The organism is Sediminibacterium sp. FW305-C-49 (assembly GCF_058231085.1).
Genome location: NZ_JBIQXS010000001.1, coordinates 628,134 through 685,804, shown reverse-complemented (window position 1 = coordinate 685,804; position 57,671 = coordinate 628,134). Strand labels below are relative to the sequence as shown.

At 41.4% G+C, this 57,671-nt stretch carries 48 protein-coding genes (2 of these 48 cut by a window edge); 26 read left to right on the top strand and 22 right to left on the bottom strand.

The genetic code is table 11. The features are described from left to right. Together ACH3Z1_RS02875 and ACH3Z1_RS02870 are read left to right on the top strand one after the other, a co-directional pair. Nucleotides 1-309, top strand: the 3' end of a protein-coding gene (locus ACH3Z1_RS02875; protein WP_490820333.1) for a SusC/RagA family TonB-linked outer membrane protein. It extends 2,781 nt beyond the left edge of the window; 309 of the gene's 3,090 nt are visible here — the last part of the coding sequence; the start codon falls outside the window, past its left edge; it ends in the stop codon at nucleotides 307-309. A 51-nt stretch (nucleotides 310-360) separates the two neighbouring features. Next, a complete protein-coding gene (locus ACH3Z1_RS02870) occupies nucleotides 361-1,803 on the top strand; it encodes a RagB/SusD family nutrient uptake outer membrane protein (protein ID WP_490820332.1) in 1,443 nt (480 codons plus the stop codon). A gap of 242 nt (nucleotides 1,804-2,045) precedes the next feature. Here the strand turns inward: ACH3Z1_RS02870 and ACH3Z1_RS02865 are convergent, their stop codons facing one another. The 6 genes from ACH3Z1_RS02865 to alaS form a co-directional block, all read right to left on the bottom strand. Further along, nucleotides 2,046-3,170: a redoxin domain-containing protein gene (locus ACH3Z1_RS02865; protein ID WP_490820331.1), complete on the bottom strand. Its 1,125-nt coding sequence runs from the start codon at nucleotides 3,168-3,170 to the stop codon at nucleotides 2,046-2,048. 14 nt (nucleotides 3,171-3,184) lie between these two features. Then, the gene (gene gatB, locus ACH3Z1_RS02860; RefSeq protein ID WP_490820330.1) at nucleotides 3,185-4,630 is read right to left on the bottom strand and encodes an Asp-tRNA(Asn)/Glu-tRNA(Gln) amidotransferase subunit GatB; all 1,446 of its coding nucleotides are present in this window, start codon (nucleotides 4,628-4,630) and stop codon (nucleotides 3,185-3,187) included. A gap of 62 nt (nucleotides 4,631-4,692) precedes the next feature. Continuing rightward, on the bottom strand, nucleotides 4,693-5,673 hold the full coding sequence (locus ACH3Z1_RS02855) for a DUF1028 domain-containing protein (RefSeq protein ID WP_490820329.1): 981 nt from the start codon (nucleotides 5,671-5,673) through the stop codon (nucleotides 4,693-4,695). Nucleotides 5,674-5,803: 130 nt separating this feature from the next. Further along, a complete protein-coding gene (locus tag ACH3Z1_RS02850) occupies nucleotides 5,804-6,748 on the bottom strand; it encodes a PDZ domain-containing protein (protein WP_490820328.1) in 945 nt (314 codons plus the stop codon). 155 nt (nucleotides 6,749-6,903) lie between these two features. Next, a complete protein-coding gene (locus ACH3Z1_RS02845; RefSeq protein WP_490820327.1) occupies nucleotides 6,904-7,413 on the bottom strand; it encodes a GNAT family N-acetyltransferase in 510 nt (169 codons plus the stop codon). Between the two features lie 52 nt (nucleotides 7,414-7,465). Beyond that, a complete protein-coding gene (gene alaS / locus ACH3Z1_RS02840) occupies nucleotides 7,466-10,081 on the bottom strand; it encodes an alanine--tRNA ligase (protein ID WP_490820326.1) in 2,616 nt (871 codons plus the stop codon). Between the two features lie 120 nt (nucleotides 10,082-10,201). Here alaS and ACH3Z1_RS02835 point away from each other — a divergent pair, with 120 nt between their 5' ends. The 3 genes from ACH3Z1_RS02835 to ACH3Z1_RS02825 all read left to right on the top strand — a co-directional run bounded on the left by ACH3Z1_RS02835 (nucleotide 10,202) and on the right by ACH3Z1_RS02825 (nucleotide 12,164). After that, nucleotides 10,202-11,173: a M23 family metallopeptidase gene (locus tag ACH3Z1_RS02835; protein WP_490820325.1), complete on the top strand. Its 972-nt coding sequence runs from the start codon at nucleotides 10,202-10,204 to the stop codon at nucleotides 11,171-11,173. Between the two features lie 175 nt (nucleotides 11,174-11,348). Next, nucleotides 11,349-11,579, top strand: a complete 231-nt coding sequence (locus ACH3Z1_RS02830; RefSeq protein ID WP_490820324.1) for a hypothetical protein — start codon at nucleotides 11,349-11,351, stop codon at nucleotides 11,577-11,579. 216 nt (nucleotides 11,580-11,795) lie between these two features. Further along, nucleotides 11,796-12,164 (top strand): hypothetical protein, encoded by a 369-nt coding sequence (locus tag ACH3Z1_RS02825; protein ID WP_490820323.1) that lies wholly within the window; start codon nucleotides 11,796-11,798, stop codon nucleotides 12,162-12,164. Between the two features lies 1 nt (nucleotide 12,165). Here ACH3Z1_RS02825 and ACH3Z1_RS02820 read toward each other — a convergent pair whose 3' ends face one another. From ACH3Z1_RS02820 to mnmC2, 3 genes are read right to left on the bottom strand one after another with little or no spacing between them, the layout of a single operon-like run. Beyond that, on the bottom strand, nucleotides 12,166-13,086 hold the full coding sequence (locus tag ACH3Z1_RS02820) for a prohibitin family protein (RefSeq protein WP_490820322.1): 921 nt from the start codon (nucleotides 13,084-13,086) through the stop codon (nucleotides 12,166-12,168). Between the two features lie 49 nt (nucleotides 13,087-13,135). Then, the gene (locus tag ACH3Z1_RS02815; RefSeq protein WP_490820321.1) at nucleotides 13,136-13,558 is read right to left on the bottom strand and encodes a YybH family protein; all 423 of its coding nucleotides are present in this window, start codon (nucleotides 13,556-13,558) and stop codon (nucleotides 13,136-13,138) included. A gap of 29 nt (nucleotides 13,559-13,587) precedes the next feature. Further along, nucleotides 13,588-14,256 carry a tRNA (5-methylaminomethyl-2-thiouridine)(34)-methyltransferase MnmC2 gene (gene mnmC2, locus ACH3Z1_RS02810; protein WP_490820320.1) on the bottom strand — a complete coding sequence of 223 codons (669 nt, stop codon included), beginning with the start codon at nucleotides 14,254-14,256 and terminating at the stop codon, nucleotides 13,588-13,590. A 31-nt stretch (nucleotides 14,257-14,287) separates the two neighbouring features. Here mnmC2 and ACH3Z1_RS02805 point away from each other — a divergent pair, with 31 nt between their 5' ends. After that, a complete protein-coding gene (locus ACH3Z1_RS02805; protein ID WP_490820319.1) occupies nucleotides 14,288-14,908 on the top strand; it encodes a DNA-3-methyladenine glycosylase family protein in 621 nt (206 codons plus the stop codon). Between the two features lie 60 nt (nucleotides 14,909-14,968). Here the strand turns inward: ACH3Z1_RS02805 and ACH3Z1_RS02800 are convergent, their stop codons facing one another. Next, the gene (locus ACH3Z1_RS02800) at nucleotides 14,969-17,554 is read right to left on the bottom strand and encodes a phosphoenolpyruvate carboxylase (protein ID WP_490820318.1); all 2,586 of its coding nucleotides are present in this window, start codon (nucleotides 17,552-17,554) and stop codon (nucleotides 14,969-14,971) included. A 173-nt stretch (nucleotides 17,555-17,727) separates the two neighbouring features. Here ACH3Z1_RS02800 and ACH3Z1_RS02795 point away from each other — a divergent pair, with 173 nt between their 5' ends. From ACH3Z1_RS02795 to ACH3Z1_RS02785, 3 genes are read left to right on the top strand one after another with little or no spacing between them, the layout of a single operon-like run. Continuing rightward, nucleotides 17,728-18,273, top strand: a complete 546-nt coding sequence (locus ACH3Z1_RS02795) for an RNA polymerase sigma factor (protein ID WP_490820317.1) — start codon at nucleotides 17,728-17,730, stop codon at nucleotides 18,271-18,273. Nucleotides 18,274-18,304: 31 nt separating this feature from the next. Beyond that, nucleotides 18,305-19,036: a hypothetical protein gene (locus ACH3Z1_RS02790; RefSeq protein ID WP_490820316.1), complete on the top strand. Its 732-nt coding sequence runs from the start codon at nucleotides 18,305-18,307 to the stop codon at nucleotides 19,034-19,036. A 15-nt stretch (nucleotides 19,037-19,051) separates the two neighbouring features. After that, nucleotides 19,052-19,477, top strand: a complete 426-nt coding sequence (locus ACH3Z1_RS02785) for a hypothetical protein (protein WP_490820315.1) — start codon at nucleotides 19,052-19,054, stop codon at nucleotides 19,475-19,477. 3 nt (nucleotides 19,478-19,480) lie between these two features. Here ACH3Z1_RS02785 and ACH3Z1_RS02780 read toward each other — a convergent pair whose 3' ends face one another. The 8 genes from ACH3Z1_RS02780 to ACH3Z1_RS02745 form a co-directional block, all read right to left on the bottom strand. Then, nucleotides 19,481-20,236, bottom strand: coding sequence for an MBL fold metallo-hydrolase (locus ACH3Z1_RS02780; protein WP_490820314.1), 756 nt, complete (start codon nucleotides 20,234-20,236; stop codon nucleotides 19,481-19,483). 9 nt (nucleotides 20,237-20,245) lie between these two features. Continuing rightward, complete coding sequence (gene rodA, locus ACH3Z1_RS02775) at nucleotides 20,246-21,592, bottom strand: rod shape-determining protein RodA (RefSeq protein WP_490820313.1); 1,347 nt, start codon at nucleotides 21,590-21,592, stop codon at nucleotides 20,246-20,248. A 5-nt stretch (nucleotides 21,593-21,597) separates the two neighbouring features. Further along, nucleotides 21,598-23,691, bottom strand: coding sequence for a peptidoglycan D,D-transpeptidase FtsI family protein (locus ACH3Z1_RS02770; RefSeq protein WP_490820312.1), 2,094 nt, complete (start codon nucleotides 23,689-23,691; stop codon nucleotides 21,598-21,600). Between the two features lie 158 nt (nucleotides 23,692-23,849). Continuing rightward, entirely contained in the window at nucleotides 23,850-24,383 is a 534-nt protein-coding gene (locus ACH3Z1_RS02765) for a rod shape-determining protein MreD (RefSeq protein WP_490820311.1), read from the bottom strand. After that, nucleotides 24,380-25,231 (bottom strand): rod shape-determining protein MreC, encoded by an 852-nt coding sequence (mreC, locus tag ACH3Z1_RS02760; protein ID WP_490820310.1) that lies wholly within the window; start codon nucleotides 25,229-25,231, stop codon nucleotides 24,380-24,382. The genes ACH3Z1_RS02765 and mreC overlap by 4 nt, the downstream gene beginning before the upstream one ends. A gap of 60 nt (nucleotides 25,232-25,291) precedes the next feature. Further along, nucleotides 25,292-26,317 (bottom strand): rod shape-determining protein, encoded by a 1,026-nt coding sequence (locus tag ACH3Z1_RS02755; RefSeq protein WP_133473547.1) that lies wholly within the window; start codon nucleotides 26,315-26,317, stop codon nucleotides 25,292-25,294. 191 nt (nucleotides 26,318-26,508) lie between these two features. Next, nucleotides 26,509-27,792 (bottom strand): phosphoribosylamine--glycine ligase, encoded by a 1,284-nt coding sequence (gene purD / locus ACH3Z1_RS02750; protein WP_490820309.1) that lies wholly within the window; start codon nucleotides 27,790-27,792, stop codon nucleotides 26,509-26,511. Nucleotides 27,793-27,884: 92 nt separating this feature from the next. Continuing rightward, nucleotides 27,885-29,327, bottom strand: a complete 1,443-nt coding sequence (locus ACH3Z1_RS02745; protein WP_490820308.1) for a POT-type proton-dependent oligopeptide transporter — start codon at nucleotides 29,325-29,327, stop codon at nucleotides 27,885-27,887. Between the two features lie 94 nt (nucleotides 29,328-29,421). Here ACH3Z1_RS02745 and ACH3Z1_RS02740 point away from each other — a divergent pair, with 94 nt between their 5' ends. The 3 genes from ACH3Z1_RS02740 (at nucleotide 29,422) to ACH3Z1_RS02730 (ending at nucleotide 34,965) form a co-directional block, all read left to right on the top strand. Continuing rightward, nucleotides 29,422-31,473, top strand: a complete 2,052-nt coding sequence (locus tag ACH3Z1_RS02740; protein WP_490820307.1) for an OPT family oligopeptide transporter — start codon at nucleotides 29,422-29,424, stop codon at nucleotides 31,471-31,473. Between the two features lie 158 nt (nucleotides 31,474-31,631). After that, on the top strand, nucleotides 31,632-33,584 hold the full coding sequence (locus ACH3Z1_RS02735; RefSeq protein WP_490820306.1) for a DUF1800 domain-containing protein: 1,953 nt from the start codon (nucleotides 31,632-31,634) through the stop codon (nucleotides 33,582-33,584). A gap of 124 nt (nucleotides 33,585-33,708) precedes the next feature. Beyond that, a complete protein-coding gene (locus tag ACH3Z1_RS02730) occupies nucleotides 33,709-34,965 on the top strand; it encodes a DUF1501 domain-containing protein (protein WP_490820305.1) in 1,257 nt (418 codons plus the stop codon). A 493-nt stretch (nucleotides 34,966-35,458) separates the two neighbouring features. Here ACH3Z1_RS02730 and ACH3Z1_RS02725 read toward each other — a convergent pair whose 3' ends face one another. Both ACH3Z1_RS02725 and acs read right to left on the bottom strand, forming a co-directional pair. After that, on the bottom strand, nucleotides 35,459-36,346 hold the full coding sequence (locus tag ACH3Z1_RS02725; RefSeq protein WP_490820304.1) for a WG repeat-containing protein: 888 nt from the start codon (nucleotides 36,344-36,346) through the stop codon (nucleotides 35,459-35,461). Between the two features lie 100 nt (nucleotides 36,347-36,446). Beyond that, nucleotides 36,447-38,384: an acetate--CoA ligase gene (gene acs, locus ACH3Z1_RS02720; protein ID WP_490820303.1), complete on the bottom strand. Its 1,938-nt coding sequence runs from the start codon at nucleotides 38,382-38,384 to the stop codon at nucleotides 36,447-36,449. A 141-nt stretch (nucleotides 38,385-38,525) separates the two neighbouring features. On the opposite strand from acs, the gene ACH3Z1_RS02715 reads away from it, so the two are divergent. The 8 genes from ACH3Z1_RS02715 to nth all read left to right on the top strand — a co-directional run bounded on the left by ACH3Z1_RS02715 (nucleotide 38,526) and on the right by nth (nucleotide 46,642). Further along, a complete protein-coding gene (locus ACH3Z1_RS02715) occupies nucleotides 38,526-40,046 on the top strand; it encodes an MFS transporter (protein ID WP_490820302.1) in 1,521 nt (506 codons plus the stop codon). A 1-nt stretch (nucleotide 40,047) separates the two neighbouring features. Beyond that, nucleotides 40,048-40,269 (top strand): DUF6814 family protein, encoded by a 222-nt coding sequence (locus ACH3Z1_RS02710; protein WP_490820301.1) that lies wholly within the window; start codon nucleotides 40,048-40,050, stop codon nucleotides 40,267-40,269. 83 nt (nucleotides 40,270-40,352) lie between these two features. Then, nucleotides 40,353-41,264, top strand: coding sequence for a gliding motility-associated ABC transporter ATP-binding subunit GldA (gldA, locus tag ACH3Z1_RS02705; protein WP_490820300.1), 912 nt, complete (start codon nucleotides 40,353-40,355; stop codon nucleotides 41,262-41,264). A 130-nt stretch (nucleotides 41,265-41,394) separates the two neighbouring features. Beyond that, nucleotides 41,395-43,530: a WG repeat-containing protein gene (locus ACH3Z1_RS02700; protein WP_490820299.1), complete on the top strand. Its 2,136-nt coding sequence runs from the start codon at nucleotides 41,395-41,397 to the stop codon at nucleotides 43,528-43,530. A 165-nt stretch (nucleotides 43,531-43,695) separates the two neighbouring features. Continuing rightward, the gene (eno, locus tag ACH3Z1_RS02695; protein WP_490820298.1) at nucleotides 43,696-44,988 is read left to right on the top strand and encodes a phosphopyruvate hydratase; all 1,293 of its coding nucleotides are present in this window, start codon (nucleotides 43,696-43,698) and stop codon (nucleotides 44,986-44,988) included. A 102-nt stretch (nucleotides 44,989-45,090) separates the two neighbouring features. Next, a complete protein-coding gene (locus ACH3Z1_RS02690) occupies nucleotides 45,091-45,393 on the top strand; it encodes an FtsB family cell division protein (protein ID WP_490820297.1) in 303 nt (100 codons plus the stop codon). 218 nt (nucleotides 45,394-45,611) lie between these two features. Beyond that, a complete protein-coding gene (locus tag ACH3Z1_RS02685) occupies nucleotides 45,612-45,845 on the top strand; it encodes a hypothetical protein (RefSeq protein WP_490820296.1) in 234 nt (77 codons plus the stop codon). 143 nt (nucleotides 45,846-45,988) lie between these two features. Continuing rightward, nucleotides 45,989-46,642, top strand: coding sequence for an endonuclease III (gene nth / locus ACH3Z1_RS02680; RefSeq protein WP_490820295.1), 654 nt, complete (start codon nucleotides 45,989-45,991; stop codon nucleotides 46,640-46,642). Nucleotides 46,643-46,747: 105 nt separating this feature from the next. Here nth and ACH3Z1_RS02675 read toward each other — a convergent pair whose 3' ends face one another. After that, nucleotides 46,748-50,119 carry a hypothetical protein gene (locus ACH3Z1_RS02675; protein WP_490820294.1) on the bottom strand — a complete coding sequence of 1,124 codons (3,372 nt, stop codon included), beginning with the start codon at nucleotides 50,117-50,119 and terminating at the stop codon, nucleotides 46,748-46,750. 61 nt (nucleotides 50,120-50,180) lie between these two features. Here ACH3Z1_RS02675 and ACH3Z1_RS02670 point away from each other — a divergent pair, with 61 nt between their 5' ends. Further along, on the top strand, nucleotides 50,181-50,816 hold the full coding sequence (locus tag ACH3Z1_RS02670; RefSeq protein ID WP_490820293.1) for an MBL fold metallo-hydrolase: 636 nt from the start codon (nucleotides 50,181-50,183) through the stop codon (nucleotides 50,814-50,816). Nucleotides 50,817-50,818: 2 nt separating this feature from the next. Here ACH3Z1_RS02670 and ACH3Z1_RS02665 read toward each other — a convergent pair whose 3' ends face one another. Continuing rightward, on the bottom strand, nucleotides 50,819-53,005 hold the full coding sequence (locus ACH3Z1_RS02665) for a hypothetical protein (RefSeq protein WP_490820292.1): 2,187 nt from the start codon (nucleotides 53,003-53,005) through the stop codon (nucleotides 50,819-50,821). Between the two features lie 170 nt (nucleotides 53,006-53,175). Here ACH3Z1_RS02665 and ACH3Z1_RS02660 point away from each other — a divergent pair, with 170 nt between their 5' ends. The 5 genes from ACH3Z1_RS02660 to galE form a co-directional block, all read left to right on the top strand. After that, on the top strand, nucleotides 53,176-53,856 hold the full coding sequence (locus ACH3Z1_RS02660) for a response regulator (protein ID WP_490820291.1): 681 nt from the start codon (nucleotides 53,176-53,178) through the stop codon (nucleotides 53,854-53,856). A gap of 92 nt (nucleotides 53,857-53,948) precedes the next feature. Continuing rightward, nucleotides 53,949-54,998, top strand: a complete 1,050-nt coding sequence (locus ACH3Z1_RS02655; RefSeq protein WP_490820290.1) for a sensor histidine kinase — start codon at nucleotides 53,949-53,951, stop codon at nucleotides 54,996-54,998. A 306-nt stretch (nucleotides 54,999-55,304) separates the two neighbouring features. Next, the gene (locus ACH3Z1_RS02650) at nucleotides 55,305-55,952 is read left to right on the top strand and encodes a DUF47 domain-containing protein (protein ID WP_295201472.1); all 648 of its coding nucleotides are present in this window, start codon (nucleotides 55,305-55,307) and stop codon (nucleotides 55,950-55,952) included. Nucleotides 55,953-56,012: 60 nt separating this feature from the next. Next, a complete protein-coding gene (locus tag ACH3Z1_RS02645; RefSeq protein ID WP_490820289.1) occupies nucleotides 56,013-57,053 on the top strand; it encodes an inorganic phosphate transporter in 1,041 nt (346 codons plus the stop codon). Between the two features lie 43 nt (nucleotides 57,054-57,096). Further along, a protein-coding gene (galE, locus tag ACH3Z1_RS02640) for a UDP-glucose 4-epimerase GalE (RefSeq protein ID WP_490820288.1) crosses the window boundary here: on the top strand, nucleotides 57,097-57,671 show its 5' portion. 469 nt of this gene lie beyond the right edge of the window; 575 of the gene's 1,044 nt are visible here — the first part of the coding sequence; its start codon is at nucleotides 57,097-57,099; its stop codon lies off the right edge, out of view.

Below are 57,671 nucleotides of genomic sequence, written 5' to 3'. Positions count from 1 at the left end.
CAGTGGCAGAAAGCTGGTGATAACAAATTCTATCAATCTTCTGCATTCGACAGAGACTTTACTTCTTCTGACCTGGAAGATGCTAAATTCCTCCGTTTTAGAAACCTGAATATCTCTTACCAGATTCCAGCTATTAAACTGGGTAACGGGAAGAACCTGATCAAAGGAGCCCGCTTCTATGTTCAGGGACAGAACCTGGCAATCTGGAGCCCATGGAGAGGTTTGGATCCTGAAGATGATAACAATATCAGCTTGAATGAATACCCTAACCCTAAAATGTTTGTTGCAGGTTTGGATATTAATTTCTAATAGTGAGAACTATAAGATGATATTCATTAATGAATTTCTAAAATCAGAAAAATGAAAAGAATGAAAATATTAGTGCTGTCGGCCTTAACGATCTCTCTTTTCTCCTGCCAGAAACTGGTGGAGATCAAGGAAACGGATCTGATTGCAGGTGATGTTGCACTTAAAACTATTGAAAACAACGAACAGGCTGTTATTGGTGGCTATGTAGGTATACCCCCAGAAATGCCTATTGGAATGAACGCCGTAATGTCTGATGAGTTGGTGTCTGCAGATTTCTATAATGCAGCAACTGTTCACGAATGGCAGTATGGTACGCAGGACGTAGGTATCCGTGATAACTACACAGCTATTACTCCATACTATCGTGTAGCTGACCGCGCAAACCGCGTGTTATTGGCTTTACCAAATGCTGAAGCTCGTCGTGCAGGTGATGAGGCACTTCGCTCAAGGCTGAGAGGTGAAGCTTTGTTCCTCCGTGCATTCGCACACTTCGAGTTATACCGTTTTTACAGCGGTAGCACTGTAGGTACTGATCTGGCAATGCCATACCTGGAAACACCTTCACTGAAACCATTGGCTCGTATTACAGTGAGTGCTTATTTCCAGAAACTAAAAGCCGATCTTACAGAAGCTAAAACTTTGCTGGCACCTTATTCCGGAACAGTAGATATTGTTAGAGCAAATGCAATGGCTGCAACAGCTTTGCAGGCGCGTGTAGCACTCTACCTGAAAGAATGGAATGATGCAGTTACATACTCTACTGAATTTATCAATGCCATTCCTCTGGCTAGCAGAGCAAATTTCCCAGGTATCTGGTCTGATGCTACCGGTAATAGATCTGAAGTAGCGTTCAAACTGGCACGTTCTAATTCAAACGCACGTTTAGGATCTCTTTTCCGTGGTACATCACCCAATGCATCTAATATTGGTGTGGTAACTTGGACAGTTTCCAAAAAACTCTACGATTTGTACGATCAGGCAAACGATATTCGTTACGCTACTTATTTCAAAGAAGAGCCATTGCTGGCTGGTGGAGCACGTAAGTTTACACGTTTGATTGCCAAATACCAGGGAACTGGTTATGCAACAGCAAACGAAAACGTAAATGATGCGAAACTCTTCCGTACAGCAGAAATGTACCTGATTCGTGCAGAAGCAAGAGCTGAAAACAATGATTTAGTAGGTGCAGCAGCAGATCTGAACGCTTTACGTGCTGCCCGTATTAATGGTTATGTAAATGAAGTTTTGGCTACAAAAGACGCAGCCATTACTGCTATCATGGAAGAGCGTTTTAAAGAACTGGCTTTCGAAGGTCACCGTTTCTGGGATCTGAGAAGAAGAAACCTGCCTGTTGTTCGCCTGGTTGCTGACCTGGCTCAGGTAAATGCTACTACTACATTAGCAGCTGGTAACTTCCGTTTTGTATTACCTATTCCTCAGGTTGAAATGCAAGCTAACCCCTTGATGGTTCAGAACCCTGGATATGGTAACTAATCAGTAATTAACTTACTCCGATTAATATGAGAGACGGTCTTGTAAGACCGTCTCTCTTTTTGTCTATAATCCTCTGAGCAAACGCCCTTTCTTCTCGTTCTCAGTACTGCGTATAACCATCCGATGTAGAAAAAGTCATCAATAGAAAACTTCGGTAGTATATGCATTAGATACAGAAGTAACTACAAACAAAAAGAGACATCGAATTGTGTCTCTTTTTGTTTTAATGGGGACTTAAATTTTTATGGTAGCAGTTCTGCCAGTTTTTGTTGTAGTGCTTCCCCTCTTAAATCCATAGCTATAATTTTACCAGTAGGGTCTAATAACACGTTGAATGGTATGCCTTCAATTTTATACATCGGAACTACTACACTTTCCCAGTATTTCAAATCACTAATATGTTTCCAGGTGAGTTTGTCTTTTGCAATAGCATTCAGCCAGGCTTCTTTATCCTGGTCTAATGATACACCCAATATGGTGAAATTTTTGTCCTTGAACTTATTATATGCCGCTACTACATTCGGATTTTCTTTTCGGCAAGGCATACACCAACTGGCCCAGAAATCGACCAACACATATTTCCCTTTTAAACTGCTTAAACTAAAAGGCTTCCCTTCTGTATCAGGTAAACTGATTTCAGGTGCCTGCTGGTTCAGTAAAGAATTACCGGCTGGCTGCTGGTTCTGGCCGTAAGCTGCTACCAACGCTTTTATTTTTGCAAGACCAGTATGTTCTTTAAATTTTTCTGCAGAAGCATCCGCCAGTTTTTTTAATTCTTCCGGAGCCATGGTTCGGGAACCCATCCCTAAAGCATAATAACGGGCAGCCGGACTTTCAGATGCATTGATAAAATCAGCTAGCAGTTTATTCATTTCTTTGATCTGCACATCACGGTTGGCTTTTTCAATGGCAAGCAGACTGTCGTTACCTCCTCTTTGCAAACTATCCAGCATACCCAGTGTGCCATATAAAACAGAATCTTTTACACTGAATTTCTCAAACAGAGTATGCAGACTTTCACTCGCCTCAGACCCTTCTATTTTATATGCACGATAATTATTTACATCCATACTTACCCGGATGCTTTTACCGTCATTCACCAATAGTACATCAGGCCCATTTTCTACAACTAAGCGATACAGTGCTTCTTCTTTTGCTACCGCCCTTAATTCAAAATTGCCATTGTCTTTCAATGTGCCCGAATCAAGTATCACAGGCTGTTCACCACCAAAGGGTAGTTCCTGCAGGAATATTTTTTTGGAAGGGGCATTACTGATCTTACCGCTCACCGTAAACGCGCCATATTTTTTTTCCTGGCAACTACTGGCCAGGGCAACAATGGCCGCGATGTATATCATTTTTTTCATACGCTATCTGAGATTTATTGATTGAGTTTTTGTTCCAATAAACTGGTTACCTGTTTGGGATCGGCTTTGCCCTGACTTCTTTTCTTTACTTCACCCACAAACAAACCGATTAAACCTTTCTTTCCTTTTTTGTATTCTGCCACTTTATCGGGCATGGAAGCAATGGCCTCATTTACCCATGTTTCAATGGCATTGCTATCGTTTACCTGTATCAGGTTCATTGATTCTGCCAGTGTTAAAGGATCTGTATCCTTCTCCATTAAGGAAGGTAACAGTTTAGAAGACGCAATAGAAAAATTAACCTTACCAGTTTGTACCAATTCTATTAATAAAGCAAGTGTTGTGGGCCGGAGTGACAATTCAGCAAAGTCTGTTTGCTGTTCGTTCAAATACTGACGGATAGGTCCCAGCATCCAGTTGGCAATGGCTTTATAGTGTTGGCTGTGCTGTGTAACCGATTCAAAATAATCTGCAGTCGCTTTTGCATCACAGAGCTGAGCAGCATCATAGTCACTTAACCCAAACCGGGTCATATATTTTTCTGCCAGCGCATTGGGTAACTCAGGTAAGCCTGTTTGAATGGTTTGAATATAATGGTCTGTTAAGTGAAAAGGGGCCAGGTCGGGATCGGGAAAATACCGGTAATCATTGGCTTCTTCCTTATCTCGAATGGCGAATGTTGTATCGTTAGATGCATCAAAGCTTCTGGTCTGCTGTTGAATATTTTTCCCTTCTTCCAGTAAACCGATGATTCGCTCAATTTCAAATTCAATGGCTTTCTTCACATTGCGGATAGAGTTCAGGTTTTTTACTTCCACTTTGGTACCCAATTTCTTTTCACCTTTTAAACGCACAGATACATTGGCATCACAACGCAAACTGCCTTCTTCCATGTTTCCATCGCAGATACCCAGCCATTGTACCAGCTTTCTTATTTCGGTTACATAGTGCCAGGCTTCTTCCGCACTGTGCAGATCAGGTTCCGTTACAATTTCAATGAGCGGAGTACCGGCACGATTTAAATCGATACAGGTAAAATCATCTTCCAGATCATGAATGCTTTTACCTGCATCTTCTTCGAGATGAATACGATTGAGTTGTACATCTTTCCTGCCTGTACTGGTATGAATGGTTACATAGCCTCCTTTACAGATGGGTGTGGTATGTTGCGATATCTGGTAACCTTTGGGCAGATCGGGATAGAAATAATTTTTCCGGGCGAAATAATTGTCCTTTTCAATCTCACAATGACAGGCGAGCCCCATTTTAATGGCATATTCAACGGCTTTTTTATTGGTCTTGGGTAATGTTCCGGGATGTCCGAGTGTAATGGGACTTATATGTGTATTTGGTGCAGCACCAAAACTGGTACTGTCGCCACAAAACAATTTACTGGCTGTAGCCAGTTGTGCATGCACTTCCAATCCAATAACCGCTTCGTATTTATCCTGTAATGCCATAAACCACAAAAATACTGCACCTGATTTACCCGGCAGGTTAGATTTCTTATTTTATGAGAGAATTATAAGGAAAGAATACGTTTCAGATCATTTTCACCTACGGTAAGCAGGTTAACGGCTGGTAAACGACTGGTGAGTTCTTTCCAGTTCTTATCCATGCTGAAAATCTTTTTCAGCATGGGCAGGGCTTTGTCAACCTGTTTATTGTTGGCCAGCGTAATAGCGGTCCAGAATTGCATTTCGAGGTTGCCTGGAAAAAGTTGCATAGCGGCATTGTACTCGGTCATTGCTTTTGCCATATCATTTTTTTCCACTGCCAGGTCGCCATCATTCATATGCTGATAGGCAAGATGTACTTTGTACAAACGGCGCAATTCTTTTAATGGCTCTTTAGCATCATCTACCCTGATATCTACCGTTTTGTTATTCCAGCTTTCAGTTGGCTTTCCGGGTACTACAATAATGGCCGCAGCCTGCATACCTCTTATATCGCCACCTGCCTGTTGTGCAGCTTCAAGTGCAAGCAGAACCCTTTCGGCCAATGGTTTACCGGCACTTTTTTCAAAAGCAGCCGACATGTATTCGTCTACTTTATCGCCAAGCATCATATTGCTTTGCACGCTATAGTTAATACCTTTTATATGACTGGCCACCTGTATACAGTTCTTACCGGTATGTGTGGCCACATTTCCTTTGGCATCTATAATGGCTACCTGTCTTACTTCCCTGCCAGGATCAGCGGCGGTCAACTGGTTTAATACATCCTGAGCCGACAATCCTTTTTTGAGCAGATCCAATGCTTTGGGTCCATAAGATTTGTCAACAAAAGACTGGGTGGCTACTGCACCCACACCTGCTTCTGCCCATGGAACAGCTGTTCCTACGCTGAACCAGTGACTCTGCACGCCAACAGCCATTTCTCCGGTATTGGCATCTCTTGCCACAATAGAGTAGGTGTGTACCAAAGGTTGCTTCGATTGGTAGACCTGTGCTTGTAGTTGGAAAAGAATACCTGTGAAAAATGAAAACAGTAAATATTTCATACACCATTATTTAATAAACCGGATTTTGATCCGGTAAAGGAATGGTTTAAAAATACGAATAAAAAAACCGCGCCAGGAATGACGCGGTATATATACACATGAGAATTAGAGAAATAGTTAATAGATGATCTTACAGATCAGCAGTCTTTAATTTTTTAGGGAGTTTTATGTCAATAGTCTGGGCCTTGCCAGCTCTTGTAATACCTGCTTTCACGGTATCACCCTCTTTCAGGTTTTTCAATGCCTCTCTGATTTCATCAACAGAGCTAACTGCTTTTCCATTGATGGAAGTAATGATATCTTCTTTTTTAACACCGGCTTTGTCGGCAGGCGTTTCGTCATCAACATCAGTAACTTTTACACCTTTGCTGTCTTCTGTGTCTTCAATAGCCATTCCAAGCCTGGGTTTGCGGGAAAAATCGAAATTGAACCCATCCCTATTTCTTAAGCCAGGCATATCGAAATTGAAATCCCTTTTGAAATTGTCGCCAAAGTCAAAATCGAAACCCATTTCCATGGTTTTACCTAAGGTAGCAGTAGCTGTTTTTGACTGACCATCTCGCAGGTAATGGATGGTAACTTTGTCTTCAGGCTTGTGTTTGCCGATTACTTCATATAGGCTCTCACTGTCATCAATCGCAGCATCATCTACTTTGGTAATGATATCGTCTTTCTGTAAACCCGCTTTGGCGGCAGCACTCTCTTTGGTTACAGAAGTAATTTTGGCCCCTTTTTCATTTTTCTCGCTCATTACACCCAGTAGTGCTCTTTCTTTACCGCCTCTGCGAAGGTCATCCAGCTTGAAGAAGTTGGCACCACCACGGCCCGGTATCATCATACGTAAGCCTGGACTCAGTTTCAGCATGTCCAGATCACCCAGCTTCTCCATTTCATCCGGACTCATGTCTTTCACATCTTTGCCATTAATGGTTACTTTATCACCATCGATAACAATAGAAAGTTTTTTGCTGATCTTCTCTTTGGAATCTTTATCCGCTTTTTCTTTTTCAGTTGTTTGTGCAGTGGCTGTTAAACCTGTAAACAGCACCAGTACTGCCATCCATTTGCGATACATAGGGTTCTTTTTTAAAAGTGTACGAAATGTTTAGTAGTCAAATGTACTGTAAAATAATATATACGAAGGACTTCGGAAATGTTAAAAAAGGTTAATAAATCGTAAGCCTGTTAAGTGGAGATGCTTGAAAGAATACATGCATCAGGTTTCAGGTATTATCTCCTGCGTTTCTCAAAACTTTTTACCGGACAATTGTCAACCACTTCATCACGTAAATACTGCATGCCACATTTTTCAATGATGCGTAGTGATGCCATATTTTCTATATGAGCGGTGGCGGTAATGCGATCGAATTGCAAATGATTGAAACCATATACAAGACAGGCGTTAGCAGCTTCAAATGCATATCCCTTGCCCCAGTATGACGGAATAAAACGATAACCCAGATCAGTCTCCTTTCTTTCGGGTCTGAACTTTAAACCACACCAGCCAATAAAATCATTCGATTCTTTCAGTAGCACAGCCCAGCGGCCATACCCATAGCGTTGATAATGTGGTATGATACTGTTATGCAGTCTTTCCAAAGCTCTTTCAGGTGTACTGGGTAATTCATGTACATATTTCAGCACCAAAGGATCGCTATTCATCCGATGAATCAATGCCGCATCATCTATGCTGAATTCGCGAAACAATAATCTTTCACTGCTGAAAATGAACTGGCTCATATCAAATAAAAAGCCATCCCGTTTTAAGCGGGATGGCTTTAAGATTGAAAAATTATAAAATCGATTTTATTTTTTCTATTACCTGTGGAAGATTGCTGGCATCCTGCCCACCTGCTGTTGCCAGTGTTTTTTGTCCACCGCCACCACCTTTGATCAAAGCTTTCACGTGGTCATTGATCATTTTTGGCGCTTCCAGTCCTTTTGTGTTCACCAATTCATCTGCAACAGCAATGGCCACACTGGCTTTTCCATCTACATTGGCAACCAGTGTTATCACATAATTGCTGAGATGATCTTTCAGGTCGAAACAAAGTTTTTTCAAACCATCAGCATTGCCTGTTTCAATAACGGCCCCAATAAACTGAATACCATTAATGGTTTCAACCTGCTGCAATAAGGCCTGTTTAATAACTGCAAGTTGTTTGGCTTCCAGGCTCTCTATTTTCTTTTTCAGTTCGTTGTTGTCGGCATACAAATTTTCAACTGCTTTCAAAATCTCTTTTGGATTTTTTAAAGCTTCACGAATAGCAGTTAATTGTGTCAACTGCTCCTGTACAAACTGTTCTGCAGTTGCACCACTGGTGGCTTCAATTCTTCTCACACCTGCAGCTACGGCCGATTCTGATTTTATTTTGAATAAACCCAGTTCACCTGTAGCACCCACATGTGTGCCACCACAAAGTTCTATTGAATAATTGGGGTCAATAATAACCACACGAACTTTATCGCCATATTTCTCTCCAAACAATGCCATGGCACCCATGGCCACTGCTTCATCTTTCCCCATTTCTTTGATGACTACCGGAATATTTTCACGGATCTTCTGATTTACGATTTGTTCAATCGCTATCACTTCCTCATCACTCACTTTAGAGAAATGTGAGAAGTCGAATCTTAATTGTGTCTCATTTACCAGACTTCCTTTTTGTGCCACGTGGTTACCCAATACCTGTCTTAATGCAGCGTGTAATAAATGGGTGGCGCTATGGTGTATGGCTGTAGATTGCCTTTTTGCTGTATCAATACTGGCCACTACGGTTGCATCTATTGCTGTAGGTAAGCTGTCGCAGAAATGAATAATGAGGTTATTTTCTTTTTTGGTATCGTAAACCTGAATAATCTGCCCATCGAAATTTAATGTACCACTATCACCTGCCTGTCCGCCACTTTCTGCATAAAAAGGAGTGCTTTCCAGCACAAGCTGGTATGCTTCTTTGCCCTTTGCTTTTACTTTTCTGTATTTGTTTACACGGGTGCTAGTTTCATGGTTGGTGTAGCCGGTAAAATTATTTTCATTGCCTTCATGCACAATAACCCAATCTTCTGTATCAACTGCAGTAGCTGCACGGCTGCGGTTTTTCTGTTGTTGCATTTCTGCTTCAAACCCCGGTTCATCTACCGACAAATTATTTTCAGATGCGATGAGTCTGGTGAGATCAATGGGGAAACCATAGGTATCGAATAATTCAAAAGCAGCTTTACCCTGGATGGTTAATCCGGAAGCTGACTGAACGATATCATCAATTCTTTTCAAACCTTTGTCCAGTGTTCGCAGAAAAGCATCTTCTTCTTCTTTCACCACTTTGCTTACAAAATCAAGCTGTTGTTGCAATTCGGGGAACACAGTTGCAAACTGTGTTGCGAGTACAGGAACCAGTTGAAACAACAGTGGCTGTTTGTAATCGAGATAAGAATAATAATAACGAACAGCTCTTCTTAAAATTCTCCTGATCACATATCCGGCGCCGGTATTGGAAGGCAATTGACCGTCAGCAATGGTGAATGAAATGGCTCTTATATGATCGGACAGCACACGAAATGCGATGGCTTCTTTGCTGTCACTGTAATCATATTTTTTCCCGCTGATCTTTTCAACTGCTGCAATGGTGCCAGTAAATACATCGGTATCGTAATTACTTTGCTTACCCTGTATCACACGAACCAGTCGCTCGAAGCCCATGCCTGTGTCAACATGTTTAGCGGGCAATGGTTCCAGACTTCCGTCTTTCAGGCGGTTGAACTGGATGAATACATTGTTCCATATTTCAATTACCTGTGCGTGGTCATTGTTTACCAGTGTTTTTCCATCCACGGCTTTTCTCTCGGCATCTGTTCTGCAATCCACATGTATTTCGGTACAAGGGCCACATGGGCCCGTATCGCCCATTTCCCAGAAATTATCTTTTTTATTACCGAGTAATATCCTGTCTTCGGCAATCACTTTTTTCCATTCCTGGAAGGCTTCTTCATCACGTGGAATACCTTCTTTTTCATCTCCCTCAAAAATGGTAACATATAAACGGTCCTTATCCAGTTTGTATACTGACGTCAACAGTTCCCAGCTCCAGGCAATGGCTTCCTTTTTAAAATAGTTCCCGAAACTCCAGTTGCCTAACATTTCAAACATGGTATGGTGATAGGTGTCTACCCCAACTTCTTCCAGGTCATTGTGTTTACCACTCACACGCAAGCATTTTTGTGTATCTGCAATGCGTGGATTTTCAGCTTTTTTATTGCCCAGAAAATAATCTTTGAACTGGTTCATTCCTGCATTGGTAAACAGCAGGGTAGGGTCGTTTTTTACCACGATTGGTGCCGATGGCACAATCTGGTGTTGTTTGGAAGCAAAAAAATCCAAAAACTGCTTTCTGATCTCTGCGCTGGTCATAAAATTTTAAAAACTGTATTTTAGTCGCTCAGAAGCTATCTTTGAGCGCTTTAGAAAGGCATCAAAGGTAAGGAATTGGCCTGTTCTGTAGCAACCGGGTGAACTGGTTCCCCCCGATTTATGAAAAAGATCAAATATTACTATAATACGCATACGCTTCGCTATGAAAAGCTGGAAACTCCCCTCAGGGTGCGTTTATTACAGTTATTTGGTTTTATTGCCGCTTCCATTGTAACCGGAATCATCATTTTTGCCATTGCTTTCCGTTATATCGATTCCCCCAAAGAAAAGCTGCTTCGCCAGCAGAACGATGACCTGCGTCAGAATTACAGCATTATGTCGGAACGGTTGAAACAACTGGAACTACAGATGGATGAGATTGCCAACCGCGACAATGCGGTGTATCGTTCCATCTTTGAAGCCAATCCCATCCCCGACAGTGCCCGTGTAAAGGAAATGGAAAAGCGAAAAGAAGTACAGCTTGTACAAGGGATGGGCTCAACAGAGCTGGTTAAAAACATGACGGCACAGTTGAATAACCTGGCTTTGAGAATGGCTTACCAGGAACGTTCATTTGATGAGATAACAAAAATGGTAAAGAACAAGGAACAGCTACTTGCGTCCATTCCAGCCATTCAACCCATCAGTAATAAAAACCTTACCCGTATTGCTTCGGGTTATGGATACCGTATAGATCCTATTTACAAAGACAGAAGAGCCCATATGGGTATGGATTTCACGGCACCGCAGGGTACACCCATTTATGCTACAGCAGATGGAGTTATTGCTGATGCAGGATTTAATACGGGTGGCTTTGGAAACAGGGTAGTCATTAATCATGGTAATAACTACCAGACTCTATATGGACATATGTACCGTATCAAGGCAAGAGTAGGTCAGCGTGTGAAAAGAGGAGAAGTCATTGGTTATGTAGGCAATACAGGGAAAAGCTCGGGGCCGCATTGTCATTATGAAGTACACCACCGCGGAACACCTGTTAACCCTATTTATTATTTCTACAACGATCTTACACCTGCTCAATTTGATCGCCTGCTTAAACTGGCAGCAGCGAGTAACCAGAGTATGGATTAGGAGCTATGAGTTACGGGCTTTGAGCGGCGAGTGATTTTTTCGGAGAATAATCTTACTTATAGCTCGAAGCTCATAGCCGAGACTCCTGAGCATTTTAGTTTTTTCTGAAAAGAATATCCGTTTTAGAGAACAATCAGACCTGCAGTTTGTATTTTGTCTGAACAATCTTTTTCTATTGGAACCCGGCATCAAAAAATACCTGCTGCGTATTGTAAATACACTTTCATTGGGATTGTTATGGCTGGCACTGAATTCTACCGCCGGTATCATGTACGATTTTGCATTCATTCATGAAAAAGTACGTCTTGGTAATATCCTTTTCTACTGTTGGTTTGTGTTGAGTCTTGCCGCTTATTTATGGTATGTAATCCGACTCTGGAGCAAGCCGCTTGATTTCGACGAGTAACATTTTTATTTGGGGCCCGTTTTAATAGCAGAATGGGTTTGATAGGTCTGTAATTGTTTTGGCCGCAGATTCGCAGATTAATAAAGCTAAATCTGTGAATCTGCGGCCAAATAATTGATCTTAATCATTCAATCCTATGAAATACCTTTTTTAATCCTTATTTTCAGAATTGAAACTGAATAAATAATGCCCCTGAAAAAAGCTTCCAGACGAATTATGATAGTTGGTACCCTTTTCATCTGGTCCATCAAATTCCTGGTTCGCCCTTTTGTTTTGATTGATCCGGCATTTAAACCATTGGTTGGACTCGCACCAAATTTAATCGGGTCTTTTCTACTGCCATTCGGGGCCTGCTGGTTTTTTCAACGCATATTCCGCCTAGAAACAGAAATGGACCTGAATATTACCTGCTGTTTTGGGTTGTTATTGGTGGTCATCAATGAATACCTTCAACTAATACCCATTTTTGGGCGAACATTTGATTACCTCGATATCATCTCCTCCGTAATCGGCGTATTTCTCGGACACCTGTATTTTAAAAGACTGATGATTCGTCACTACCCTGTGACCGTTCAGTCATCCTGAATCAGTCGTTTTTATTGTCTTTGGTATCCAGTATCACCGGTGTATTGCCCTTACCCATTACGATGACTTTTGAATTGGGCGATGTTACCAATCCTTTCAATACCTGTATCTGTTCGTATTGTAATTGTTTATCGGTAAGACCACTGCTCATGATGCGCTGATAGTCGGCAATACCCTGGGCTTCTACACGTTTACGTTCAGCTTCCTGTTTTTCTTTCTGCAGCACAAACTCCATTTTCTGCGCATCCTGCTCTGCTTTTATTTTTTCTTCAATGGATGTTTTTACGTTATTGGGTAAAGTGATATTACGTACCAGTAATTGTTCCAATACAAGCCCGCGCTTCCTGAAATCGTCTTCAATACTTTTAAAAATACGGTTCTGAAACTGGTCACGCTTATTGGAATAAAGTTCAATCGCAGTAAAATACACGGCGTTATCGCGGATCTTTGTACGTGTGAGTGGACGAACAATTTTATCTTTATAATCTAAGCCGGTTTCCTTAACAATTTTCGGAGCTTCTACACCAACTACCCTATATAATACGGTAAGGTCTATGATGACTTCCAATCCATCGGCTGTTAGTACACGGATAGCATCATCACCCGCCTGGTCTCCTTCATCGTGAACACCACTCATGGTATAGTTCTGTGTTTTAATATCAACTGTTTTTACATCTATCAATGGGTTTACTACATTTAAACCACTTGTAAGAATGTCGTCAGATACCTTACCAAAGAGGCTTTTCACACCTATCTGGCCGGCATCAATCTGTTTGATACAGGAAGTAAGAAAACCCACAATGATGATAATAAAGGCCAGTATCCGCACACCAATGGCTAGCTTCCTGATTTCTTCGCGTTCCTGTTTTTTTAGGACGATACCAACAATCAACACAATGATACCAATGATAATGAGTGCCATAAAACTGTTTTTACATGAGTCTGAATAATGGTCGAAATATTACAAAACCCTAACTACTGTGATCAGCAATGATGGTCCATTTACCCTTTATTTTCCTAAAGAGCAGGGTATAATGTCCATTCAGGTCACCGATACTTCTTGTAAGCATCCATTTACCCAGTACAAAATAATGATTGGTTGATAGCCTGCGTACTTCAAGGATATTAAACCTGAGTTTGCCCATGGCAGCAGTATCGGGATAATTCTTTTTGTAGTTGCTTAATGTCTTCTGATAACCGTAAGTAGCGCCGTTCTTTCCCACAAACATCAGGCTGTCACTTTCCCAATAACCATGCATGAAAGCATCGATGTCACCACGGTTCCAGTCGCGGGTCTGACGTTCTAACAGATCGCGGATGATTTTTTCATCACCCTTTTGTGCCATACTCATTTGGGAAAGACCTAGACATAAGAAAACCAGGAACCATTTCATATTGCTAATTTTCAGAAAGCTACTGAAATTTAAGCGTCTTTGAAAGCTCTTACCATTTCTCTTTTGCCCCGTGGTCCCTGTATTTTGGTTACCCTGAATCCTGCAGCCTGCATGGCGCGGCGGACAACGCTTTTGCTGCAATAGGTAACCAGTATACCACCCGAACTAAGCATAGAAAAAACCCGTGAGAAGCTAGCTTCAGTCCATAATTCAGGTTGTGCAGATGGCGCAAATGCGTCATAAAAAATACAATCAAACAACCTGTTCTCAGAAAAAAGTTCGAGTGAAGTATGGTGTTTGTGTAATTGAAAATGGGTATGTATAATGTTGAGTTGATTCCAGTCACAGGCATGTATCTGCTGAAAGAGGTCGTTATCATTCAACAATTTTCCATGGTTCAGCGAATTTATTTCTTCAGTCTGTAAAGGAAAGGCTTCCACGCTATGATACTGAATGGAAAGCTTTTGTTCTCTGGCATGTATGGCAGTAAGCAGACAGTTAAGTCCGGTGCCCAATCCTATTTCCAGTATCTGTATAGCCTGGCCGGGGTGTAATGCAGCATAATATTTTAATCCCGCATCTATAAAAACATGGTTGCTTTCCTGTATGGCACCATGTTTACTGTGATAGCTTACCTGCATGGATGGGATGGATAGGGTATGAGACCCGTCGGCCGTTATTTGTAGCTGTCGTTCCATATCAAAATCAAAAGCAAGGTAAGTTTTCCGAATGAAACTGAATATCTATCTTCCATATATGGAATACATCAAACACCTGCGTAAGGATCCTAAACTTGCCAGCATCATTAACGGCTCAAAGCACGAACTCAGGCTGCATAAAAATATACCGTTGCGTTTAATGGCCAGCATCATGAGCCAGCAATTAAGCACTAAAGTGGCGAAAGTAATATTTCATCGATTCCTCAGTTTATACAATGGAAAAGAACCGAAACCACAACAGGTCCTGGATACTTCTTTTGAAACATTGCGTGGTATCGGGCTGAGCAATGCCAAAGTAACATATGTACAGAATGTGGCTCAATTCTGTATCGATCATAAAATCACCGATACAAAACTCCGCAAGATGGATAATGAAGAGATCGTTGAATTGCTTACACAAATAAAAGGGGTGGGTAAATGGACGGTTGAAATGTTGCTGATGTTCAGCCTTTGCAGAGAAGATGTATTTGCAGTAGATGACCTGGGTATTCAGCAGGCCATGTGTAAACTTTATAAGATCAGTGCCGCTGATAAAAAGAAGATGAAAACAAGGATGCTCAAAATATCTGCCACCTGGAGCCCATACAGAACATATGCCTGTTTGCATTTATGGGGCTGGAAAGACAGCTAGCACAATATCGAATGTCGAATATCCAACTTCGAAATTGAATATTCGATGTTCGACATTGCTTCAGGCTGAGTTTCTGGCAGCGTTAATGATGCCGAACATACTTCTTGTAATCAATTTTTCATACACTTCTTTCTCACTGTCGGTAATCACAGGTTTTCTGAGCTGGTGTAATGCATATTGCTGAATGGTGAGCAGCGGCAGTACAATCTGGTCTCTCATCTGAATGGATGCTCTGCCGGGTAAATCATCTTCCATTAAAATGGAAGCGTCGGCCAGTTCGAGTACCAGTTTTTCGGTCAGATCAAATTCATCTTTTACCAGTTGCCAGACCGGACCATATTCCGGATCGTCTTTTATGTATTCTGTAAGTGGAAAAAAAGATTTGAGCATGCTCATCATACTATTGTCAACAAGCGTACGGAAAAACAATACATTACGGAACATGGCTTTGATGTCTTCCCAGTAACCTTTTTCTTTCATTTGTTGTAAGGCGGTACCTACCCCAAAAAAACCGGGTACATTTTGTTTCAACTGACTCCAGCTACCAACAAAAGGAATCGCCCGCAGATCCTCAAAGCGTAAACCACCCGCACTGCCTCTTTTTGCCGGCCTGCTCGCAATATTACTTTTACTATAATAGTTAAGCGGACTAAACAACTGCATATAGGCAAGAAAAAGTGGATGCTGTTTAAACTGCTGATAAGTTTCATGACTGATGCGGCCGAGCTCTTCCAGGAGAAAACGGTCGTGTTGCGATAATTGTATACGCGTATCGGCAAACAATTCATTACTGATGCCTGCGCTCAATAATTGTTCAAGATTATATTGTGATGATTGTATGGTGCCAAAATTGGAAGTAATGGTTTGTCCCTGAATGGTTAACTGTATTTCTTCGTTTTCAATATTTGTACCCATAGATGCATAAAACTTATTGGTTTTACCACCACCACGAGAAGGCGGACCACCACGACCATCAAAAAAACGGGCTTTAATATTGTACTTACGGGAAATAGCGGTAAGGTTTTCTTTGGCAGTATAAATGCTCCAGTTGGCCTGCAGGTATCCGCCGTCTTTTGTACCATCGCTAAAGCCAAGCATAATGGTCTGCTGCATTTTTCTACCTGCCAGATGAAGAGCATATACAGGATGCTGGTATAAACGATCCATAATCTGTTCTGCTGCCTGTAAATCATCGATGGTTTCAAATAATGGAACAATATCGATCGGCATCTGTTCTTCTTGCCATCCGCAAAGACGGAACAGCGCATAAACCTCCAACACATTTACACAGCCCTGGCAATTACTGATCACGTAACGGTTGCAGCCTGCTTCGCCATTGTTATTTTGTATGATTTGGATGGCATAAATACTTTCAAGTGTGTCTTTTGTTATACCATCTTCAAAAATGGAAGGGTCAACTTTTCCGGCCAGTTTTACCAGCAGGTTCATCTTTGCAGTTTCATCTGCCGAAAGATAATCGTCTGGCAAAATACCAGTACCTGTTTTTTCTTTCAGTGTTTCATGCACATTGAGTAATACCTGTGTATGTATTCGGCTGTCCTGCCTGATATCGATGGTGGCAAAATGGGTGCCGAAAATTTTTACTTTATGGATGAGACTGTTCAGCCTTTGCAAAAAAAGTGAATGATGTTTTTCTATCACCAGATGCCGTATCTGAATCAATCTGGTTAACAGATCGGTTAACTGGACCCTGTTTTGTTCCGTTGGGCGAAATACATTTTCATAAAGTATTGCCTCCAGTTCATGAATCAAAGTATCTACACCCGAAAAACTAAGTCTGCGTTTTAGTTTACGTATGTCGCGGTAATAACAAACAGTAATGGCACTTCTCAGGGCTTCTGCTACTTTAATGGTTGTGGCAGCATTTACAAACGGGTTGCCATCTCTGTCGCCTCCGGGCCAGAACCCTAATTCAATAAAAGGATTATCATGGTCAAAATTGTGATCGAAAATATCGCGTTCAATGTTGTTATAAATATTGCCAATAGAGTGGTAGAGAATATTCTCCAGATACCACATCAGATTCAATGCTTCGTCGTAAGGGGTGGGCTGTTTTTTATTGAAGAATGGGGTGATGCCTAACTGTTGTATATATTCATTGATGGTATGAAAATCGTTTTTGGCAATTGATTCACTCATATCATGTATGATACCGAGCACACTACCAGGATAAAACTGTGTAGGATGAGCTGTAAGTACCACCCGTACCCTGAATTTTTTGAGTTTGTTTTTCAGTGCCTGCGTTTTGCCCGCAAATACCGCTTCATTGTATAATGCTTTAAGGCTGCCTGGTCCCTGTATATTGTTAACCGAATCAAATGCAGCATCTTCAATGGCATCAAATAATACAACCTGTCTTTCTATATACTGCACAAACTTGAAAAGCCGATCGAGTTTATCTTTTTCACTACGTACTTCTGTATGTTGCTGAAAAAAATCGTTGATGATCTGAACGGGATTTTTGCCGTCATGGTATTCATCCTGGCATGACTGGGATAGAATCGGCAACAATGCACCAACATTGGCAATACCAGAAAAGGGTAATGCCGCAAACAGGCTGTTGTAAATGGTGTATTTGTCGGTTACATTACGCCTGAACTGGTTGATATAATGATGAGAGGGCATAGGGTTTCGTTGACAATTTACCAATTTCTACCCGATTAAACTAACAGATCGTTTGATTTAAACTAATGAAAATTACAGCCTAATTAAACAAATGTTAGTTATCGGCATTAAACCTTTGGCCTTATGTTTGGTCTAACACCCATTGCCATTATATTCGAGTAAAATAACCCTGCATGCATTCAGACGATCAGGTACTATTGAATCAGTTCCGCCAGCCTGCTACAAAAGAACAGGGTTTCACCGCCATCATTAAAAAATACCAGGAGAAACTATACTGGCATATCCGTCGGTTGGTGGTGGATCATGATGATGCAAATGATGTATTGCAGAATATGTTTATCAAAGTGTGGAAGGGACTTGAAAATTTCAGGGAAGACAGTCGTTTATATACCTGGATGTACCGGATTGCGACCAATGAATGCCTGAGTTTTCTGGAACAGCAAAAACGCAGGTCGTCGGTAAGTATGGATGAAGTTGGGGAAGGATTGGCCAATAAAGTAAAAGCCGACAGTAATTTCGACAGTAACCGTTTGGAGTGGAAATTACAACTGGCCATTCAGCAGTTGCCCGAAAGACAGCGGGTGGTTTTCAATCTTCGTTATTACGATGAAATGCCATATGAAGAAATGAGCCGGGTACTTGATACCAGTGAAGGGGCTCTGAAAGCCAGTTATCATCATGCCGCAAAGAAAATTGAGGCTTTTATACGCGAAAATTAAACCTTGTATTACCAGGAGTATCCAATAAACAATGAATCACAGAGAAGAAATAACAGCAGAATTGAAACAGATTGATCCTTTAATGGCTCAATGGCCGGTTCAGATGCCTTACAGTGTTCCTGCGGGTTATTTTGATGCGATTGCCGATAAATTACTGGAACAGGCTTCCATTGAACTGGTGGTTGAAAAAAGCCTCGCATACACCATACCTGCAGGTTATTTTGACCAGTTGCCCGGTACTATACTTGCAGCTATTCATAAAGTGGAGGTAGAGCAGGAACTGGAAGAGCTGGCACCTTCCCTGAACCTCGTTTCCAAACAAATGCCTTATGCAAAAACCGCATTACCTGAGTTGAATATGGAAGCCATGATGGAACGGGCAGCCATGGATAAAATACCTGTTATTCAGATGCCTGTTCGAAAAGTGCGCAAATGGATGCCATATGCAGCGGCGGCTGTAGTAACGGGTGTTATACTGGCTACTGCTTTTCTCTATAATGGCACAACAGCAGATGAAGCAAACAGTATGAATTATGCGCAGGTAGATGTTTCACAGGAAATGTCGAAGCTAAGTGAAGAAGAACTGAATACTTATCTTGCTGCAACAGAGAAACTCGTTATTAATACCGGCGATCGTGATGTGTATGGTGTTGAGGCTTTACCCGAAGTAGATGAGCATATTGAAATGTCGAGTGATGATGAATTGAAACAATATCTGGATGAATCTACTGAATCTTTAGCTGAAGCGAAAACTGACAGCTAACACAAATAATTGATCATGAAAAAGACCATGTTGTTTTTTATTGTAGTGCTGATGGGATCACTAGTAAGTGCGCAGGAGCCGCAAAGGAAAATGATGGGCCAGCGTCAGAACATTGAAGTGCTGAAAGTGGCTTATTTTACCAAACATCTTTCACTTTCTACAGAGGAAGCAGAAAAATTCTGGCCATTGTATAATGCTTATACAGCAGAAGTAAGAAAAGCGAGAGGCGACCATAAAGAAGATATTCTTGCTTTTGAAGAAACAGTGTTGAATATCCGTAAAAAATTCAAGGGAGATCTTAAGAAAGTGCTGGTTACTGATGAGCGTGTAAACAAAGCACTGGTGGCCGAACGCGAATTCATGAATGTGGTTCGTAAAGAACTTCAGCAAAGAATGGAACAGCGCAGGAAAATGCGCGACACTAACAAAACCGATCAGTAACGATTAACTTTTAAGCGGCCCCCAAACTGGTGATTGTATATCGTGATAGAATAAAAAGGTCCAACCTTTAGCCTGTCCTTCTTCCCACCATTGTTTCCGGAGTTCCATACATTTTTTCCCGTCGAAATCGTATTTGGCTACAAAGCGACTTTTCATCTGTTGTAATTGAGGAGCATCATCACCCCCAAAGAAAATGGTCTGGTTATTTTCTTCGATCCAGAACACCTGGTGGAATTTGCTGTGTGCACCGGTTAGCTGGTAACGGATATAACCATCAATCAGTCCTTCATCTTCCGTAAGCCATACTACACGACTGAATTCTTCCAGTAAACGAAAATCTTCAGGAATATAAGAAGCAGAGCCAACGCCTAAGGCAAATTCCATTTCTCTTTGTTGTACATAGTAAGTGGCGTAGGGGAAACTGATAAAACGCTCCTGTGTTTGTGTATTATCGATCGTTACCCCGCCTGCATGATCTTTATGCAAATGACTCATCAATACTTTGGTGATCTGCGATGGATTGATACCTGCTCTTTCGAGGTTTTTATACAATTGAGGTGTTCCATCCGCTTCATTGTACCCCAACCCGGCATCGAGTAATATCACGTCTTTTTCTGTGATCACCAGAAAAGGTTGTATTTCTACGAGCAGGCTGCCAATGGGGCGGCTGTTCAGTTCTTCCTTTTCTGTATCGAAAGGAACAAATACTTTGGTTTTATCGATGGTGAAACTGCCTTCTGAAAGTGGAATGATTTGCATGCCTTCGCTTTATCTTAATACCATTTGCCGATCTGCATCGAGTCTGAGCAGGATAAAAATCAACGCTGTAAAGGTAAGCAAAGAAGAGCCCCCATAACTGATCAGCGGTAATGGAATACCCACAATGGGAAACAAACCAATGGTCATACTCACGTTTACGGCAATATGGAAAAAGAGGATACTCACCACACTATATGCATATACCCTGCTGAATGTACTTCGCTGTCGCTCTGCAATACGAACAATACGATACAGCAAGAACAGGTAAATGACTAAAAAGATAAAACAACCTACAAAACCAAAAGCTTCACCCAATGACGTGAAAATAAAATCGGTATGCTGCTCGGGTACATATTTACCACGGGTTTGGGTTCCTTTCAAAAAACCCCGTCCGAAGAAACCACCTGATCCAATGGCGATCTTACTCTGGCGTACATTGTAATCATCGGGTTTTCTTACCGGCTTATTAGTATTGCTCTTATCCTGTGCTTTTTTATTTTCAGAGCAATTATATTCCTTACCCACCATGCTATAGATACGCGTACTCTGGTAGCACTCTAATACGTTGTTGAAAATATACGGCACTACAAAACGTTGCACCCCTACACAAATCAACCAGATGGTAATGACAATGGTGAGCAGCTTTTTTTTCTTTTTAATCTGTTTGCGTAACAGAAATATGACAAAAGCGGCAATAACGGTAAGAATAATTGCCAGTACATTGGGTTCAAGAATGAGCGTGGCAATTACCAGCACTCCGAATGAGGAACCGATAATCAATATCTGTGCAGGTAAACCTTCCCGATACATGGCAATCAGAAAACTGGTGTATACCAATGCCAGACCGAGTTCATGTTGTAAAATGGAAAGTACGGCAGGCGATAAAGTGATAGCACCAGCAATAAGTTGGGAGCGGATTTTGGAAAAATCCACTTCCTGTCGTGATAGAAATTTTGCCAATGCCAGTGCCGCAAATATTTTACAAAGCTCTGCGGGTTGTAAGTTAAATCCGCCAGCCAGTGGTATCCAGCTTTTTGAGCCATTGATGTTTTTGCCGATTACAAAAGTGGCCAGCATGAGCAGTATGCCAAAGAGGTAAAATAAATTGGCAAATGCGGTAAAGAGTTTACTGTCTGTGAGCAGAATAAATGTGGCTGCTATGGCGCATACGCCAGCAAAAATGAGCTGTTTGCTGTAGTTGGTTTTACCATTGAGGAAAGAGGTAAACCAGTCTGTACCTGGTCTGTATTCTACCATAAAAATGCAGAGTATGCCAATCGACACCAGTATGGCATATAACCAGATAACGAGGTAATCAACACCCTGTGTGGCAATTTGATGGTTTCTTCTGTTCATACAACTCAGGCTGTTGTTTTTCTTTTGGTATTGGTTTTACGTTTTTCCTCAGGTAAGAGGGCGGCCACTTTAGTGACAGTATCTTTTTTTGAATCTTTTTTTGTGGGCTGAGGTTTACCTGGTGCAACCGAACTATCGGTTTCCTCTGGTGCTTCTTCCACACCCGATGTGTCGCGTGCTGCTTTTTTGGCTGCTGTAAGTTGTTGTGCCTGTCTCAACGAATCTCTTTTCATCATCAGTCTTTTCATCTGTGGTGGAATCAGGTTCATATTGGCAAGCTGTTCAATCTTTGCTTTTCGGTCATTACCACTGATGGAGTCTTTCAGGTATTTTTCAATGAGCAGACTGGCAATAGGTGCAGCAGATGTGGCACCATAACCTGCGTTTTCGCACATCACGGCAATGGCAATGCGTGGATTTTCACGAGGTGCAAAAGCGCCGAAGAAAGCATGGTCCTTCAGTTTTTCACCCCGATAAGCATTTTCTACGGTTCCTGTTTTACCACATACATTGATACCGGGTACTTTGGCATAAAAACCTGTGCCAAATTCCATGGTGCCCTGCATGCCTTCATGCACTTCTTCCCAGATATATTCCGGTATTTCTTTGGTTCTGTGTTTTACTTTGAACTTATCGAGCAACCCAAATTGATCGCCCCCTTCAATCGAATCTATAAGGTGTGGCGTATAATACCATCCCTTATTGGCGATGATAGCCATTACATTTGCCAGTTGTGTGAGTGATGTGGCAATTTCACCCTGGCCAATACTGTTAGAAATGATGTTACATGACTGCCAGTTTTTGCCAAATATTCCGTGATAGTATTTTGGGGTAGGAATATTACCCATTTTCTCTGAAGGAAGATCCACACCCAGTCTTCTGCCAAGCCCGAATGAATATGCGTACTGGTTGAAGGAATTCAATGCACTATCTCTGTTGGGGTATTTATTGTTTTCCAGGATTCTTCTGTAGGTAGCCGCAAAATAGCTGTTACATGATTTTGAGATGGCGGGCTTTAACGTAAAAGTGCCTGTTGCGTGGCAACCCATGGGTCGGCCACAACCGTAGTAGGCCCCGCCACAACTAACAGTAAACTGGTCGTCGATTACTCCTTCATTCATACCAATGATGCCGACCATTGTTTTAAATGTGGAACCTGGTGAATAGAAAGTACCCAGTGTTCTGTTCAATAAGGGTAATCTTGGATCGAAATACAACATTTCTACCAGGTGTTTCTTTCGCTGGTTACCAGTAAGATAATTGGGGTTATACGTAGGGGCGCTCACCATACAGAGAATACCACCCGTTTTTGGATCAATGGCCACAATACTACCTACTTTATTCTCCATGAGTTTTTCACCCAGTTCTTGTAACTCTACATCGATGCTTGAATAGAGATTATTTCCTGCAACTGCAGCCGTATCGTAGGCACCATTTTCCCAGGAGCCCTGTAATCGCCCTTTATTATCGCGGATAAAACGTTTGATACCTCGCTGACCCATCAAGACCTTTTCATAAGTACTCTCCAATCCCGTGCTGCCAAAATAGTCGCCCATTTCATAACCATCGTCTTTATGCCTGCGAAGGAAGCCGGTATCAACTTCGGCCATATAACCGAGAATGGCGGCACCTACATTGTAAGGATAGGTACGCACCGAACGTTCATTCAGTGAAAAGCCCGGAAAGCGGTACATGTTTTCATTGAGCTTGGCAAACATTTCGGGCGTAAGCAAAGCTTCAAACACACTGGGTTTAACACTGGTGTTTTTGAAAATAAGATCACGCATTCTCTTTTTGTAAGCAGCCGTGTCTATATTAAGCAAACGACAAAGGGTGGCCGTATCTGTTGCGCGGGCTTCGGCCGGAATAACCACTAAGTCGTAACTGATGGTATTTTCAAGAATACCTCTCTTCTTTCTGTCGAAGATGATACCACGATCGGGATAAATTACTTTCCTGTAGAAAGCATTATTATCTGCTGCCAGTTTGTATTTGCTGGAAAACAACTGCAGGTTAATCAACTGCCCTGTAATGGCAATGAAAACACCTGCAAAAATAAACTGTATCACACGGCTGCGGCTCTGGTTGAAGACAGGCATATTTCTTGGGACTAAACGTAAAAGAGAAGTGTACTACAAATTTGATGCTTTGTTGTGGATCAAACGCAAAAACTTTTAAAAAATTGTTGCTATTTGTTGAAGTGTAAAATCAAAAATCGAAAAATCAAGCAATCAAAACGCTGTGGTTCTTTCCAGTCTTATGCTGCATTGGTGCGGTACTTACCTTTTCTCAGGAACAGCAGTTCTGCCAGGAAAATCATCAGCAGGCTGATGGCCGTGGTGCCAAGTACTTTTCCGAGGAAGTAAAGAAAGTCTCCAAACTGCAGCCATTCTATGAGTACAAGGTAAAAATGGTGAACAAAAGTCAACACACCTACATATAAACTATAGGGTGCCCACCCCATGCTTTTGCTTCCAGGCTCCGAGTAGCTCTGCTCAATGGTTTCCTGTGGTAGCAACAGACTGAGCAGGAATGGACGTATATAAGCAATAAGTACACAGGGAGCAGCATGCAAACCTGTAGTGCCGGAAAAGAAGTCAAGACTCAGGCCAAATGCAAAAGCAATGACCATGAGGGCGATTCTGTTAATGGTAAATGGCAACCAGAGGATATACAGGAAATAGATATAGGGAACAATAAAGCGATGTAATGGCGGCACTTCATTCAATATGAACACCTGTAGAAAGATGAACAGAATAAAACGGACAATATTTTTTACTAAGCTGCTCATTGATTGGTCATGGGTGTATTTTCCAGTTGTACCTGTTCTGCATACCTGGTGTTTTCTACAAGATAGACATACTGTACATTAAAGAAATTGGTAGCGGTTTTTATTCTCAGGGTATAAAAATTACTCGAAGGGTCTTCTACAATCGATGAAACAGTACCCACCATCAGGTACGATGGGAAATTGGCGGAATATGTGCTGGTTACCACCGTATCACCTTTCACCACTTTGGCGCTTTTCGATACGTTACGGAGTGTGAGGATCGACGGATCAGTGCCATCCCATTCAATACTACCCGCATTATTATCCTTTTTCAACATGGCACTTACACGACTGTTACGGTGTAACAGGCTCATCACTTTGCTGATATTCGGGCTTGTTTCAACCACTACTCCCACAATACCTTGCGGACCAATAACCGCCATTCCTTTTTTCACACCCTGGTTACTGCCTCTTTCCAAAGTGAGGAAATTGGTTTGAAGCGTAACGGTATTGCCAATAACCCTTGCAGGCAACCAGGTAAATTTCCGGTAACGGCCTGAAGAATCCCTGTGCGTGGTATCTGTATATATTTCCCTTGAACTGTCTGGTGCAATATTATTGGAAGCCAACAGATTTTTTAGCCTGGTATTCTCTTCGGCTAATTGTCGATTGGTTTCTGCCAGGCTGAAATAGCTTCGGAGATTGCTGTATTGTTTATTCAGGTTGCCCGTAAGTTCACTGGTGGCATCAGAAAAAAATGCCTCATGCGTTTTGCTGGAACGGGTCAGTAAAATAATGGCAAATACCTGTAAGAGCAGAAAGCTCAGAAAAGTAAAATAACGCCGTATGAAAAAAAAGATATTCTTCAACCTGGGAATCTATTAGCGATCAAAAAACTTGTAACCCTCTATATCCGGCCTATTATTCTTCTATCGCATGATAAATGGAAAACGCTGGTAGTTTTTCAGTGCCAGACCAGTACCACGTACCACACTTTTCAATGGATCATCTGCTACATGAACCGGTAACTTGATTTTGGCACTTAAACGTTTATCCAGTCCACGCAACAATGCACCGCCACCTGTAAGGTATAAGCCCCTGCGGTAAATATCGGCAGCCAGTTCAGGAGGAGTTGTTTCCAGTGCTTTCAGAATGGCTTCTTCAATTTTGAAGATGCTTTTATCCAGTGCTTCGGCAATTTCCTGGTAGCTTACCATGATTTGTTTGGGAATACCTGTTACCAGGTCACGACCATTTACAGGCATATCATCGGGTGGGTTGTCCAGATCTTTCATAGCCGCACCCACATTAATCTTGATTTGTTCTGCGGTACGCTCACCAATCAGTAAACTGTGGTAACGACGCAGGGCTTCCATGATATCGGCGGTAAATTCATCACCCGCCACACGGATACTCTGGTCGCAAACGATACCAGCAAGGGCAATTACGGTAATACCGGTGGTACCGCCCCCGATATCGATGATCATGTTACCAACGGGTTCTTCCACGTCGATACCAATACCCAGTGCCGCAGCCATGGGTTCATGAATCATATATACTTCTTTGGCACCTGCCTGCTCTGCGCTATCTCTAACGGCACGTTTTTCTACTTCTGTAATAGATGAGGGAATACAAATAACCATCCTCCAACTGGGTGGAAAAAGGGGTTTTTTGGGGTAAATCATTTTGATTAACTCCCTGATCATCAACTCAGCAGCATTAAAATCGGCGATAACCCCGTCTTTCAGCGGGCGAACGGTACGGATACTTTCATGGGTTTTTTCGTGCATCATAAGGGCTTTCTTCCCCACAGCAAGCACTTCCTTCATATTGTTACGGTTCAGGGCCACAATTGAGGGCTCATTTACCACTACTTCATCATTATGGATAATCAGGGTATTGGCGGTACCCAGATCCATGGCTATTTCCTGCGTAAAAAAGTTGAATAATCCCATTGTATGTTAAAAATGCTTTATTTCTTGATCAATGATTGCAAAGGTGGTTGAAATTACTTGAATTAACAAAGCCTAAAATACTGATTTTTCGCGGGGTGGAGAATAGTTGATCGTACATGGTCAATAGTCCATCGTATTTGGTTTTTCTAAACAAAAATCTTGGCTATGGACGATGATCTAAAAACAATGATCTATTCCCCGAATTCGTACCCGATATCTCTTCTGAAATACATTCCTTCAAACGAAATTTCGGCCAGTTTATTTTTTGATTTTGTTACGGCATCAGCAATATCATTTCCGTACGCGCTTACTGCTAAAACCCTGCCACCATTTGTTAAAACTTTGTTTTCATCCTGTTTTGTTCCTGCATGAAAGACGATCACTTCTTTTGCATTATTCGGACCAAGCCCATGAATGATTTTATTTTTTTCATAATCACCCGGATAACCGCCACTCACGGCCATGACTGTTGCACAAAATCTGTCGTCGTATGAAATATTTACATCAGCGAGTGTACCATTATCCATGGCTGCAAATAGTGCCACCAAATCCGTTTGTAAACGTGGCATCACTACTTCTGTTTCAGGATCACCCATTCTGCAATTGTATTCAATAACAAATGGCTCGCCTTTTACATTCATCAAACCAAAGAAAATAAAACCATGATAGATGAGTTCTTCTTTCTCTAAACCTTTTATGGTTGGTGCAATAATGCGCTCTTCTACTTTACGCATAAACAGCTCATCCATAAAAGGAACAGGGCTTACACAGCCCATTCCACCTGTGTTTAAGCCGGTATCGCCTTCACCGATTCTCTTATAATCCTTTGCATGACCAATGATCTGGTAATCCGATCCATTCGTTAAAACAAACACACTTACTTCAATACCCTGTAAAAATTCTTCAATCACCACCTTACTGCTGGCGTCACCAAATTGTTTGTGCAGAATCATTTCTTCAAATGTCTTCAATGCTTCTTCATGTGTAGCTGCAATCACCACACCTTTACCGGCTGCCAGTCCATCTGCTTTCAAAACAACAGGCAAACGATGTTGCGTGATGTATTTTTTTCCTTCTTCAAAATTATCAGCGGTAAATTCTGCATAGGCCGCAGTTGGAATATGCTGACGCTGCATAAATTTTTTGCTGAAAGCTTTACTTCCTTCCAGTTGTGCAGCTTTTGCAGATGGGCCAACCACCACAATTTTTTGTAATAAAGGATCGGCTTCAAAAAAATCATATATACCTTTTACAAGCGGTTCTTCAGGTCCTACCACCAGCATACCTATTTTATGCTCAATGCATGCCAGTTTAATGGCTTCAAAATTGTTTACAGAAATCGGAAGATTGGTCCCAAACTCACTGGTTCCCGCATTGCCTGGTGCAATAAAAAGGGCGTCACAATGGTGGCTTTGCGTCATTTTCCACGCCAAAGCGTGTTCACGGCCACCCGATCCGAGGAGAAGAATATTCATAAAAATAGGTTCAGGTGGCGAAAGTAGGCTCTATGAAGGATTTTCAGCATGAGAGAAGCATTTTTTTGTAAATGCCTCCCCCATGCAAAAAATCAGTTTTCAGTTTCATCTGCGCCCACGTAACGTTTTTCGGGTAAACGTTTCGCTACCAAAAGAAATAATATAAAGGATACAGCGAGTATGCCCAGGAATAACCAGTAGTATCTGGCACCGGTAAATTGACTGAAAAAGCCTTTGTCCACAATATTTCCATTGATCAGACCCACAAGCAGGTTACCGGCTGAAATACCCAGCAGGTATAAGGCACTCATGGTACTTTTCATGGATTTGGGAGAATGGGTATAGGCATATTCAAGACAGGTAACAGAAACAAGTATTTCAGAGGCAGCTAATAAAATATACGCCAGGATCTGCCACCATACCGAAGGCTTGCCTCCTGCATCAATCGCTTCCTGAATAAATGCAATGATGGTAAATGAAAGTCCGATGATGACAAGTCCTGCACCTATTTTTCGTAAAGGACTCACTTTGATCCCTTTTTTCTCGAGATAAGGGAAAAGGAAAGAATTGAAAACTGGAATCAGCAGCACTAAAAACAAGGGGTTGATAAAATTGATCTGCTCTGGTAAAATGGAAAAATCGCCGGTCAGTGTCAGGTCCAGTCTGGTGGCCTGTAAAACCCACTCAGACAGGTTTTGATCCCAGAGTGCCCAGAAAATAGGTGTAAAAGCAAATACGGCCAATACACGATATACTGCTTTGATGCCATCAATAGATGTGGCTGAATATTTTTCTCCTACAGCTTCCCAAACTTTTTGTCCGGGTTTGCGACTAAATAATTTTGCTAAAGCATAGGTTGAGATGGAAAAGAAATTCTCTTTTTTAATCCCAGCCGGGGGAACACGAACATATTTTTTTCGTCCGAGCCAGAATAAAAGCGTAGCCAGTGCCATCAATACACCTGGTACACCAAAAGCGATTTCCGGGCCATAATATTTTTTTAGTAGTGGAATGAATAAGGGAGCCAGTGTTCCACCCAAATTAATACTCATATAAAACCAGCCATAGGCTTTCGATAGCAGGTGTTCATTTGATTTATTGAACTGGTCGCCCACATTGGCAGATACACAGGATTTGATACCACCGGCACAACAGGCAATCACAATAAGTCCCATACTGAAAACTGTATAGTTGTTGTCGGACACTGAGAGGATGAGGTGGCCAATCGTATAGAGCATGGATACGAATAATATAACCCGGTATTTTCCGAAGAACCAATCGGCCATAATAGCCCCAACCATGGGCATAAAATAAGCCAGTGTAACAAACAGGTGCGACATTTCGTTCGCTTTTGCATCGGCTTCAGCCGTGAGTGCCGGGTTCAGGGTCGGATTGAAAAAAGTGACAGCCATAAAAGTCACCATAATGGAGCGTAAGCCATAAAAGCTGAAACGTTCTGCTATTTCACTGCCAATGATGTAAGGAATCGATTTTGGCATCCTGCCTTTTGTTGACTCATTTTGTATATCGGACATAAATCGTATTTTGAAATTTAAAAGTATCGGAAACTATCGGTAAACCTTTATTTGTTTGCCGAAAAAATTGCTTGCTTCATCTAAAAACCAACTCATGTCTCAACCTCAAAAAACCTTTAAACCCTTTGTTTCCCCCGAAACAAATATGAAAGAGCTTACCGTGAAATCGATCCTGGTAGGTAGTCTTTTTGGAGTGATTTTTGGCGCTGCTACAGTTTACCTGGCGTTGAAAGCAGGGTTAACTGTATCAGCTTCCATACCCATTGCCGTTATAGCCATCACATTGGGCAGGAAGTTTTTGAAAACAACGATTCTTGAAAACAATATTATTCAAACCACCGGTTCAGCGGGTGAAAGTATTGCGGCAGGTGTGGCATTTACTTTACCGGGTTTTTTGTTCCTTTCATCTCCATCCAGTGCCGAATATTTTAATTATCTCACGATCCTTATTCTTGCCATTGTAGGTGGATTGCTGGGTACTTTATTAATGGTACCGCTCAGGAAAGCACTGATAGTAAACGAACATGAGAATCTACCTTATCCCGAAGGAACAGCCTGTGGTGATGTATTAAAAGCGGGTGAGCGAGGTGGCGATTTTGCCAAAACAGCTTTCTGGGGTCTTGGTGTGGCATTTGTATATGCGCTCCTCCAGAAAGTGATGCATATTATTGCTGAAACACCTTTTTATGCAACCAAGCAGATCAATAAGTTTTTCCCCTCTGCCAAAGTAAGCGGCGAGATTACACCAGAATACCTGGGTGTGGGTTATATCATTGGCCCTCGTATTGCAGGTGTACTGGTAGCGGGTAGTGTGTTGAGCTGGCTGGTATTTATTCCTTTATTATCAACTTTGGTACCTGCCGATGCTATCGCTATTCAACTGGCTAAACTGGGTTATCTGGCAGATATTACCAAGCCCGGTGGTAAAGGTGGATGGGATCCCGTTACACATACATTTGCCGATTATTCTGCAGCTATTTACTATGCGTATGTTCGACAGGTAGGTGCAGGTACAGTAGCAGCAGGTGGTATTATTACACTGATTAAAACATTACCCACTATTGTAAAGTCTGTAAAAGGAAGCATGGCTTCATTACGCGGAGGTGCTGGTGCAGAAAATATTAATGTAGCGCGTACCGATAAAGACCTGAGTTTAAAAATTGTTGGTCTGGGAAGTCTGGCATTGATCGCCATCATTTCAGTAATACCCAATTTACCCGGTGATGGTTTCATGCAAAAAATATTGATAGGTATACTGGTGGTATTGTTTGGTGCTTTGTTTGTAACGGTATCATCTCGTATTGTCGGATTGATTGGTTCGTCTAATAACCCGATCAGCGGGATGACCATTGCAACCGTAATGGGTACCAGCCTGATTTTTTTAAGTCTTGGCTGGTCTGGTCAGGCATATGAACCACTGGTATTGGTGGTGGGAGGTATGATTTGTATTGCAGCAGCCAATGCAGGTGCTACATCACAGGATTTGAAGAGTGGTTATATTGTTGGAGCCACACCACGTAATCAGCAAATCGCTTTGTTTGTTGGTGCCATCGTATCATCTATTGTTATTGGTATCACCGTAAAATTTCTTGATAAGCCTACTACCGAAATGGTACAGCAGGGCATCAACCATGCGATTGGTACAGAAAAATATCCTGCACCGCAGGCTACACTGATGGCTACCCTGATTAAAGGGATTCTTTCACAAAATCTCGACTGGCAATATGTAATTGTTGGGATGTTCCTTGCCGTGGTGATGGAGCTTTGTGGTATTAAATCACTCAGTTTTGCGATTGGTGTTTATCTGCCACTGGCTACTACATTGCCCATCTTTATCGGTGGTGCGATTCGTGGTATTGTGGAAGGCAGACAGAAAAAAGATAAAAAAGAAGTAAGTGCTGAGGAAGAGGAATTGAGTAAGGGTAGTTTGTTTGCAACGGGTCTGGTTGCAGGTGGCGCAGTGGCGGGTGTGGTCATCGCGTTTATTACCGGAACTTCAGGTGGTGAACGGTTCCTTGCGAATATCAGTATGGAGCATGGACTAGTATCTGCTCTCTCTGAAAACGGTTACTTCCTGCTTGGAACTTTATTCTTTGCAATGATGGGCTTTATACTATATAGAGTAGCCATGAAGAAAACAGAATAATGAGGAATATTGAAAGAGCGTCTGAATAAGACGCTCTTTTTTTGCTATAGAAATACAAGAGTCTTTCTGTGTATTTCTGTGTCCTCTGTGGCAAATAATTTCACCTAAACCCGTTAAACCTTTCATTTAATCCCCTGTCAAATACAAAACTAAAATCAATGTCCTTGCAGCGAATGTTCAAAACCTTCACCATTGGGGCCCTGTTTACACTGGGAGCTGCTTTTACGAATCACAAGGCTGGTCTCCCCGAAATAAAAATGCCTTATAAAAAAGCAGGTCTTACCCAACAACAGGCAGCAGCTCATTTACTCAACAGGTTTAGTTATGGTGTTCAACCCGGACAGGTAGAAGAAGTCGTAAAAATGGGCCTTGATAAATGGTTACAGGAACAATTTGATGCAGATTTACCTGACACAGAACTCAATCGTCGGCTGGAAGCATTTGAATCTTTGGGTTTGAGCAATGAAAAAATCGTCAATACATATCTGACTCCAGCACAGGTTATTCGTGTGGCCATCAGAAATAAATTGATACCGGCAGACTCTATCAACAATGCCGATCGCCAAAAATACCGTGAACAACTCAGACTGATCCAGGAAAAAGAAGGGTTTAAACCTGTTCAGGAATTACATAGGCAACTGATCAATCAGAAAGTACTGAGAGCGGCTTACAGCAATAACCAGTTAAAAGAAGTATTAACCGATTTCTGGTTCAATCATTTTAATGTTTCACTTACAAAAGGGCAGAGTCAACAGTATGTAATGACTTATGAGCGTGATGCCATCAGACCCTATGTACTCGGACATTTTAAAAATATGTTACTGGCAACTGCCAAGCATCCGGCTATGCTGGAATACTTAGACAATGCATTGAGTGTAAGCAATGACAATGAAAGGACACGCAGGCAACAAAACAATGCCATGTTGCGTGCCGCACGTGAACGGGTGGAAGCAAGATTGAATGATACTTCGATGCCGGGAGGGGCATTGGTTCAACAGGTTGTTGCGGCGCGACGAACACAGGGTCTCAATGAAAACTATGCGCGCGAAGTAATGGAATTGCATACGCTGGGCGTAGATGGAGGTTATGCACAAAAAGATGTGACAGAAGTAGCACGGGCATTAACTGGCTGGTCGGTGAAGCCGATGTATAAAGAAGGTCCTGCAAGACAATTAGTTGAAAACCTGAATGAGACACAACTGGAAAGAAGGGGATTGATGATAGATGGAGATTTTCTTTTCCGTGGAGATAAACATGATGAAAACCCTGTGACGATTTTAGGAAAACAGTATAATGGGAAAGATGGATATAAACAAGGGGTACAGGTATTGGAAATGCTGGCAGCACATGCATCAACAGCCCGGTTTATCGCAACAAAACTGGCAAGACGATTTGTTGCGGATGAGCCATCAGCAGAGATCATCAAAGTCATTGCAAAAACTTTTGAGGAAACAGGTGGTAATATAAAAGCAATGATGATTACAATGGTAAACCACCCGGATTTCTGGTCAAAGAATGCCTTGCGTGAAAAAGTAAAATCGCCATTTGAATTTGCCATCAGCGCCATACGTGCAACAAAGGCGCAGGTAATGCAACCATACCAGGTGTATAACTGGTGTACTAAAATGGGTCAAAGATTTTATTACTACCAGGCACCAACAGGATTTCCCGATCGTGCCAATTTCTGGATCAACAGCGGTTCATTATTAAACAGGATGAATTTTGGTCTTGCACTGGCTACACAAAAGATTCCGGGTATCAGAATGAATTTATTGGCACTGAATGATAACCACGAACCCGAAAGTGCCGATGATGCGTTACGTATTTACAGTAAACTGCTTTTACCCGAACGTAACCAGGAAGAAAATATCAAACGTCTTACAGCGATGATACGTGATACGCAGGTAGAACAAAAAATTAACGAAGCAGCATCAAAAATAAAAACGGAAATGGTGGAAGATGAAATGGAGGAGCAGGGTTCAAGAAGACAGGGAACAAGAAACAGGGAGGATAACAAGACACAAGTAAACAATACGATGAACAGCACTGCTGCAATAGTAGCACAGGTAGTAGGAATTATAATTGGATCGCCAGAGTTTCAGAGGAAATAAGAGATGTGAGACGTGAATGAAATGAGAAAAGATAATTGAAAATCTAAACTTGTAGCTTGAAGCTTGCGGCTTGATGCTTGTTCTTCACAGCCCGCAGTTCAAAGCGAATAACTAAACTTTTTTTATGGTCCACAGAAGAGCATTTATGAAATCAGGTGCATTGGCACTTTTCGCAGCAGGCTTAGGCGGCGTACCTGGTTTTATTGCACAGGCAGCTAACAACAGAAAAATTATACATCCGTATAAAAAGAATAAAGTACTGGTATGTATTTTTCAGCGCGGAGCCATGGATGGTTTAATGGCGGTGAGTCCCTTTACAGACACAAACCTGAAAACATTACGACCTACTTTATTCATGAGCCCGGTGCAGACACAGGGTGGTATGATGGATTTGGATGGACAGTTTGGATTACATCCTTCCTTAAATAGTTTGTCCTCTTTCTTTAAGGATGGGCGTATGGCCATTGTACATGGTGTAGGAAGCCCGAATAATACCAGAAGCCATTTTGATGCACAGGATTTTATGGAAAGCGGAACACCTTTCAATAAAGGAACAAATAGTGGCTGGCTGAACAGGGCCGTAGGATTAACCGGTCACGAAGCAACTCCATTCAGTGCGGTGAGTTTAACAAGTGCCTTGCCAAGAAGTTTGTACGGTGATCATGAAGCTTTGGCTATTAGTAATCTTCAGGATTTTGCTATTCAAATGCAGGGTAATCCTATGGCAGGTAATATGGCAGCAAAATCTTTTGAATCGCTGTACGATCAGACCAGTAATCAATTGTTGAATAAAACGGGGAAAGAGAGCTTTGAAGCGATGAAGATTTTAAAATCAACTGATATCAAAAATTACCAACCGGCAAATGGGGCGGTATATCCTGCTTCTCCGTTGGGTAATTCATTAAAACAAATAGCTACTCTCATTAAAATGGATGTAGGTGTAGAAGTGGCTTTTGCAGAAAGTGGTGGTTGGGATACCCATTTCAACCAGGGAACAGTGAATGGCGCATTCGCTCGTAACCTTCGCGATTTCAGTGATAGTATTGCTGCTTTCTGGACCGATATGGGACAATACCAGGACGAAGTAACTGTTATGACGATGACCGAATTTGGTCGCACAGCACACCAGAACGGAACAGGTGGGACCGATCATGGAAGGGCAAGCTGTTTATTTGTTTTAGGGAACGATGTACAGGGTGGTAAAGTGTACCATAATATAAAATCATTGTCAAAAGCCGATCTGGAAGATGGAAGGGATTTACCAGTTTCAACAGATTTCAGGGCGGTATTTAGTAGTGTTTCCGCTGGTCACCTACGGTTAAAAAATACAAATGGACTTTTCCCGGGATGGGATGGTAAAAAACTGGAGTTGATGAAATGAAGCCAATAAATATGTAAAAGAATCGAAAGAAGATGCAAGTCCTGCAGCCCTCTTTTCTTTTTATTGGAATTAACTTGCATTCGTAAACAGACATGAAATACGGGCTCGATATTTCCTATAATACCTGCTTACTTTTTTAATGCAAGCGAAGAAATTGCTGATCAGGTTACTCAATATCCCATTTCACACTATTTTTTTATTGCTTGCAGTAAACGCAGTATTGTTGTTCATTCTTCCTCGTTTTGATGTCTTGAAACAGGACAGAAGTCCGCTTTTCTTTTATTTTACTGCAACGCTATTATCCTGGGTCGGATGTTTTTGTTTTATGGCGTTACTTGTTAAGGCGCTGAAGCGAAATATCATACAAAAAGAAATTCATCTGTTTGTCATGATACCTGCAGTGATTATCATGCTTATATTGTTTCTGGGGCCATTGATATTGTATTTTCTGGGAAAATCAGAACATGTGGAGTGAGGTAAAATAGCCTGTGTGTTATCGCTTAAAACTAAAAACGAAATTGCCTTCTTTGTCAATATAAACAATATCCGCTCCCTTTTCCATCAATGCCAAACCCTTGTAGAAACTACCTGAACGGTCGAATTGTGGAGGGATCATCCACTCCCCCTTTTTATTAATAAAACCCCAGTGTCCGTAATCTTTTTCAACGGCTGCAAGTCCTTCACTGAAGGAACTGGCATTGGTAAATTGAGGTTGAATTACCCAAACACCACTGGTGTTTACAAACCCCCATTTATTGCTGGTATCACGGGCAGGAGCAAGACTGTCAGCAAAAGCATGCATACGTGTAAATACAGTCTTGATACTTGTTTTCTTCTTGATATCGAAAATCTCCCATTTGTCAGTCATGTTTTTCTGCGTACAGGTTAATCCTGCATACACATCCGTGATACTGTAGTATTCAGGTTGTAATACAAATTTTCCACTACTGTCAATTAAGCCCCATAAATTATTTTTAACAGAAGCCTGTGCAAGTCCTTCTTTAAAATCATAACAAAGCGCAAACTGTGGTTGAATGATGAAACTTCCTTTTTTATTGATATAGCCCCATTTTCCATTCTGTTGTACCCTTGCTTTTCCTTCTGAAAAAGTACCTGCGGCATTGAATTGTGGAATGATAAACCATTTACCTTTTTCATTGATGAAACCATATTGGGAAGATAAAAGATGATTACCCACTGCTGCAACAGCAATGCCGTCATTGAACTGACTCGCAAAAGTAAACTGGGGTGTAATGGTAGTTCTGTTACTGGTTTTATGAACAAAACCGAATTTGCCGTTCTCTATAAACCAGATGAGATTTTGCGAATAGCTGAATGTCGAAAATCCGATCAGCAGGCAAAGAAAAATCAGCTTTTTCATTGCTTAAATATAGTATTAATGCTGAATTTGCTGAAAACGATCGGGCAGCAGATGCACAGATGAGCTGAATTTATCCGTGTATCTGCGGCTGAAAATTAATTTATAATTTACCTTTTTTAATCTCATCCACAACACCCGGATCCAATAAGGTACTTGTATCGCCCAGGTTCTCTGTTTCTCCTTCCGCAATCTTGCGTAAAATTCTTCGCATGATTTTACCACTTCTGGTTTTAGGTAAGCCACTCACAAACTGAATCTTATCTGGCTTGGCGATAGCCCCAATAATGCGGGTAACAGTTTGTAAAATATCTTTTCTTACCAGATCGCCTGTGCCGTGTGTATCTTGTGCATGTGAACCCTGGTAAATAACATAAGCATAAATACCCTGCCCTTTTATATCGTGCGGATATCCTACAACAGCACTTTCTACCACACCTGCATGCATATTGATCGCGTTTTCTACTTCTGCAGTACCAATACGGTGGCCACTTACATTTAATACATCATCAACCCTGCCGGTAATCCGGAAGTAACCATCTTTATCTTTTAGTGCTCCGTCGCCGGTGAAATACATGTTTTCGTAGGTGGCAAAATAATTGGTTCTGCATCTTTCATGGTCGCCATAGGTTGTTCTAAGGATAGATGGCCATGGAGCTTTGATACAAAGATTTCCTGAGATGGTTTCATCACCCTGCTGAATGATTTCTTTTCCATTTTCATCCACCAATACCATTTCTAATCCCGGCATTGGAAGGGTGGCCCAACCGGGTTTAGCAGGTGTAATGCCAGCCAGATTTGAAATGAGGCAACCGCCAGTTTCCGTTTGCCACCAGGTATCTACAATCGGACATTTTCGTTTGCCTACATGTTCGTCATACCAATGCCATGCTTCTTCATTAATTGGTTCGCCAACCGTGCCTAATACTTTGAGCGAAGAAAGGTCTTTGCCTTGTAAAGGTCCGAGCCCAAAACCCATCAGGCTTCGTATAGCAGTGGGTGCTGTATAAAGAATGTTGACACAGTATTTGTCTACGATATCCCAAAAGCGACCTGCATCGGGCCAGGTAGGAACACCTTCAAACAATAGTGAAGTGGCACCTGCACTGAGAGGGCCATACACTATATAACTATGCCCGGTGATCCAGCCGATATCTGCTGTACAAAAATGTACTTGCCCGGGCTGGTATTGAAATACGTTTACAAAAGTATAGTTGGTGTATACCATATATCCAGCTACACTATGTACCACTCCTTTTGGTTTGCCGGTAGACCCCGAAGTATAAAGAATGAAGAGTGGATCTTCTGCATCCATTTCTTCTGCTTCAATAAAACTGATTCCTTTTTCCTCTACCTGTTTCATTTCATCTTCCCACCATACATCTCTTCCTTTGATCATAGAAACAGGTGTGCGAGTGCGCGTAGCAACAATTACACGCTTAACGGTTTTATTTCCGATGAGTGCATCATCGATCACGCTTTTCAAGGGAATGTCTTTTGCGCCTCTGTAAGCACCGTCGCAGGTAACAATAAATGTTGCCTGTGCATCTTCGAGCCGGTCGGCAATACTTTGGGCTGAAAAACCACCGAATACAACAGAATGTATAGCGCCAATTCGGGCACAGGCTAATACAGCGATGGCCAACTCTGGAATCATGCCCATATAAATACAAACCCTATCGCCTTTTTGAACACCATTATTTTTTAATACATGTGCAAACTGGCAAACCTTCTCATGTAATTTTTTATAAGTGAGAACTCGATGGTTTTCATCGGGTGCATTAGGTTCCCAAATAATAGCAGGATGATTGCCTTTGGTTTCAAGATGACGGTCCAGACAATTTTCAGTGATATTGAGTTTGCCTCCTTTAAACCATTCCACTTTCGGTTCTTTAAAGTTCCATTCAAGAACAGTATCCCATTTTTTCCTCCAGGTAAAATGTGAGGCTATTTCACTCCAAAAAGATGCCGGATCGCTGATACTTTCTTTATAGGCTTTTTTATAGGCTTCAAAACTTTTGATCTGGTAAGGATATGACATGCTCATCGAAATTTTGGAACCATAAATATACATCATCCGGAAAAGAGGGAATGATCGATTAAACGAATGACTGTTTGTTTTTACAAAACGAATTCTCTGGGCTTGGCAAAATCAGTTCTTTGGAGTAAGTTGTAATCCTATATGAAAAAAGAACAAGGAATCTGGAAAGTCATCACAGCTTCTTCATTGGGTACATTGATTGAGTGGTATGATTTTTACATATTCGGGAGCCTTGCCACTGTAATAGCCGGCCAGTTTTTTCCCAAGACCAATCCAACAGCAGCTTTATTGTCAACCCTTGCCACATTTGCAGCAGGATTTATTGTACGTCCGTTTGGTGCTTTGGTATTTGGACGCCTGGGTGATATTGTCGGAAGAAAATATACGTTCTTACTAACCCTTGTACTCATGGGAGGCTCCACCTTTGCCATAGGGCTAGTGCCTTCTTATGAAAGCATTGGTTTTGCAGCACCCATCATAGTTCTATTATTACGATTATTACAGGGACTGGCTCTCGGCGGTGAATATGGCGGCGCCGCTACCTATGTAGCAGAACATGCACCTGCAAGCAGAAGAGGCTATTTTACTTCATGGATACAAACAACCGCTACGCTTGGTCTTTTTGTTTCCCTGGGTGTGATCTTGCTCACAAGACATAGTCTTGATGCAGATAAACAAATTTCCATTGCCAAGTTCAACGACTGGGGTTGGCGTATTCCTTTCCTGTTATCGATAGTGCTGGTGATCGTGTCTATTTATATCCGCCTTAAAATGCAGGAATCCCCCCTGTTTTCAAAACTCAAGTCTGAGGGTAAAACATCAACCAATCCTTTGAAAGAAAGTTTTGGGCATAAGACAAACCTCAAAATGGTATTACTGGCTTTGTTTGGCGCTACAATGGGGCAGGGCGTGGTCTGGTATACGGGGCAGTTCTATGCACAGTCTTTTCTGGAAAATGTTTGTAAGGTCGATTTTGATCAGTCTCGAACCATACTCATCTGGGCCATTGTATTTGGAACACCATTTTTTGTGTTCTTTGGACATTGGAGTGACAAGATCGGAAGGAAATGGATTATGCTCGTGGGTATGTTGCTTGCAGTAATTACCTATCGGCCATTATTCAAGGAACTGGTAGTGTTGAGCGATACAAAGCAAAAAACAGAACAGGTTTCATCGGCAAAACAAACAAGTACGGTTACGGCTGTTTCAGGTTCGGTCGATTCTGTAAGAGTAATTAAACAAACACAATTCTTTACAGATGGTTCAATTCTGCACACCAGTACAAAAGATACTTTGTATGCAGATGCTACTAAGAAAACAATACAACCTACTGTAACTGTTTCCAAAGAAATGGGAGAAGGTATTTATTGGAAAATGGTGGGTATAGTATTCCTGATGATCATGTATGTAACAATGGTGTATGGACCGATTGCGGCATTCCTGGTTGAACTCTTCCCAACAAGAATTCGATATACTTCTATGTCATTGCCCTACCATATTGGTAATGGCGTATTTGGCGGATTAACTCCTTTTATTGCCACTCTGCTTACCACTATTTACACCGGTAATCAATTGGCAGGACTCATGTATCCTATCATCGTGGCAGGTATATGTCTTGTAATAGGTGCATTATATTTAAGTAATAAAAAAACCATTCACTGATATGAAACAATTGAAACGAGCAGCAGGCATTATTTGGATGGTTTTAGGACCCGTGGCCGTTTTCTTTCTCATCAGAACGGCTTCCGTCGAAATAGCCGCCAAACCGTCGGCAGATACATGGGTACAGTGGGGCGTATTTGTGCTGGTCTTTCTTCCTATTGCATTCGGACTTAGTTTATTTGGATACTACGCATATAAAGGAGAATATGATCAGGAAGTATAAAGCTTCCAGTTGCTGTATTCATTTTTAATTTTTCTTACCATTTTTATCTGCACAAGAAACGATTCAATTGATACCTTTACCATATGTCTATTGAAATCCGGGGGCTTACAAAAGTATATGGTACACAAAAAGCGGTGAATGATATTTCTTTTTCAGTAGAAAAAGGAACAATATTGGGTTTTCTGGGTCCCAATGGTGCCGGAAAAAGTACCACCATGAAAATGATAACAGGGTACCTGGCAGCCGATGCCGGTTCGGTGAAAGTATGTGGTATTGATGCTGCCAAAGAACCCCTTGCTGCGAAAAGAAAAATAGGATACCTGCCCGAAGCCAATCCACTCTACTATGATATGTATGTAAAGGAATACCTGGGTTTTATAGCAGGTGTACATGGATTGAAACAGGTGAATCAGTCGATCAGTAATGTGATTGAATTAACCGGACTGGGTCCGGAAGCACATAAAAAAACAGGGCAGTTATCGAAAGGTTATAAACAAAGGGTTGGACTGGCTGCGGCGCTGATACATGACCCCGAGGTATTGATACTTGATGAACCTACCAGTGGATTGGATCCTAACCAGATTGTAGAAATACGCAATGTAATTCGGTTGCAGGGTGCTGAGAAAACCGTACTTTTTTCATCGCATATTTTACAGGAAGTAGAAGCCATTTGTGATAGGGTGGTGGTCATCAATAAAGGAAATATTGTAGCGGATGATACATTGATGAATCTGCAGGAAGAAAAGAATGACAGACATATATTACAAATACAATTCAAGGAGGCGGTTGAAGTGGAAGTGCTGGAACGCCTGCAGACAGTTTTTCAGGTTGACCAGTTGAGTGAGTCCGGATTTCGTTTACACACGTCGAACCCTGAACTGGTGCGCAAACATCTTTTAAACCTCGCGGTGGCTTATAATCTACAGATCGTATCACTTCAAAGTGAAAAAAACAGCCTGGAGAAGATATTCAGGTCACTGACGACTGTTGTCTAAAACAGGACTAAGTAGCGATGTATAAGCGCGTATACACAAAATTGTGTATTTTTTTTCGATCTCTTGCCGGGTAGCCCTTTTCAATTATTTTCACGAAGTAAAAATCAGTCGTTTTACTTTATCTCCTCCTATGAAACAGGTGCTCACATTTTTGTTTGTATTGGTATTGCTATCAGCAAAATCTCAGAAATACGATAAGATTGATTCGCTCCGGGAAGGGCTGAGAAAAGTTACCAAAAGCGGTAAAACAGGATTCATCAATGCGCAGGGAGAACTTGTGATAGAATTAATCTACGAAGCTGCCAATGGGTTTTATGAAGGCGTTTCGGCTGTGAAAAAAAATGGCAAGGTCGGTTATATCGATAAAAACAACCGTATGGTGGTGCCATTTGAGTATGATGGCGGAAACAATTTCAATAAAGGATATGCCCTTGTATCGGCCAACAAAAAATACTGGTTAATCGATAAAAAAGGGAAGCAGGTTACTTTACGTAAATACGATTTACTGCGATACAATAAAGGACTCGGCATGATGGTGCTCGATAAAAAATGGGGTTACCTGAATGAAGCAGGTCAGGAAATTATTCCACCCGAATACGATATGATCCACAATTATGGAGAAGGGTTGATAGGGGCTAAAAAAGGTGATAAATGGGGTTATATTGATACACTTGACCAGGTACAGTTGCCTTTCGAATTTGAAAGCGTTAGTGTTTTTGAAAATGGACGTGCTGTAGTAGATAGAAATGGGAAGACAGGTGTGATCGATAAAGCAGGAAAAACACTGATCTCCTTTAATTATCAATCTCTCTATCTGGATGAAGCAACAGGCTGGTATATCGCTGAAAAGAAAGATAAAACCGGGATGATCGATCAGAGAGGGCGGGAAACAATTCCTTTTGAGTTCGATGATATTGACAATTTTTCTGAAGTCAATGAAGGATATGCGCTGATGATCTATAAAGATAAAACAGGCATGATCGACATGAAGGGTAACGTGGTTATACAGGCTCGTTACGATAAGATTTTTGAGTGCGAGAATGGTTATTGTGGCGTAGAGTTGAATAAGAAATATGGAATGGTGGCGCTGCAGAATGGCAAAGAAATACTGGAACCTAAATATGACGGATTAGGGAATTTCAGTGATGATGGGATAGCAATTTACAAGAAGAATATACCCGGTGTGTACTATACTGATGCTAAATTTGGTTTTGTAAATACTTCAGGTAAAGAAATTACTGCAGCCAAATATGAAAAAGCAGAGGCTTTCTCAAATGGAATGGCGGCTATACGGTTGAACAATAAATGGGGGTATATTAATACAGAAGGAAAGGAAGCTATTTTCCCACGGTATGAGAGTGCTGAGAATTTCAAAAATGAAAAAGCAGTTGTAAAGGAAGATGGTAAATTTCTGTATATAGATAAAAAAGGCAGACTATCTGAGATTCCTGAAAGCGAAAAAGAAAAAAACAATCTGACCGACTTTAGTATGGATATTGATGCGCTCTTCAAACAATTAGAAGTAGACAAAGAAGATTCGGATGGAAAGTATTATGTTTTATCAACCGTTAAAACACCACAACCAGAGCAGATTATTGTTACCGACACTAAATTTCCAAATAGTCTGATCAGTAAATATTGGGGCGAAAAATACATGATCACCGATTTGCAGATCGGAGGTGTAAACAACAATGAGTATGTGCTGATAATGGAGAAGGGTAACTATGCAGAGCAGACATGGATTAAAAGAAACACAGATGAAGAAGTAATAACAAGTGTTCGTGAGAAGTACAAAGCTACCGGCAGGAATTATATCAGTTACCTGAATTTCATCAATAATGAATGGGTGGCTGTTTACTCTCAGAACACCAGTTACAATGCGCAAACTGTTTCAGCAGCCGGAACATCCGTATTTCCAGAAACATGGATAAATAAACAATGGAATGATGGTTATGCCATCACCAATATGGCTTACGGAAAAAATTGCTGGCTGGTAGTTATGTCAAAAGGATCCCCCTATGCTAGCCAGAAAATTTCAATTACAGATCAGCTTACAGAAGCAATGATTGCAGATAAAAAGAAAGAAGGATATATTCTTTCCGATATGTCAAAAGCGGGGGGCAAGTTTTATGCAATATTCAGCAAAGTGACTAATACAAGCCGTTACAGTCACGATAAAGTGATCATAATGCAACCATCATCGTTAAAGGAGCTTACAGCAACGGGTAATACCATTGTCAGAAGTTTCTTTGCTCCTGCAAAATAGAGAGGCTGTATTTCCTTTGAACTCAAAGCATACTAACGCTTGTTAACCGGGCCATAAATACTATTTATGGTTCGTCGGCTTGTAAATACTATTTGTGTAAATTGCGGCTCAAGGCATTTTGCCTTTTCTGGAAAGCCAATTATTATTACAAAACCGTAAACAATCATGAGTTACATTATTGAAGTTCATGCCAGGCAGATACTTGACAGCCGTGGCAACCCTACCGTAGAAGTAGATGTATTAACAGATGATGGTGCTTTGGGCCGTGCTGCAGTTCCCAGTGGAGCCAGCACCGGTATTCACGAAGCAGTTGAATTACGCGATAATGACAAAAAGAAATATGTAGGTAAAGGTGTACTGAAAGCCGTAAAGAATGTAAATGATGTTATTGCCGATGCTATTGTAGGATATGATGTGGCAGCGCAGGCAGCCATTGATGAAGCCATGATTGCACTCGATGGAACACCTAATAAAGGAAAACTGGGGGCCAATGCATTACTGGCAGTGAGTATGGCAGTAGCCAAAGCTGCGGCTGAGGAAGCAGGTTTGCCTTTGTATCGTTATATCGGTGGCACCAATGCCAAAACTTTGCCCATTCCCATGATGAATATCCTGAATGGCGGAGCACATGCCGATAATAAAATCGATTTCCAGGAATTTATGATCATGCCTGTGGGCGCTACCAGCTTTAGTGAAGGATTGCGCTGGGGGGTTGAAATATTTCATACCCTCAAAGGAGTGTTGAAGAAAAAAGGATACAGCACGAATGTGGGCGATGAAGGTGGATTTGCACCGAATATTCAAAGTAATGAAGAAGCCATTGAAACCGTATTGGAATCCATTCAGGCTGCCGGTTATAAAACAGGTTCACAAGTGGTTATAGCCATGGATGCCGCCAATAGTGAATTGTGGGATGCTAAAAAGAAAAAATACGTTTTCCATAAAAGCAACGGTAAAGTATTAAGCAGCGATGAACTGGTTAAATACTGGGAAAAATGGGTAAAACAATATCCCATCGTTTCTATTGAAGATGGCATGGCAGAAGACGACTGGAATGGCTGGAAAGCTCTTACACAAGCTATCGGCAGTAAATGTCAGCTTGTAGGTGATGATCTGTTTGTAACCAATGTAAACCGCTTACAAACAGGTATTGATAAAGACATTGCCAATGGACTCCTGGTAAAAGTAAACCAGATTGGTACCCTCACAGAAACGATTAATGCGGTAACACTGGCACAACACAATGGGTATAATACCATAATGAGTCATCGCAGCGGAGAAACAGAAGATACCACCATTGCCGATCTGGCAGTAGCGCTTAATTGCGGACAAATAAAAACGGGATCTGCTTCACGTACCGATCGTATTGCCAAATACAACCAGTTAATTCGTATTGAGGAAATGCTGGGTGAAACAGCCGTATATCCGAAAGGGAAAGTGAAATTCGGCAAAAAATAGTTTGGTAAGATTCAAGCATCAAGTTACAAGTTACAAGACACAAGAAAATACAGCTTGTAGCTTGTAACTTGTGGCTTGATGCTTTTTTATTAGCTTTACTCCATGAAAAAATTCACTTCCATCATTACCAATAAATACCTGCTCGCAGGAGGTTTTTTTGTGGTGTGGATGTTGTTTTTTGACCAGCGCGATTTTTTTCAGCAACGTGAACGAAAAGCTGAACTGCAAAAATTAGAAGCCAAGAAGAAATATTACCTCGAAGAGATCGATAAAACCAAACAGGAATTACAGGATATCCAAAGCAATCCTGCAGCCCTCGAAAAATTTGCCCGCGAACGTTACCTCATGAAAAAGGAAGGAGAGGACATCTTTATTATTGAAGATTCTGTTGCGGAAAAAAACTAAAGTCTCCACCTCACGATCTGTCAGGAACAAGCATCAGAAATTGTTTTCAATCTTTTTAGTAGATTTTAATATATTGATTATCAATCGATTATATACCTTTCTGAGTAAATCTTTGTTTAGAATGACTAATTTACTGTTTACTAAGAAGTTTTTTACAATAATAGCGCTGTAGCTCCCGTTTTAATATATACCGTATCCTCTCAGCTAACAGCAACTTTATGAAAAAATTCAAAGAAGAGGATTTGATATTGTACCTGTACAAAGAGTGTTCACCCGCCATACAAAAAGCAGTGGAGGAAGCGCTGGAAGAGGGAGATATTGAATTAAAAGAAAAAATCAGCATACTAAAACGCAGTATCCGCCAGTTAGATCAGTTAAAACTGAAATCGCCATCGCGGTTATCTGTAAAAACCATCATGCAACATGCCCGTGAATCGGTTCGCAAGAAATAAAATCTTGTCGGATACTAATACGGGTAGTAAAGAAGATAAGCCACAGATTCACAGATAATGTGTCTTGTAATCCGTGGCTTATATATTTATAAAACTGAGCGATTCGCGCAACGATATCTTTATTTTTGGGTTTATTCAAAAGCATGACCAAAAAAGAAAGATATACAGCCGTTATTGATTATTTCAATGAGCAGATTCCCGTTGCGGAAACAGAACTGATATATGATAATCCATTTCAGTTGCTGGTAGCTGTTATCCTCTCTGCACAGTGCACCGACAAAAGGGTGAACCTGACTACCCCCGCAATTTTTGCGAAATACCCTACTCCTGTTGAATTGGCAAAAGCGAGTTTCGACGAACTCTTCCCCTATATAAAAAGTATTTCATACCCCAACAATAAAACAAAACACCTGATTGGTATGGCTAACATGTTACTGGATCAGTTTGGGGGGGAAGTGCCCATGACGGTGGACCAACTGGTAAAATTACCTGGCGTAGGACGAAAAACAGCAAACGTCATCACAAGTGTGATTGATCAGCAACCCAATATGGCTGTTGATACACACGTATTCAGGGTTAGTAAAAGACTGGGGTTAGTACCGGAAAAAGTCAGCACTCCACTGGCCGTTGAAAAAGAATTGATCAAATATATTCCCGAAGTGCTGGTACATAAAGCACATCATTGGCTCATATTACACGGCAGATACACCTGCCTTGCCCGCAATCCTAAATGTGAATCATGCGGCCTCACGGCATTGTGTAGGTATTATGCAAAAGAGATGAAGGGGAAAAAATAGAAGAATAAGTTTGTCTGAAGGGCTCTTTTTGGATTTTTTTGATCTTAGATTTTTTGATTTAGGGCAAATGCAAAATCAAAAAATCTAAGATCAAAAAAGCAGTCATTAAAAATCAAATCCAATAGCAAAATAATACACCGGTGCCCCTTTGAAAATTCCTTTCATAGGCCATCCGGCATCAAATTTCATAAAGTAACCCAGCAAGGTACTTCTTGCACCAAAACCATAACCACCGGCGAAAGGTCCAAGACCTCCGGCATCAATTCGCACAACCACCGGTGAAGATGGATCGGCAATTACTTCACCCGGACGTTTGATACCATTGTATTTTCCATTCCAGGCTGTACCCAGATCGATGAACTGTACCAGTTGGAAATTACGGAGGAATGCATTGTTGATGGGTTTATTGATGAGTGTGGCGAATAACGGGAACCTGAATTCACTGTTGATGACAAAAGCATTGTTACCATTCGCAATATTTTGCCGGTAACCACGCATATTCACTGCCAGCGACTGAAAAGCATATGACTGGTCAGGTGCAGGTGTATTCTGGCTATTGAACTTGGGTCCGATCCAGCCATCTACACCACCAAGATAATAAATCAGTTTTTGTCCACCCCACGAGAAATCAGCAGCAGCGCGACCTGCCCAAATAAAGTTGCGGTATAGTTTGTAATAATAGCGCGCATCAAAACCTAAATTAAATGTACCCTTGCCATTGTTCAAAGAGGTTTTGAAAGTTGGCATATTTACATCAAAATAAACTTTGTATCGAAGCCCGTTCCATATATTCTGTGTAGGGTTGATTGTATTATCGTGAACGTATTCAATACGCGATACAATATAACGACTCACCGTATCGGGAAAGGCCAGTGCATTGGGATCGGGTATGCCACTGCCATTATCGAAAGAGCGTAGTACACCTCTGTCTGTTCTTAAGCCAACCGTTGCTCTTAAACTTTTTACTTCATTAAAAGCATAGGTAATATTACCCTGATAAAGGTTGGTAATCAGCATACTGTTGTAAGGGATATTATAAAAATTGCTGACATTACTTCTGTAATAAGTAAGTCCCCAATCGAATCGCTTACGTAAATTCTGATAGGAGAAGAATACGTCTTTATCGCTGAGGTTGGTACCAAAACGGAAACCGCCAACAAATTTCTGGTCTTCAAACAAATCGCTTACACCTACACGGAAAGTAAAATTAAAATCGTTACCGTTATTAAGCTGAACAGGCCCGGCTCCACCTGCATATGGCTGATACCTGTTAACCAGTACGTTGTTGGTAAATCCACTCAGGATATAATCGCTGCTGAATTTTAAACGGTAATCGAATAGCCTCGAACGCTCAAGTGTCGTCGTTTTAGGGAGTACTTCTTCGTCGACTATGCGTCGGGATGTATCTGTTTTTTCGTTAGCAAATTCATTCTGGAAGAAATCTTTAGCCGGTTTCACGACAGTATCTTTTGTGGCGATACCATTGTTATAAATAATGGCTTTACCATCTATGCTTTTCTTTTCGTCCATTACCTTTTTCATGAATTCAGTAGGCCGACTGTTTACATTTCTCTTATTCAGTGCCTGTTCATCTACACGGAGTTTATACAGGAACTTGAAATCGCCTTCTCTTCTAACTTCACTTACCTGACCATTATCGCCTGCAATTCTTGTTTCAAGCAAAGAACTCTGGTAGTTGGTAATAGGGAAAGTGTAAGTAGAATCTTTGTACACCTGGAAATAGCTAACACTATCTGGCTCATCTTTCTGCCAAGCACGTAAGGTTGAATCGAATTCTTTGGGTGACGGATTACGCAGTAATTCATCACCTACATAATACAATGTATCAAGACCTGTTCTTTGTGTTGCAAAGAAACCTGCCCAACGGTTGCCTACACCATTTTCATCTGCAACAAAAGTAAAGTGGTTGGTATTGTACTGCATCGGGTATGATGCATTGCCGTATTTGAGGTTGGTAAGTTGCGTAATCTGTTTTTGTTTACTGGTATTCAGGATATCTACCATGAAAACATTGTAACGGTATCTGCTGGGAAGAACAGTATCCGCATTCAACGCTGTAGGAGATGGCCTGTTAGAACTGAAAATAATACCGGAACGATTGGGGAACGAAACAAAAGTAGGATTGAGATCATCGTATACATCATCTGTAACCTGTTCCAGTTTGTTCTGTTCAATTTTGTATGTAAAAATATCAGTGTGCCCGTTTTTCACAGCACTGAAGATGAGTGAATTGGCATCGAGCATAAAACTGGCATCCAGCAACTGGTCAACCCCTTCAATTTCCTGTTTATAACGCTTGAGACGTGCAATCATGTCGTATACAAACATTTTGATCTTGCCATTTTCCCAGTAAGCTACCAGTAAGCGGGTTCCCTTGCCATCCCATGCAAGAACGGGGTAGTTGGGATTTACATCTCCCTGGTTGGTACGTACGCCGCTCTTCAGGAGGATTTTTCCGTCATAAAAATTCTCCATCAGTTTCACACAATAAATACCTCTGTTGAATTCAACCACTGCATATGTGGTACTTCTTGGGTTGGGATTGGCCTGAAAGCGGAAGAAATCTTTTTTACGCACTTCTTCTGAAACATTCAACTGACCCCTGGGTGCATTTCTGCGCTGACGGATATCTCTGGAATAACGTTCCTGCTGATATTGCATGAATTCAGACAGTACATCCTTAAACTTCTTTTTACAGACACGCATACAGGCCTGGTTCAGGTTTTTGTAAATACGCGCTAGATAAAGGAGATAGGTAATATTTTCTTTGCGGTATTTTTCACCGATATAATACCAGAATGAATGACCCGCCAGTACTGGTTTTTCAAAGGCAAACTGGTAGAAAGACCTGTATGAACCGCTGAGCATGGCACTCTTCAGGTCATCATCTTTGGAAGTGCTCCATGGTTCGGCTGCATAGGATACATAGCCATCTACCAGCCATTTAGGCAGGTCGAGTAAGGCCTGGTTACTGGCAAATTCGCCTATATCATCACCAAACAGCAGGTTATCGGTTAATACTTTCGCGATTCCTTCCCTTATCTGGCGTTTCAGGTTGGCATGATTACCATCGAAATAAACAACGATTTTATTGTTCACCAGTTTGGTTACACCACCCGAATTTTGCCAGTCGATGCCCAAACCAATATTGCTGCTCTTGTAATCGTCGTAATTGTTGTACACGACAATATTGGCACGGCGTTGTAAGGAATATTCTATGAAATTTTCGAGAGAGCGAAGTTCTTCTTCTGCCACCTGTGCGGCAAATTTACCCAGTTCAACACCCCCCTGCGATGTATAGGCATTGAAATTGGGTGACTGGTAAAATTTCCATACCAGCTTTTTGTGTTGAACCCTGTTTTTGCCAAATTCTACTGTATTTACCTGGGCTATGGAAAGGATGGGGAATAAAAAACTGGCCAAAACCAATCCTTTCTTGATGCGATTCAGTTGCATATCCGAACTTTAGTGTTTTAAAATTAGTCATTTACCCCGTAAAACCTTCACAAAAAACCATATGCTCCAGGTAAAGGCCTTTACATTCAGTCCTGTTCAGGAAAACACCTATGTGTTATACAATGAACAAGGCAAAGCTATTATAATTGATCCCGGATGTTACTTTTCCGCTGAACAGGAAACGTTAAAAAACTTTATAAAAGATACGAAGCTTCAACCTGTTCAGTTGCTCAATACCCACTGCCATCTCGATCATGTTTTTGGTAATAAATGGGTACATGATGAATTTGGTCTGGAACTGCATCTGCATTCCCTTGAACAAACCTTGCTGGAAAGAGCCCCTTTTTCGGGCGAACGCTGGGGTTTGCCCTTCGAAAATTATACAGGCCCCTTACATTTCCTTGCAGAGGGAGATACAGTGAGGCTGGATAATGATGCCCTGCAAGTGATATTAGCTCCCGGACATTCCCCCGGCAGTATCTGCTTTTATTGTAAAGAACAGGGTTTTGTAATAGGTGGCGACGTATTGTTTCATGAAAGTATTGGACGTACTGATCTGCCGGGAGGCGATCACGCCACATTATTGCAAAGTATCAGGGAGAAACTTTTTGTATTACCCGAAAACGTGCTGGTATATTCAGGCCATGGTCCAACCACCACCATTGGACATGAAAAGCAAAACAATCCATTTCTATGAGGTTATGGTGTATCCATGGCTTTATTGTACGCCATAATAAAAATGGCACCCAGGTTTTTATGAGGCGGTATATAATCTTCAAACTTCTCTTTGTAACCACCCGTTACACGTGACTGTAGTTTTTGCCAGATGTCTTCCCAAACCAGGTCTTTATTCATCCTGATCTGTTCCGTAATGGCATCAATGAGTGCCTGGTTTAAAACACCAGCGGCTACCTGTTTGGATGAAATAATTTGTGCGGTTGGACAAATATCCAGCACCAGGTTTAATTTCTGGTATCCGCCGCAACTACCGAGTAATACTACTTTTGCAGAAGGAGACAGTTGGTCAATGGTCTGTTGCAGGTAGTAACTGTGGCCACGATGAATAACCATGGTAGGTGCCAGGCCATTGGTTTCGAGGTAATAATTCAGACTGTCCTGAGCCAACGCATCAAGGTCTTTTGTTTCATCCAGCGGCAGGTTGGCATAGATAGTTACAGGTGTACCACGAACAGAGCTGATTTCTACCCAGTAAGGTTTTTTTACGATGCGCCAGTTACTATTGGAAAAGCGGGATAGAAAAGCACCAAAATAACCTTCTGCATCTTTATCACCATATGCATATTGCTGGATAATGATACGCCCCGATCCGTTCTGCAATTCCTTTAAAGGCATACTGTATACCGTATTGATGCCTAATGAAGCCGATAAATTGGTTTTGCCTGAAGAGTCTGCCGATACAAAAATGGTATTGAGCAAATGATATATCACTTCCGCTCTTTTGTCTTTCTGTGCACGACTGTTTTTCAGGTTTTGCTGAACCTGCGTGAGAATAAGACTTCGAATGGGTTTATTATAAATGCTTGCATAAGAATCGGCCACATCAACTGCATCTTCCAGCGAACCTGTTTTTTCAAGTCCGTTAACAAAATTCCGCATGAGTTTTTCGGCAGAGGCTTTACTCATTCGTTTCAGAAAATCGTCGAGCGTATTATAAGCTGCCGACATTTTAACAAACTTCCGGTAAAAATCATATCCAACAGACTGTAGTAATGAATCGGCATTGGCCTGCTTTGAACGGGAAAAAATGCGTGGATATACACCCGATACAAAACTTGAAGTATAAATTTCTTCTTCACCCAGAACAGCGAGATAATAAAGCTCCTGGGGGTTGAGTGAATCTATTTTTTTGAAACGGATGGCAGGATTACTCTCATCATGCAATGCATTTATTTCATTGATATATAATTCAACTGCTTTACTTCTGAGTTTACCTACCAGTGTTTTTGCAGCCATAGGGGTATCGCCGCGGCGCATTCTTTCTGCATAACCTACTCTTGTTTTTACAAGTAGTTTATAATAACTATCTGAGTTTTCATCGGCCAGAACGGGTGCAATCTGTTCAATGCTTATTTTTTTCTGGTACAGATCATCGAGAAAAGGAAAATACATTCTTCCTGTTTTCGACTGCGCTAAGTTGGCAATGAGTTTTACCAGCGGATGGTTTACAGACTGAATACGTTTTCCCAATGCATTGGATGCGGCGGCATAATTATATAATTCTTCCTGGTCACGAAAAGCGGCTACCATGATGAGGCTATCGGCATACCTGTTTTCAGGGAAACGGGTCAATATTTTCAAAATAGCGTTTGGATCGCGCTGACAGGTTTTTAATACCAATACGTCTTTTGCTGCTTCAATACCGGTATTGCTTTTCAGACATACATTTTGAATGAGGATATTCCCAATTTCCAGTTCATTGTTTTTTATAATAGGAAGAATGGATTGGCCCTGCATCTCCAACTGCATTGACTCATAAAATGCTTTGATAAGACCGGGATACATTACATTTTTAATAAGTCCGGCCTGCCATGCAGACTGGAACCCGGCAAGCAGTTCGTTGATGCCCCTGAGCCAGAGATATTTCTGGTTGTCGCTGAGCTGGGTACTCGACTCAACTATGGCGCGCATGTTGTTAACATAAATGCGGATGGTTTTATCGATCGACTGGTTAAGTTTCGGATCATTCGTAACAGGAAAAACTGCGTCGGCCACACTGCTTAAGCGGGCAATATTGCGTAATGAGGTCTGTATATACTCATGGTGCAATTCGCGCATGGCGGGAATGGGGGGAATCGTCATTTCCTGTTGGGCCAATGCCATATTCCATACAGACGAAACCAGTAGTAACAGGTAAAATTTCTTCATGCTTATATCCTTGTGCAAAAATACTGCCAAATGACTGAAAAGCCGGGAAACCGGCTTTTCAGTCATAAGACCCATTTTTAGCCCATAATTCAGTTAACAATAACATAATAGTGCCAAAAACCAGATATGCCAATGTTTAAAATTAATTTTGTGTAAACATAAGGTTAACAATGGAAGGCAAGGCGAAACAGATTTTGATTGCAGACGATGAGCAGGATATATTGGAAATCATCACTTATAACCTTACCAAAGAAGGGTATGAAGTGTACACGGCTAAAGACGGTAATGAGGCCATCGAGAGAGCCAAGCAAATACATCCCGATCTGATTATCCTAGATATTATGATGCCTAAGAAAACAGGTGTGGAGGTTTGTCAGATACTTCGAGCACAACCTTTGTTTCAGGATACATTGATCATATTCCTTACAGCGCTCAGTGATGAAGCTTCTCAAATCAAAGGCCTGGAAACAGGTGCGGATGATTATGTAAGCAAACCCATCAGTCCGAAAGTACTGGTGAGCAGGGTGAACGCACTTTTCAGAAGACTGAATGGAAAAGAAACCGGTAAAACTATCAAGATTGGTAATATCCAGATTGATCCGGTAAAGTTTATGGTGAATGTGGATGAAACAGAAGTAATCCTTGCCAAAAAAGAATTTGAACTGCTTTATCTGCTGGCATCACGCCCGGGTCGCGTTTTTCTCCGCAATGAAATACTTTCACAAATCTGGGGTAACGATGTCATTGTCGGCGACCGTACCATTGATGTACATATCCGCAAAGTTCGTCAGAAACTAGGTATTGACTGTATCACTACCGTAAAGGGAGTGGGTTATAAGTTTGAGCTTTAAGCTGTAAGAAAAAAAATTCTGCAAAATATCTTTATATACGGACTTTCGGACTCCCGACTTTCGGTCTTCTTATCTCCTTATCTTTAGTCTGAATGTTTAAAACCAAAAATCTTTCACCACAACAGTTATCGGCTTTTACGGCCCTGATATTGTCTGTACCCATTTCGCTGGGTATCTGGATGATTCGTCCGGACTGGATTATTACGCTGGTATCTTTTGTAGTGGTTTTTCTGGGTAGTTATTTGTTGATCAGGATGGTGCTGGAATCTTTTATCTACAGGAAGATCAAACTGATCTACAAGTTTATTTACCAGACCAAAGCCAGTAAAAGAGAAGAGACGTATTATAAATACATACTTCCGCAGAAAGGGATCGATGAAGTGCGTGAAGATGTTGAAAAATGGGCCGAGCAAAGAAGTGCAGAAATAGAGTTGCTTAAAAACAATGAAGCGTATCGCAAAGAATTTTTACAGAACCTAGCACATGAATTCAAGACACCCATATTTGCCATACAGGGTTATGTAGATACTTTGCTGGGCGGTGCCATGGATTCGCCGGAAATAAGTAAACGTTTCCTGGAAAATACCGCACGTAATGTAGACCGTATGGTAAACCTGGTAAAAGACCTGGATGAAATATCGAGACTCGAAAGTGGTGAACAGCCTTTGTATAAAGAGAATTTTATTATACAGGATCTTATCAGGGAAATATATGAGACTTTGTCCATTAAAACCGCCAGCAAGAATATCAGGTGCAGCATTAAAAAAGGATGTGAATCTCCGATCACTGTTTTTGCTGACCAGGAAAAAATCAGACAGGTCATCAATAACCTGCTGGAGAATGCAGTGAAATATGGTAAGCAGGACGGATCAATTGTGGCCAGTATTTATACGACTGATGAAGAACATGTGCTGATTGAATTCAGTGACGATGGAATAGGTATAGCCGAAGAGCATTTACCCCGCATATTTGAACGCTTTTACCGGACAGACAGAGGCCGCAGCCGCGATAAAGGGGGAACAGGGCTAGGATTGGCCATCTGTAAACATATTATAGAAGCGCATGGACAAACCATGCATGTACGCAGTAAGCTGGATGTTGGAACGACCATCGGGTTTACCTTGGAAAGGAAGCGTGAATAGTGAGTTTCAGGTCGATCCCTCCCTACTGACTACTCACTCATTCATGAAAAACCCCCGATAGACATCAGGGGTGTACACATGAGAAAATCTACTTTCGTTGCTCAATTACGATAAACTGAACTGCAAAGCTGTCGGTTCTGTGTTATCTCTTGATGACGGGAATATGAAAAAACGGTTATCAAATACCGTTTTTCATTGATTTTTAATACAAAAAAATCAGGAAATCCCAATGTTACCTAATTATTAATTCTCGCTTTTCCTTCCTACATCGGAGGCAGGAAGCTATTTTTGCGTAAATTTTAAACTATGGGTATCAACACATTTGGTCGCTTGTTTATGCCGAAGAACAAGGTTTTCTATGAGTTATTTGAGGATGTAGCGGAAAAAGTGCATGAAATGGGAATAAAGCTGAAAGAAATGGTAAGTGAGCCCGATAGTAATAAACGCGCCGCTGTACTTGCACAGATTGAGGACCTTGAGCATAAAAACGACGATAATACCCACCGCATTTTTACAGAACTGGGCAGAAACTTTATCACTCCTTTTGATAGGGAAGACATTCACTACCTCGCTACTGCCCTTGATGATATTGCAGATTACATTTTTGCTTCTTCCAAAAAAATCAATTTCTATAGTGTAAATCCAAACGATACAGGTATCCAGAAAATGGCCGACCTGATTCTGCAGGGTACCATTGAAATTAAAAAAGCCGTAAATGGGTTACGCGACATGAAGAACCTTCGCGAGATGACAGAGGCAATGGTAAAAGTAAACAGCATTGAAAACCAGGCAGATGATGTGTTTGATATGAGTATTGAAATGCTTTTCCAGCAGGAGAACGATTTTAAGGAAGTCATCAAGAAAAGAGAAATTTACCAGGTAATGGAAATTGCTACCGATAAATGTGAAGATGCGGCAAACGTGATTGAATCAATTATTATCAAGTATGCGTAGAACTGACAAGAGGAACTAACATTCTCTTCCAGCTTTTGCGATATGTAAACCCCACACCGTATGTTCACGCTTTTGGTTATCATAATAGTGCTTGCATTCATCTTTGATTATATCAATGGGTTTCACGATGCAGCCAATTCAATCGCCACCATTGTATCAACAAAAGTATTAACCCCTTTTCAGGCAGTATTGTGGGCGGCGGTGTTCAATTTTGCAGCCTTCTTCATTTCCAAATACCTGATTGGTGAGTTTAAGATTGGTAATACCATTGCCAAGTCGGTAAACGAAAACTTTATTACCCTGGAAGTTATTTTTGCGGGCTTACTTGCAGCAATTACATGGAATCTCGTCACATGGTGGTTTGGTATTCCATCAAGTTCATCACATACTTTGTTGGGTGGATTTATGGGAGCAGCATTGGCACATGCGGGTGGATTCAGTGACAATGGTATCGATGTAGTAAACTATGCAAAAGTGATACCCACTTTCCTGTTTATCTTTTTTGCACCATTACTCGGTATGATCATTGCGTTTATCATCACTATAATGATTGTACATCTGTGTAAACGGGCAAATCCCTATAAAGCAGAAAGCTGGTTTAAAAGATTACAGTTGGTTTCATCAGCGGCATTCAGTCTCGGACATGGTGGTAATGATGCCCAGAAAGTAATGGGTATTATTGGGGCAGCAATTATTTATTATGAAAGCACACTGGGTGTAAAGATGTCGTTTAATGAATTTGTGGTGCACTATAGCTGGGTGCCTTTCTGTAGTTTCCTCGCCATCGGATTGGGTACCATGAGTGGTGGCTGGAAGATTGTAAAAACCATGGGTACTCGTATTACCAAAGTAACACCACTGGAAGGCGTAAGTGCCGAAACAGCAGGTGCCATTACATTGTTCCTCACAGAAAAACTGGGTATTCCAGTAAGTACTACACATACCATTACCGGTTCTATTATTGGCGTAGGTGCTACAAAACGTTTGAGTGCTGTTCGTTGGGGTGTAACCGTAAACCTGCTCTGGGCATGGATACTTACCATTCCTGTTTCGGCGATAATGGCTGCTCTCTTTTACTATATTGTGAAATTATTTATCTGATTCTAAGCGGCGCTGTGTAATTTGCCGTGTCAATTTTTTGAGCATGGCAAAAATACTTGTAACAGGTGGCTGCGGATATATAGGGTCACATACCATTGTAGATCTTCTTGAAAGTGGGTACGATGTAATTTCTATCGATGACCAGTCGCGCTCTACACCTTATCCATTAACCGGTATTCAGCTTATCACCGGTACAAAAATCAAGAACTATAAAGTTGATCTTAAAAATTTTGACGAAACCCTCGCCGTCTTCCAGGAAAACCCTGACATAGCAGGTGTTATTCATTTTGCTGCTTATAAAGCCGTTGGAGAATCTGTAGAACAATCGCTGCTGTATTACGAAAACAATATCGGGTCACTTATCAGCATTCTGAAATGTGTGAAAGAGTTTTCAGTTCCCCATTTTGTATTCTCATCGTCTTGTACGGTATATGGTAATCCTGAAAGCTTTCCTGTTACTGAAGACACTGTTTTACAGGCCGCTGCATCTCCTTATGGTGCCACTAAAAAAATGGGGGAAGAGATATTAAAAGATTTTGCAGCAGCTTCAGCTTCTACCGCTGTAGTACTGCTTCGCTATTTTAACCCTGTTGGAGCACATCCTTCCTGTTTAATTGG

Coding starts and splice junctions, on each gene's coding strand:
- purD (WP_490820309.1), bottom strand. CDS start 27,792: ATGAATATTCTTCTCCTCGGATCGGGTGGCCGTGAACACGCTTTGGCG.
- ACH3Z1_RS02715 (WP_490820302.1), top strand. CDS start 38,526: ATGAAAAAAGAACAAGGAATCTGGAAAGTCATCACAGCTTCTTCATTG.
- ACH3Z1_RS02670 (WP_490820293.1), top strand. CDS start 50,181: ATGCTCCAGGTAAAGGCCTTTACATTCAGTCCTGTTCAGGAAAACACC.
- ACH3Z1_RS02805 (WP_490820319.1), top strand. CDS start 14,288: ATGAAACTGAATATCTATCTTCCATATATGGAATACATCAAACACCTG.
- ACH3Z1_RS02685 (WP_490820296.1), top strand. CDS start 45,612: ATGAAAAAATTCAAAGAAGAGGATTTGATATTGTACCTGTACAAAGAG.
- ACH3Z1_RS02645 (WP_490820289.1), top strand. CDS start 56,013: ATGTTCACGCTTTTGGTTATCATAATAGTGCTTGCATTCATCTTTGAT.
- ACH3Z1_RS02650 (WP_295201472.1), top strand. CDS start 55,305: ATGGGTATCAACACATTTGGTCGCTTGTTTATGCCGAAGAACAAGGTT.
- ACH3Z1_RS02735 (WP_490820306.1), top strand. CDS start 31,632: ATGTCCTTGCAGCGAATGTTCAAAACCTTCACCATTGGGGCCCTGTTT.
- mnmC2 (WP_490820320.1), bottom strand. CDS start 14,256: ATGGAACGACAGCTACAAATAACGGCCGACGGGTCTCATACCCTATCC.
- ACH3Z1_RS02740 (WP_490820307.1), top strand. CDS start 29,422: ATGTCTCAACCTCAAAAAACCTTTAAACCCTTTGTTTCCCCCGAAACA.
- ACH3Z1_RS02870 (WP_490820332.1), top strand. CDS start 361: ATGAAAAGAATGAAAATATTAGTGCTGTCGGCCTTAACGATCTCTCTT.
- ACH3Z1_RS02665 (WP_490820292.1), bottom strand. CDS start 53,005: ATGAAGAAATTTTACCTGTTACTACTGGTTTCGTCTGTATGGAATATG.
- ACH3Z1_RS02700 (WP_490820299.1), top strand. CDS start 41,395: ATGAAACAGGTGCTCACATTTTTGTTTGTATTGGTATTGCTATCAGCA.
- ACH3Z1_RS02675 (WP_490820294.1), bottom strand. CDS start 50,119: ATGCAACTGAATCGCATCAAGAAAGGATTGGTTTTGGCCAGTTTTTTA.
- ACH3Z1_RS02780 (WP_490820314.1), bottom strand. CDS start 20,236: ATGCAAATCATTCCACTTTCAGAAGGCAGTTTCACCATCGATAAAACC.
- ACH3Z1_RS02655 (WP_490820290.1), top strand. CDS start 53,949: ATGTTTAAAACCAAAAATCTTTCACCACAACAGTTATCGGCTTTTACG.
- ACH3Z1_RS02730 (WP_490820305.1), top strand. CDS start 33,709: ATGGTCCACAGAAGAGCATTTATGAAATCAGGTGCATTGGCACTTTTC.
- acs (WP_490820303.1), bottom strand. CDS start 38,384: ATGTCATATCCTTACCAGATCAAAAGTTTTGAAGCCTATAAAAAAGCC.
- ACH3Z1_RS02790 (WP_490820316.1), top strand. CDS start 18,305: ATGAATCACAGAGAAGAAATAACAGCAGAATTGAAACAGATTGATCCT.
- gldA (WP_490820300.1), top strand. CDS start 40,353: ATGTCTATTGAAATCCGGGGGCTTACAAAAGTATATGGTACACAAAAA.
- gatB (WP_490820330.1), bottom strand. CDS start 4,630: ATGGCATTACAGGATAAATACGAAGCGGTTATTGGATTGGAAGTGCAT.
- ACH3Z1_RS02660 (WP_490820291.1), top strand. CDS start 53,176: ATGGAAGGCAAGGCGAAACAGATTTTGATTGCAGACGATGAGCAGGAT.
- ACH3Z1_RS02785 (WP_490820315.1), top strand. CDS start 19,052: ATGAAAAAGACCATGTTGTTTTTTATTGTAGTGCTGATGGGATCACTA.
- ACH3Z1_RS02710 (WP_490820301.1), top strand. CDS start 40,048: ATGAAACAATTGAAACGAGCAGCAGGCATTATTTGGATGGTTTTAGGA.
- ACH3Z1_RS02845 (WP_490820327.1), bottom strand. CDS start 7,413: ATGAGCCAGTTCATTTTCAGCAGTGAAAGATTATTGTTTCGCGAATTC.
- ACH3Z1_RS02765 (WP_490820311.1), bottom strand. CDS start 24,383: ATGAGCAGCTTAGTAAAAAATATTGTCCGTTTTATTCTGTTCATCTTT.
- ACH3Z1_RS02745 (WP_490820308.1), bottom strand. CDS start 29,327: ATGTCCGATATACAAAATGAGTCAACAAAAGGCAGGATGCCAAAATCG.
- ACH3Z1_RS02795 (WP_490820317.1), top strand. CDS start 17,728: ATGCATTCAGACGATCAGGTACTATTGAATCAGTTCCGCCAGCCTGCT.
- ACH3Z1_RS02865 (WP_490820331.1), bottom strand. CDS start 3,170: ATGAAAAAAATGATATACATCGCGGCCATTGTTGCCCTGGCCAGTAGT.
- ACH3Z1_RS02855 (WP_490820329.1), bottom strand. CDS start 5,673: ATGAAATATTTACTGTTTTCATTTTTCACAGGTATTCTTTTCCAACTA.
- ACH3Z1_RS02770 (WP_490820312.1), bottom strand. CDS start 23,691: ATGCCTGTCTTCAACCAGAGCCGCAGCCGTGTGATACAGTTTATTTTT.
- ACH3Z1_RS02800 (WP_490820318.1), bottom strand. CDS start 17,554: ATGCCCTCTCATCATTATATCAACCAGTTCAGGCGTAATGTAACCGAC.
- ACH3Z1_RS02755 (WP_133473547.1), bottom strand. CDS start 26,317: ATGGGATTATTCAACTTTTTTACGCAGGAAATAGCCATGGATCTGGGT.
- ACH3Z1_RS02835 (WP_490820325.1), top strand. CDS start 10,202: ATGAAAAAGATCAAATATTACTATAATACGCATACGCTTCGCTATGAA.
- ACH3Z1_RS02820 (WP_490820322.1), bottom strand. CDS start 13,086: ATGGCACTCATTATCATTGGTATCATTGTGTTGATTGTTGGTATCGTC.
- ACH3Z1_RS02725 (WP_490820304.1), bottom strand. CDS start 36,346: ATGAAAAAGCTGATTTTTCTTTGCCTGCTGATCGGATTTTCGACATTC.
- ACH3Z1_RS02690 (WP_490820297.1), top strand. CDS start 45,091: ATGAAAAAATTCACTTCCATCATTACCAATAAATACCTGCTCGCAGGA.
- eno (WP_490820298.1), top strand. CDS start 43,696: ATGAGTTACATTATTGAAGTTCATGCCAGGCAGATACTTGACAGCCGT.
- rodA (WP_490820313.1), bottom strand. CDS start 21,592: ATGAACAGAAGAAACCATCAAATTGCCACACAGGGTGTTGATTACCTC.
- alaS (WP_490820326.1), bottom strand. CDS start 10,081: ATGACCAGCGCAGAGATCAGAAAGCAGTTTTTGGATTTTTTTGCTTCC.
- ACH3Z1_RS02815 (WP_490820321.1), bottom strand. CDS start 13,558: ATGAAATGGTTCCTGGTTTTCTTATGTCTAGGTCTTTCCCAAATGAGT.
- ACH3Z1_RS02850 (WP_490820328.1), bottom strand. CDS start 6,748: ATGTATCGCAAATGGATGGCAGTACTGGTGCTGTTTACAGGTTTAACA.
- nth (WP_490820295.1), top strand. CDS start 45,989: ATGACCAAAAAAGAAAGATATACAGCCGTTATTGATTATTTCAATGAG.
- ACH3Z1_RS02825 (WP_490820323.1), top strand. CDS start 11,796: ATGATAGTTGGTACCCTTTTCATCTGGTCCATCAAATTCCTGGTTCGC.